49 protein-coding genes (2 of these 49 running past the window's edge) are annotated in these 57,671 nt (G+C 72.5%); 36 read left to right on the forward strand and 13 right to left on the reverse strand.

The window, feature by feature from the left end:
* The 4 genes from miaA to AOM06_RS00980 all read left to right on the forward strand — a co-directional run.
* Positions 1-585: the 3' portion of a tRNA (adenosine(37)-N6)-dimethylallyltransferase MiaA gene (miaA, locus tag AOM06_RS00965; RefSeq protein ID WP_082105189.1), read on the forward strand. The gene continues 405 nt to the left of window position 1, outside the view; 585 of the gene's 990 nt are visible here — the last part of the coding sequence; its start codon lies off the left edge, out of view; its stop codon occupies positions 583-585.
* Between the two features lie 13 nt (positions 586-598).
* Positions 599-1,456, forward strand: coding sequence for a diaminopimelate epimerase (gene dapF, locus AOM06_RS00970; protein WP_062301354.1), 858 nt, complete (start codon positions 599-601; stop codon positions 1,454-1,456).
* A 2-nt stretch (positions 1,457-1,458) separates the two neighbouring features.
* Positions 1,459-2,049: a YdeI/OmpD-associated family protein gene (locus AOM06_RS00975; protein WP_062301356.1), complete on the forward strand. Its 591-nt coding sequence runs from the start codon at positions 1,459-1,461 to the stop codon at positions 2,047-2,049.
* 197 nt (positions 2,050-2,246) lie between these two features.
* Entirely contained in the window at positions 2,247-3,620 is a 1,374-nt protein-coding gene (locus tag AOM06_RS00980; RefSeq protein ID WP_062301359.1) for a hypothetical protein, read from the forward strand.
* Between the two features lie 63 nt (positions 3,621-3,683).
* Here the strand turns inward: AOM06_RS00980 and AOM06_RS00985 are convergent, their stop codons facing one another.
* Positions 3,684-4,271 (reverse strand): class I SAM-dependent methyltransferase, encoded by a 588-nt coding sequence (locus AOM06_RS00985; protein WP_062301361.1) that lies wholly within the window; start codon positions 4,269-4,271, stop codon positions 3,684-3,686.
* Positions 4,272-4,366: 95 nt separating this feature from the next.
* Between AOM06_RS00985 and hflX the strand changes: the two genes are divergently transcribed.
* Together hflX and AOM06_RS00995 are read left to right on the forward strand one after the other, a co-directional pair.
* Positions 4,367-5,884, forward strand: coding sequence for a GTPase HflX (gene hflX, locus AOM06_RS00990; protein WP_062301363.1), 1,518 nt, complete (start codon positions 4,367-4,369; stop codon positions 5,882-5,884).
* The gene (locus AOM06_RS00995) at positions 5,881-7,794 is read left to right on the forward strand and encodes an ATP-dependent DNA helicase (protein ID WP_062301366.1); all 1,914 of its coding nucleotides are present in this window, start codon (positions 5,881-5,883) and stop codon (positions 7,792-7,794) included. The genes hflX and AOM06_RS00995 overlap by 4 nt, the downstream gene beginning before the upstream one ends.
* A gap of 40 nt (positions 7,795-7,834) precedes the next feature.
* Here the strand turns inward: AOM06_RS00995 and lexA are convergent, their stop codons facing one another.
* Complete coding sequence (gene lexA / locus AOM06_RS01000) at positions 7,835-8,578, reverse strand: transcriptional repressor LexA (protein ID WP_062301368.1); 744 nt, start codon at positions 8,576-8,578, stop codon at positions 7,835-7,837.
* Positions 8,579-8,755: 177 nt separating this feature from the next.
* On the opposite strand from lexA, the gene AOM06_RS01005 reads away from it, so the two are divergent.
* Both AOM06_RS01005 and nrdR read left to right on the forward strand, forming a co-directional pair.
* Positions 8,756-9,070, forward strand: a complete 315-nt coding sequence (locus tag AOM06_RS01005) for a LysM peptidoglycan-binding domain-containing protein (RefSeq protein ID WP_062301370.1) — start codon at positions 8,756-8,758, stop codon at positions 9,068-9,070.
* A gap of 79 nt (positions 9,071-9,149) precedes the next feature.
* On the forward strand, positions 9,150-9,635 hold the full coding sequence (gene nrdR, locus AOM06_RS01010) for a transcriptional regulator NrdR (RefSeq protein WP_062301372.1): 486 nt from the start codon (positions 9,150-9,152) through the stop codon (positions 9,633-9,635).
* Here the strand turns inward: nrdR and AOM06_RS01015 are convergent.
* A complete protein-coding gene (locus tag AOM06_RS01015; protein WP_082105190.1) occupies positions 9,598-11,346 on the reverse strand; it encodes a DEAD/DEAH box helicase in 1,749 nt (582 codons plus the stop codon). The genes nrdR and AOM06_RS01015 overlap by 38 nt on opposite strands.
* Positions 11,343-12,548, reverse strand: a complete 1,206-nt coding sequence (serA, locus tag AOM06_RS01020) for a phosphoglycerate dehydrogenase (protein ID WP_062301548.1) — start codon at positions 12,546-12,548, stop codon at positions 11,343-11,345. Before serA ends, AOM06_RS01015 begins: the two co-directional genes overlap by 4 nt.
* A 94-nt stretch (positions 12,549-12,642) precedes the next feature.
* On the opposite strand from serA, the gene AOM06_RS01025 reads away from it, so the two are divergent.
* Positions 12,643-13,452: a matrixin family metalloprotease gene (locus tag AOM06_RS01025; protein WP_062301377.1), complete on the forward strand. Its 810-nt coding sequence runs from the start codon at positions 12,643-12,645 to the stop codon at positions 13,450-13,452.
* Between the two features lie 34 nt (positions 13,453-13,486).
* Here the strand turns inward: AOM06_RS01025 and AOM06_RS01030 are convergent, their stop codons facing one another.
* Positions 13,487-15,667, reverse strand: coding sequence for a HelD family protein (locus tag AOM06_RS01030; protein WP_062301551.1), 2,181 nt, complete (start codon positions 15,665-15,667; stop codon positions 13,487-13,489).
* 155 nt (positions 15,668-15,822) lie between these two features.
* Here AOM06_RS01030 and AOM06_RS01035 point away from each other — a divergent pair, with 155 nt between their 5' ends.
* On the forward strand, positions 15,823-16,746 hold the full coding sequence (locus AOM06_RS01035; RefSeq protein ID WP_062301554.1) for a PAC2 family protein: 924 nt from the start codon (positions 15,823-15,825) through the stop codon (positions 16,744-16,746).
* Between the two features lie 142 nt (positions 16,747-16,888).
* Positions 16,889-17,092 (forward strand): cold-shock protein, encoded by a 204-nt coding sequence (locus tag AOM06_RS01040; protein ID WP_062301379.1) that lies wholly within the window; start codon positions 16,889-16,891, stop codon positions 17,090-17,092.
* A gap of 106 nt (positions 17,093-17,198) precedes the next feature.
* Here the strand turns inward: AOM06_RS01040 and AOM06_RS01045 are convergent, their stop codons facing one another.
* Complete coding sequence (locus tag AOM06_RS01045) at positions 17,199-17,978, reverse strand: spermidine synthase (protein ID WP_062301383.1); 780 nt, start codon at positions 17,976-17,978, stop codon at positions 17,199-17,201.
* Between the two features lie 82 nt (positions 17,979-18,060).
* On the opposite strand from AOM06_RS01045, the gene AOM06_RS01050 reads away from it, so the two are divergent.
* On the forward strand, positions 18,061-18,426 hold the full coding sequence (locus tag AOM06_RS01050) for an SCO2097 family morphological protein (RefSeq protein ID WP_062301386.1): 366 nt from the start codon (positions 18,061-18,063) through the stop codon (positions 18,424-18,426).
* A 168-nt stretch (positions 18,427-18,594) separates the two neighbouring features.
* Here the strand turns inward: AOM06_RS01050 and AOM06_RS01055 are convergent, their stop codons facing one another.
* From AOM06_RS01055 to AOM06_RS01065, 3 genes are read right to left on the reverse strand one after another with little or no spacing between them, the layout of a single operon-like run.
* Positions 18,595-20,754 (reverse strand): transglutaminase TgpA family protein, encoded by a 2,160-nt coding sequence (locus AOM06_RS01055; RefSeq protein ID WP_062301388.1) that lies wholly within the window; start codon positions 20,752-20,754, stop codon positions 18,595-18,597.
* The gene (locus tag AOM06_RS01060) at positions 20,751-22,007 is read right to left on the reverse strand and encodes a DUF58 domain-containing protein (RefSeq protein ID WP_062301390.1); all 1,257 of its coding nucleotides are present in this window, start codon (positions 22,005-22,007) and stop codon (positions 20,751-20,753) included. The genes AOM06_RS01055 and AOM06_RS01060 overlap by 4 nt, the downstream gene beginning before the upstream one ends.
* Positions 22,004-22,999: an AAA family ATPase gene (locus AOM06_RS01065; RefSeq protein WP_062301393.1), complete on the reverse strand. Its 996-nt coding sequence runs from the start codon at positions 22,997-22,999 to the stop codon at positions 22,004-22,006. Before AOM06_RS01065 ends, AOM06_RS01060 begins: the two co-directional genes overlap by 4 nt.
* A gap of 244 nt (positions 23,000-23,243) precedes the next feature.
* On the opposite strand from AOM06_RS01065, the gene mraZ reads away from it, so the two are divergent.
* From mraZ to AOM06_RS01170, 21 genes are all read left to right on the forward strand, one after another.
* On the forward strand, positions 23,244-23,672 hold the full coding sequence (gene mraZ / locus AOM06_RS01070) for a division/cell wall cluster transcriptional repressor MraZ (protein ID WP_062301556.1): 429 nt from the start codon (positions 23,244-23,246) through the stop codon (positions 23,670-23,672).
* Between the two features lie 112 nt (positions 23,673-23,784).
* Positions 23,785-24,780 carry a 16S rRNA (cytosine(1402)-N(4))-methyltransferase RsmH gene (gene rsmH / locus AOM06_RS01075; protein WP_062301559.1) on the forward strand — a complete coding sequence of 332 codons (996 nt, stop codon included), beginning with the start codon at positions 23,785-23,787 and terminating at the stop codon, positions 24,778-24,780.
* Positions 24,777-25,169 (forward strand): cell division protein FtsL, encoded by a 393-nt coding sequence (ftsL, locus tag AOM06_RS01080; RefSeq protein WP_062301396.1) that lies wholly within the window; start codon positions 24,777-24,779, stop codon positions 25,167-25,169. Before rsmH ends, ftsL begins: the two co-directional genes overlap by 4 nt.
* Before the next feature lie 5 nt (positions 25,170-25,174).
* Complete coding sequence (locus tag AOM06_RS01085) at positions 25,175-26,965, forward strand: peptidoglycan D,D-transpeptidase FtsI family protein (RefSeq protein ID WP_062301398.1); 1,791 nt, start codon at positions 25,175-25,177, stop codon at positions 26,963-26,965.
* A 2-nt stretch (positions 26,966-26,967) separates the two neighbouring features.
* Positions 26,968-28,506 (forward strand): UDP-N-acetylmuramoyl-L-alanyl-D-glutamate--2,6-diaminopimelate ligase, encoded by a 1,539-nt coding sequence (locus tag AOM06_RS01090; protein ID WP_156163521.1) that lies wholly within the window; start codon positions 26,968-26,970, stop codon positions 28,504-28,506.
* Entirely contained in the window at positions 28,503-29,864 is a 1,362-nt protein-coding gene (locus AOM06_RS01095) for a UDP-N-acetylmuramoyl-tripeptide--D-alanyl-D-alanine ligase (RefSeq protein ID WP_062301400.1), read from the forward strand. The genes AOM06_RS01090 and AOM06_RS01095 overlap by 4 nt, the downstream gene beginning before the upstream one ends.
* On the forward strand, positions 29,861-30,946 hold the full coding sequence (gene mraY / locus AOM06_RS01100) for a phospho-N-acetylmuramoyl-pentapeptide-transferase (RefSeq protein WP_062301403.1): 1,086 nt from the start codon (positions 29,861-29,863) through the stop codon (positions 30,944-30,946). The genes AOM06_RS01095 and mraY overlap by 4 nt, the downstream gene beginning before the upstream one ends.
* Positions 30,943-32,319 carry a UDP-N-acetylmuramoyl-L-alanine--D-glutamate ligase gene (gene murD, locus AOM06_RS01105; RefSeq protein ID WP_228372805.1) on the forward strand — a complete coding sequence of 459 codons (1,377 nt, stop codon included), beginning with the start codon at positions 30,943-30,945 and terminating at the stop codon, positions 32,317-32,319. The genes mraY and murD overlap by 4 nt, the downstream gene beginning before the upstream one ends.
* 8 nt (positions 32,320-32,327) lie before the next feature.
* Positions 32,328-33,524 carry an FtsW/RodA/SpoVE family cell cycle protein gene (locus tag AOM06_RS01110; RefSeq protein ID WP_062301405.1) on the forward strand — a complete coding sequence of 399 codons (1,197 nt, stop codon included), beginning with the start codon at positions 32,328-32,330 and terminating at the stop codon, positions 33,522-33,524.
* Positions 33,517-34,629: a UDP-N-acetylglucosamine--N-acetylmuramyl-(pentapeptide) pyrophosphoryl-undecaprenol N-acetylglucosamine transferase gene (locus tag AOM06_RS01115; protein WP_156163522.1), complete on the forward strand. Its 1,113-nt coding sequence runs from the start codon at positions 33,517-33,519 to the stop codon at positions 34,627-34,629. The genes AOM06_RS01110 and AOM06_RS01115 overlap by 8 nt, the downstream gene beginning before the upstream one ends.
* A complete protein-coding gene (gene murC / locus AOM06_RS01120) occupies positions 34,626-35,984 on the forward strand; it encodes a UDP-N-acetylmuramate--L-alanine ligase (protein WP_228372806.1) in 1,359 nt (452 codons plus the stop codon). Before AOM06_RS01115 ends, murC begins: the two co-directional genes overlap by 4 nt.
* Positions 35,977-37,020, forward strand: coding sequence for a cell division protein FtsQ/DivIB (locus AOM06_RS01125; RefSeq protein ID WP_082105217.1), 1,044 nt, complete (start codon positions 35,977-35,979; stop codon positions 37,018-37,020). The genes murC and AOM06_RS01125 overlap by 8 nt, the downstream gene beginning before the upstream one ends.
* A 131-nt stretch (positions 37,021-37,151) precedes the next feature.
* Positions 37,152-38,315 carry a cell division protein FtsZ gene (ftsZ, locus tag AOM06_RS01130; protein ID WP_062301409.1) on the forward strand — a complete coding sequence of 388 codons (1,164 nt, stop codon included), beginning with the start codon at positions 37,152-37,154 and terminating at the stop codon, positions 38,313-38,315.
* Between the two features lie 6 nt (positions 38,316-38,321).
* Positions 38,322-39,053, forward strand: a complete 732-nt coding sequence (locus AOM06_RS01135; protein WP_062301412.1) for a purine nucleoside phosphorylase YfiH/LACC1 family protein — start codon at positions 38,322-38,324, stop codon at positions 39,051-39,053.
* Between the two features lie 60 nt (positions 39,054-39,113).
* Positions 39,114-39,593: a cell division protein SepF gene (locus AOM06_RS01140; RefSeq protein WP_439644709.1), complete on the forward strand. Its 480-nt coding sequence runs from the start codon at positions 39,114-39,116 to the stop codon at positions 39,591-39,593.
* Positions 39,594-39,614: 21 nt separating this feature from the next.
* The gene (locus AOM06_RS01145) at positions 39,615-39,911 is read left to right on the forward strand and encodes a YggT family protein (RefSeq protein ID WP_062301416.1); all 297 of its coding nucleotides are present in this window, start codon (positions 39,615-39,617) and stop codon (positions 39,909-39,911) included.
* A 100-nt stretch (positions 39,912-40,011) separates the two neighbouring features.
* Positions 40,012-40,854 carry a DivIVA domain-containing protein gene (locus AOM06_RS14290; RefSeq protein WP_082105196.1) on the forward strand — a complete coding sequence of 281 codons (843 nt, stop codon included), beginning with the start codon at positions 40,012-40,014 and terminating at the stop codon, positions 40,852-40,854.
* Between the two features lie 102 nt (positions 40,855-40,956).
* Positions 40,957-41,409 (forward strand): TraR/DksA family transcriptional regulator, encoded by a 453-nt coding sequence (locus tag AOM06_RS01155; RefSeq protein WP_062301418.1) that lies wholly within the window; start codon positions 40,957-40,959, stop codon positions 41,407-41,409.
* Positions 41,406-41,963, forward strand: a complete 558-nt coding sequence (gene lspA, locus AOM06_RS01160; protein WP_082105197.1) for a signal peptidase II — start codon at positions 41,406-41,408, stop codon at positions 41,961-41,963. The genes AOM06_RS01155 and lspA overlap by 4 nt, the downstream gene beginning before the upstream one ends.
* The gene (locus tag AOM06_RS01165) at positions 41,956-42,873 is read left to right on the forward strand and encodes an RluA family pseudouridine synthase (protein WP_062301420.1); all 918 of its coding nucleotides are present in this window, start codon (positions 41,956-41,958) and stop codon (positions 42,871-42,873) included. Before lspA ends, AOM06_RS01165 begins: the two co-directional genes overlap by 8 nt.
* Positions 42,873-43,364 carry a GNAT family N-acetyltransferase gene (locus AOM06_RS01170; RefSeq protein WP_062301422.1) on the forward strand — a complete coding sequence of 164 codons (492 nt, stop codon included), beginning with the start codon at positions 42,873-42,875 and terminating at the stop codon, positions 43,362-43,364. The genes AOM06_RS01165 and AOM06_RS01170 overlap by 1 nt, the downstream gene beginning before the upstream one ends.
* A 114-nt stretch (positions 43,365-43,478) precedes the next feature.
* Here AOM06_RS01170 and AOM06_RS01175 read toward each other — a convergent pair whose 3' ends face one another.
* On the reverse strand, positions 43,479-44,444 hold the full coding sequence (locus AOM06_RS01175) for an alpha/beta hydrolase (RefSeq protein ID WP_156163523.1): 966 nt from the start codon (positions 44,442-44,444) through the stop codon (positions 43,479-43,481).
* 10 nt (positions 44,445-44,454) lie between these two features.
* Positions 44,455-48,681 carry an ATP-dependent RNA helicase HrpA gene (hrpA, locus tag AOM06_RS01180; protein ID WP_439644710.1) on the reverse strand — a complete coding sequence of 1,409 codons (4,227 nt, stop codon included), beginning with the start codon at positions 48,679-48,681 and terminating at the stop codon, positions 44,455-44,457.
* Between the two features lie 88 nt (positions 48,682-48,769).
* Here hrpA and dnaE point away from each other — a divergent pair, with 88 nt between their 5' ends.
* Positions 48,770-52,312 carry a DNA polymerase III subunit alpha gene (gene dnaE / locus AOM06_RS01185; RefSeq protein WP_062301574.1) on the forward strand — a complete coding sequence of 1,181 codons (3,543 nt, stop codon included), beginning with the start codon at positions 48,770-48,772 and terminating at the stop codon, positions 52,310-52,312.
* Between the two features lie 203 nt (positions 52,313-52,515).
* Complete coding sequence (gene hisD / locus AOM06_RS01190) at positions 52,516-53,820, forward strand: histidinol dehydrogenase (protein WP_062301429.1); 1,305 nt, start codon at positions 52,516-52,518, stop codon at positions 53,818-53,820.
* Positions 53,821-53,955: 135 nt separating this feature from the next.
* Here hisD and AOM06_RS01195 read toward each other — a convergent pair whose 3' ends face one another.
* On the reverse strand, positions 53,956-56,151 hold the full coding sequence (locus tag AOM06_RS01195; protein ID WP_062301431.1) for a RecQ family ATP-dependent DNA helicase: 2,196 nt from the start codon (positions 56,149-56,151) through the stop codon (positions 53,956-53,958).
* Positions 56,152-56,210: 59 nt separating this feature from the next.
* Complete coding sequence (gene adhP, locus AOM06_RS01200; RefSeq protein ID WP_062301435.1) at positions 56,211-57,239, reverse strand: alcohol dehydrogenase AdhP; 1,029 nt, start codon at positions 57,237-57,239, stop codon at positions 56,211-56,213.
* A 218-nt stretch (positions 57,240-57,457) separates the two neighbouring features.
* On the opposite strand from adhP, the gene AOM06_RS01205 reads away from it, so the two are divergent.
* Positions 57,458-57,671, forward strand: partial view of an Nramp family divalent metal transporter gene (locus AOM06_RS01205; RefSeq protein ID WP_082105201.1) — the 5' end (the start) only. 1,052 nt of this gene lie beyond the right edge of the window; only the first 214 of its 1,266 coding nucleotides appear in the window; it begins with the start codon at positions 57,458-57,460; the stop codon falls past the right edge of the window.

Below are 57,671 nucleotides of genomic sequence, written 5' to 3' on the forward strand. Positions count from 1 at the left end.
CCCGAGCTGCGCGCGGCGCTCGAGGCCCGTGCCGAGACCGAGGGGCCGGGGGTGCTGCACCGCGAGCTCGCGGCCGTCGATCCCGCCGCCGCGGCGAAGATCCCGCCCCAGAACGTCAAGAGGCTCGTGCGTGCCCTCGAGATCATCGCCCTGACCGGCACGACGCAGAGCTCGCTGCCCCGCCACGAGTACGCCGCGCCTGCGGTGACGATCGCTCTCGACCTTCCGTACGAGCTGCTCGACCCGCGGATCGACGCGCGCGTCGACCAGATGTGGGAGCAGGGGCTGGTGGACGAGGTGCGCGCGCTCGAGGCCCGTGGCCTGCGCGACGGCGTGACGGCCCGCAGGGCCGTCGGCTACGCGGAGACGCTGCGCCACCTCGACGGCGAGCTGGACGCAGACGAGACGCGGGAGCTGATCGCGCAGCACACGCGTCGGCTCGCGCGCAAGCAGGCCCAGTGGTTCCGGCCGGACCCACGCGTGCGCTGGATCGACGCGCCGCGCGACCACGGCGACGTGGTTCGGGCCGCCGCGGACGCATCGTCCGTGGTCGCCGAGGCGGACGCGGGCCGTCCGAACCGCTGACTAGGCTGGTCGCATGACTCTCGCCTTCACCAAGGGCCACGGCACCCGGAACGACTTCGTGCTGCTGTTCGACCCCCACGGCGAGGTCGACCTCACGCCGGAGGCGGTCCGCTTCCTGTGCGACCGGCGCGCCGGCATCGGCGGGGACGGGGTCATCCGGGCCGTGCGCGCGGGCGCGCTCGACGCGGGTGCGGGCTTCGGGCCCGCGACCTGGTTCATGGACTACTGGAACGCGGACGGCACCACGTCGGAGATGTGCGGCAACGGTGCGCGCGTCTTCGGGGCGTTCCTCGAGGCCGAGGCCGGCGAGGACCTCGCCGGCGGGCTCGAGTTCGGCACGCGCGGGGGAGCGCGGACCGTGACGTCGCTGGGCGGCGGCCGCTACGCGATCGGCATGGGCGCCTACCGCGTGGGCGACGCGACGGACGGCTTCGACTCCGAGGTGGCTGCCCGCGGGCTGGACCCGGTGCGCCCCGCGCTGAGCGTCGACATGGGCAACCCGCATCACGTGGTCGCGCTCGGCGAGGTGGACGAGCTCGAGGCGCTCGACCTCACCGTCGCCCCCGAGGTGCGACCGGTGCCCCCGCACGGCACCAACGTCGAGTTCGCGGTCGCGCTCGGGCACGCGGGCGAGCGCGGTCGCGTGCGGATGCGCGTCCACGAGCGCGGCTCGGGCGAGACGATGTCGTGCGGCACCGGGGCCTGCGCGGTCGCGCTCGCGATGCGCACCTGGGCGGGGGCGGGCGCCCCGGATGTCTGGGACGTCGAGGTGCCCGGGGGCGAGGTCACGGTGCGCATCGAGGGCGGCACCACCACGCTCGAGGGCCCCGCGGTGCTCGTCGCCTCCGGAACGGTCGCGCTCCCGGTCTGACGATGCACCCGATCGAGCCCGGCGCCGACGGCGTCCCGAGGGTCCATCCCGAGGACGCGGACGAGTGGCGCGCGTGGCTCGCGGCGAACCATGCGTCCGCGACCGGGGTGTGGGTCGCGGTGTGGCGGCGCGGGTCGGGCCGCTCGGGGATCGCGTACGAGGACATCGTGAGACAGGCGCTGTGCTTCGGCTGGATCGATGCCGTCACCAAACGGCTCGACGAGGACCGCACGCTCCAGTACTGCGCGCCCCGCAAGCGTGGCTCCGGCTGGGCGCGCACCAACAAGGCGCGGATCGAGGAGCTCGAGCGCGCGGGGCTGATGGCGCCCGCGGGTGCCGCCGTCATCGCCGCGGCGAAGGCGGACGGCTCGTGGACGGTGCTCGACTCGGTCGAGGCGCTCGAGGTGCCGGCGGACCTCGACGCGGCGTTCGCGGCGCATCCGGGCGCGCGCGAGACCTGGGACGCCTTCCCGCCCTCGGCCCGGAAGCAGAGCCTCCAGTGGGTCGCGTTCGCCAAGCGCGAGGACACGCGCGCCCGACGCTGCGCCGCCATCGCGGAGGCCGCTGCGCGAGGTGAGCGGGTGCCGTCCTGACGCCGGCGCGGCCGTCACCGCAAGCGTGGCGAGCCCGTTTCGCGGGGAGTTTCGGCGCATAAGGGACGATGCGGTGCCGTGCCGCGGCGAGATGCTGTCCAGCGAGCGAGTGGCCTGCTAAATTCCCGTGCAGTGCGTCACGGCCGCCGTCCGGGTCCCCGGGGGCGAGGGCGCGATCACCAATGAAGCGAGGGATAGTGAAGAATCGTCTGTTCGGCCGCGCTGCGGCCGTTCTCGGGCTCGCGGCGGGCGCCGCGCTCGTCGCCGTTCCGGCATCCGCGGATGCCGACGACATCACCAACGCGACGACGACGTGGGAGTGGGTCTACGACGAGGGCGGCGCCATCGAGGATGCCTTCGCGTTCTACCCGGGTCTTGCCGCGGATGGCGGCGACATCTGGGGCTGGACAGGCGACGCGTTCGATACCTTCCTGTACGAGGTCGGGCTCTCGACCCCGGACGACTCCGACGGCGTCGACGCGTACGACTTCGTCGCGGTGTCGGACACCCGTGTGGACGGCGGCGTGAGCACGATCGTGTCCGAGGCGGCGCTGTCGCTCTACGACTCGACGGCTGACGACTTCTTCGACTACACCGTCCGTATGACCCTCACCATCGAGGGCAGCTACGCCCGCTGGGACGTCGAGGTCGTCGCCGACGTGCCCTCCGCCGACACCGAGCGCGTGCTCGACACCATGGTCCTGGCCATCGGCGGCGAGCTCGGCTCGGACAGCTCGACCGTCTACGAGACCGTTGGCGCGGACGCGCTGGTCTCGCACGACGAGGACGGCTACGACCCGATCGTCGCGTATGACCTCGTGGGTGACGTCGACAGCATCGAGGCGTACGACGGCGATGATGAGCCGTGGTTCTACTTCGGCCTCGACGCCGACCCGAGCGCCGCGGTGATCGTGTCGCTCCTCGACTACGCCCCGTGCGGCCGCGACGCCGCGATCGCGGCCCAGCTCGCGGCGGCGCCGACCCTCGCCGACACGTTCGGCCAGGACCTTCGCCCGGACGCGACCGACGCATGCGCCTCCGTCGATGCGGCGGAGACGGTCGACGCAGGCACGGAGTTCGCCCAGTTCCTCGCCCTCACGATCACCGAGGAGGCCATCGACGGTTGGCTCGAGCACGAGGTCCCGGACTGGTTCTATCCCGAGGTCGCGCTCGTCGACGGACCTGCGGGTGTCGAGGTGGAGCTCGTCGAGGACGACGTCACCGGGGATCCGTACGTCGCCCTCGGCGGGACCGTCGCTGCGGCGGGCACCTACGAGGTCACCGCCGTGCTCTACCTCACGGACGGCACTGAGTCCGGGCTCCCGTACTTCCTGTCGATCCCGCTCACGGTCGTCGAGCCGGTGGTCGTGGAGGAGGAGCCTGTCGCCGAGCCCAGCGAGGAGGCGACCGAGGAGATTGCCGACGAGACCGACGCGGTCGACGACACCGTCGAGACCGACGAGGCCGTGCTCGCCGAGACCGGCTTCGAGTCCGGGCTCGCCGGCACCGTCGCGGTGCTCATGCTCGGGCTGGGAGCCGCCGCGGTCGTGACCGCACGTCGCCGCGCCTGACCTGAACAGATGAGGGGCCTCCCGGCAGCCGCCGGGAGGCCCCTCATCGTCTGCGCGTCCGGCTCAGGCGGAGACGCGCAGCACGCGGAAGCCCTTCGAGCTGCCGATCTTCTCGACCGCGCCCCAGCCCTGGTCCGCGATCCACCGGGCGAGAGAGTCCGCGCCGAGGTTCTTCTGGACCACCAGGTAGGCCTCGCCGCCCGGCGCGAGCCGCGGGAGCCAGGTCGCCAGCAGGTCGTGCAGGGCGTCCTTCCCGATGCGGATCGGGGGGTTCGACCAGATGGTGTCGAAGGTCGCGTCCGCCGGGACGTCTCCGGGCACCGACGCGTCGACCTCGGCCCCCAGGCGCGCGGCGTTGCGCCGCAGCAGGTCGAGCGCGCGCTCGTTGACGTCGACCGCCGTCACGGACGATGCGCCGCGCAGGGCCGCCTCGAGCGCGATGGGTCCCCACCCGCAGCCGATGTCGAGCACGCGGCCGCGCGGCTCGGGGACCGCGCGGAGCAGCACCTGCGTGCCCAGGTCCACATGGCCGGGGGAGAAGATGCCGGGAGCGGTCTCGACCTCGACGTCGCGCCCTGCGAGGGACACACGGATGGTGCGCCGCTCGTCGGCGGACGCGGGCTGCGCGGTGAAGTAGTGGTCCTCGGTCACGTGGTCGAGGGTAGCGCCCGGCGCGCGGGAGGCGGCGGTCGCATCGTCCCCACCCGCGCACGGGTGTCGGAGCGGGGTGAGACAATGGACCTTGTATGAGCGACACAGCAGCAGACGACCGCGAGCCCGCCTCGCAGCCCACCTCGACCTCCAGCCGCGCCGATGCGGTCATCGACCGCGTCCTGTCGCGCGCCGGCACGGCGGTCGCCGAGGGCGGCACCCTCGCCACCGACTACGACGGCGACCAGTACGAGCGCGAGGAGCGTGCCGCGCTGCGCCGCGTCGCGAACCTCTCGACCGAGCTCGAGGACATCACCGAGGTCGAGTACCGGCAGCTTCGCCTCGAGAAGGTCGTGCTCGTGGGCCAGTGGTCGCACGGCACGTCCGAGGACGCCGAGATATCGCTGCGCGAGCTCGCCGCCCTCGCCGAGACCGCGGGCTCCGAGGTCCTCGACGGCGTCCTTCAGCGCCGCCCCCATCCGGACCCGGCCACGTACATCGGCAAGGGCAAGGCGCTCGAGGTGCGCGACGTGGTGGCCGCGGTGGGCGCGGACACCGTCATCGTCAACGACGACCTCGCGCCCAGCCAGCGCCGCGCGCTCGAGGACGTCGTCAAGGTCAAGGTCATCGACCGCACCGCGCTGATCCTCGATATCTTCGCCCAGCACGCGAAGTCCAAGGAGGGCAAGGCGCAGGTGGAGCTCGCGCAGCTCGAGTACCTGCTCCCGCGCCTGCGCGGCTGGGGTGAGTCGATGTCCCGCCAGGCCGGTGGCCAGGTGGGCGGCGCGGGCGCCGGCATGGGCTCGCGCGGACCCGGTGAGACCAAGATCGAGCTCGACCGCCGCCGCATCCACACGCGCATGGCGCAGCTGCGCCGCGACATCAAGGCGATGGAGCCCGCGCGCGCGGTGCGCCGCGAGAAGCGCCTCGGCCTGCCGAACGTCGCGATCGTCGGCTACACCAACGCCGGCAAGTCCTCGCTGCTCAACCGCGTCACGGGCGCGGGCGTCCTGGTCGAGAACGCGTTGTTCGCGACCCTGGACCCGACCGTGCGCCGGTCGCAGACTCCGGACGGCCGCGAGTTCACGGTCTCCGACACCGTCGGCTTCGTGCGCAACCTGCCGCACCAGCTGGTCGCCGCGTTCGCGTCGACGCTCGAGGAGGTCGCGCACGCCGATCTCATGCTGCACGTGGTGGACGCGTCGCATCCGGACCCCGAGAGCCAGATCCGGGCGGTGCGCGAGGTGCTCGCGGACGTGCCCGGCGCGGACCAGGTCAAAGAGGTTCTGGTCCTCAACAAGGCCGACATCGCCGACCCGGAGACGCTCATGCGCCTGCGCGCCCGGCGCGAGATCACCATCGAGGTGTCGGCGCTCACGGGCGAGGGCATCCCCGCGCTCATGGACCTCATCGGGCGCGAGCTCCCGCGGCCCGAGGTCACCGTCGACGTGGTGGTGCCGTACACGCGCGGCGACCTCGTGAGCGAGGTGCACCGCCACGGCGAGGTGCTCGCGCAGTCGCACGTGGCCGAGGGCACGCACCTCACGGCGCTCGTCGACCCCGGGCTCGCGGCCCGGCTCGAGGAGGCCGGCGTCACCTCGGCGTCCGCGTGACGGACCACCGGGCCGACGCTCTCCTCGAGCGTGCCGTGGGGGCGCTCGGAGGCGAGCCTCGCGAGGGGCAGCGGCTGATGGCCCGCGCCGTGACCGAGGCGCTCGACGACGCGTCCCACGCCCTCATCCAGGCGGGAACGGGCACGGGCAAGTCGCTCGGCTACCTGGTTCCCGCGGTCGCGCATGCGGTGCGCACCAAGAGCCGGGTGGTCGTCTCGACGGCGACGCTCGCGCTGCAGCGGCAGATCTTCACCAAGGACCTGCCGATGGTCGCCGAGGCCCTCGAGCCGGAGCTGGGCGAGCGCGCGCGGATCGCGCTGTTCAAGGGCCGTGGCAACTACCTGTGCGTGCACAAGATGGCGGGCGGCTACCCCGAGCCGGATGACGACATGCTCCCGATCGGGCCCACGAGCGAGCTCGGCCGCGAGGTCGTGCGCCTCAACGAGTGGGCGGACCAGACGGAGACGGGCGACCGGGACGATCTGGTGCCGGGCGTGAGCGGGCGCGCGTGGGGTCAGGTCTCGGTCTCGGGCCGGGAGTGCCTCGAGTCCAAGTGCCCCGTGCTGGCCGAGTGCTTCTCGCAGCGCGCGCGGGACGAGGCGGCACAGGCGCACGTGGTGGTCACCAACCACGCGGTGCTCGGGGTCCAGGCCACCAGCCACGACATGCTCGGGGAGCACGCCGTGCTCATTGTCGACGAGGCGCACGAGCTGGTCAGCCGCATCACGTCCTCGGCCACCCATGAGCTCACGGTGTCCATGGTCGACCGGGCCGCGCGCCATACGCGCCGCTGCGGGGTCGTGACCGAGGATCTCGACCGCGCCGCACGCCACCTCGACGGCGCGCTCGGCGACTGCGCCCCGGCGCGGCTGCGTCTCGGCCTTCCCGATGGCCTCGCCATGGCCGTCGAGGAGGTGCGGGGTGCCGCGCGCCGCTGCATCACGGAGCTGCAGAAGCACGCCGAGCAGGCGGGCGCGGCGGGCAAGGTGGCCGCGGCCTCGCTGGGCGAGGTGGTCGACGTGTGCGAGGACCTGCAGGGGGAGCACGGCCACCAGGTGATCTGGCTCGCCCCCCGCGACGGGGACTACGACTCGCCCGTGGCCGAGCGGATCCTCGCCGCGCCGCTCGACGTCGCGGGCCTGATCCGCGAGAAGCTGCTCGCGGAGAAGGCCTCCGTGATGACCTCCGCGACGCTCGCCCTGGGCGGCGACTTCGGCGCGATCTCCCGCCATCTGGGCGTCGACCACGCGGTCACGCTCGACGCGGGCAGCCCCTTCGACTACCCGAAGCAGGGGATCCTCTACGTCGCGAAGCACCTGCCCAAGCCAGGGATGGGGGGCATCTCCGAGGAGGCGCTCGACGAGCTCGAGGCGCTCATCCGTGCCGCGGGTGGACGGACGCTCGGCCTGTTCTCCTCGCACAAGGCGGCGCAGATGGCCGCCGAGGCGATGCGCGAGCGGCTCGATGTGCCCGTGCTCTACCAGCTCGACGACCAGCTGCCGACGCTCGTCGAGCAGTTCAGGCGCGACGAGGCGACGTGCCTGTTCGGCTCGACGTCGCTGTGGCAGGGCATCGACGTCCCTGGTCGCACCGCGAGCCTCGTGGTGATCGACCGCATCCCGTTCCCGCGTCCCGACGAGCCCGTGTCCCAGGCCCGCACCGAGGCGGTGGCGCAGCGGGGCGGCAACGGCTTCATGGCGGTGAGCGCGACCCATGCGGCGCTGCTCATGGCGCAGGGAGCGGGGCGGCTCATCCGCGCGAGCGGCGACAGGGGAGTGGTCGCCGTGCTGGACCCGCGGCTCGCCACGGCGCGCTACGGAGGCTTCCTCGCGCGGTCGATGCCCGACCTGTGGCCCACCACCGACCGCGAGGTCGCGCTCGGCGCGCTCTCGAGGCTCGCGGCGTCCTAGCCGGTCGGGGGGACGCCCCGGAGCGTCCGGCCCGTGCGTCTCAGACGCGCCGGAGCACGGACACGACCTTGCCCATGATGCGGGCGTGCGTGCCGTCGATGGGCGTGTAGGCCGGGTTGTGGGGCATGAGCCAGACCTGGCCGTCCTTGCGGCGGAAGGTCTTCACGGTCGCCTCGTCATCGAGCAGCGCGGCGACGATGTCCCCGTTGTCGCAGCTGTTCTGGCGGCGGACGACCACCCAGTCGCCGTCGCAGATCGCGGCGTCGACCATCGAGTCGCCGGCCACCTGGAGCATGAACAGCTCGCCGTCGCCCGTGAGCTGGCGGGGGAGCGCGAAGGTGTCCTCGACCTCCTGCTCCGCGAGGATCGGTCCACCGGCGGCGATGCGGCCCACGAGGGGAACCAGCGCGAGGTCGTCGGGAAGCGCCGCGGGAGCCGCCGGCGCGAGCGGGACGGGCGGGGCGGTGGGCGCCGCGGGCTCCTCGCCGGGCAGCACCACCTCGATGGCACGGGGACGATGCGGGTCGCGGCGCAGCACCCCCTTCGCCTCGAGCGCGGACAGCTGGTGCTTGACGGAGGAGGGCGAGGTGAGGCCGACGGCATCGCCGATCTCGCGCATCGACGGCGGGTAGCCGCGCTCGAGCACGGTCGCGCGGATGAAGTCGACCACCGCGCGCTGGCGGGCCGAGAGCCCGGTCGAGGGGTCGCGCAGCTCGTGGACCGTCGCGCCTGCGCCGTCCTCGTCGCCGGTGGACCCGGTCCCTGTCGACCCGTCCTGCCTCATCGTCGCCTCCTGCCGGCCGCGTTGTCAGACCCCGGTGGTCCTCTTATCCCACGACGTTAGGGCAATCCGAGGTCGGAATCAAACATATGTTCGACCGTGTCTTGCCAGCGTCGGACCAGAGTGCTAGAACTAGAACAAGCGTTCGATCGAACAGGTGTTCGAACCGAGGAGGCAGAGATGAGCATCTACGCACCGCAGACTGTGGAGGCGCGGGCCCGCCGTACGCGGGCAGGCCGCGTGCTCGGCGTCACGCTGCTGCTTGTGGCGGCTGCGGTCCTCGGCCCGCAGGCCTTCGCCTCGGACCAGCCCGGCGAGCCCGTCGCGGTGAACGCCTACACGGTGGCTGCGGGAGAGACGCTGTGGGACATCGCGGCATCGCTCACCCCGTCGGGTGCAGACGTGCGCGACATGATCAGGGAGATCCAGCACCTCAACTCGATGCCGACCACGGACCTCGCGGCCGGCGAGCAGATCTACCTGCCCGTCCAGTAGGGCGGGTGGTGGCGCGCACCGGCGCCTTGAGGCGTTCGGGAGATTGGGTGCGGTGCCCCGTTCGTGGCAGAGTGAACGCATGCACTGCCCGTTCTGTCGCAACGGCGACTCCCGCGTCATCGACTCCCGCACCGCCGATGACGGCTCCTCCATCCGTCGGCGCCGCGAGTGCCCCGCGTGCGGGAAGCGCTTCACCACCGTCGAGACCGCGAGCCTCTCGGTCCTCAAGCGCAACGGCGTGACCGAGTCCTTCAGCCGCGACAAGATCGTCTCGGGCGTCAAGAAGGCGTGCCAGGGCAGGCCCGTGAGCGACGACGACCTCGCGCTGCTCGCGCAGCAGGTCGAGGAGGCCATCCGCGCGAACGGCCAGGCCGAGATCAACGCTCTCGACATCGGCCTGGCCATCCTGCCGCCGCTGCGCCAGCTCGACGAGATCGCCTACTTGCGATTCGCGAGCGTCTACCAGGCGTTCGACACCCTCGATGACTTCGAGGCCGCGATCGCCCGCCTGCGCGAGGAGGACGCCGCTAGCGCCCGCCCTTCGGCTTCCGGGGCTTCCGAGTAGATCCGCTGTCGAAGCCGCCCTTCGACGAGCCCTTGCCGCCCTTGCCGTACGGCTTGTCGGAGCGTCCGTAGGACTTGCCGCCGCGGTCGTCGCGGTCCTTCGAGTACCCGCCCTTGCCGTACCCGCCCTTGGAGTAGCCCCCCGTGCCGCGGTCGTCGCGGCGAGCGGGGCGCTCGTCCCGCTGCGCCTCGCGCTCGGACAGCTGGCGCTCACGCGCCGCAAGGGCGGCCTCGCGCTCGGTGAGGCTCGCCTCCATGCGTGCGAGGCGCTCCTCCATGCGCTGCGTGGCGGCGAGCATCTCGTCGGCACGCGCATCGTCGCGCCGGGGCCGCTCGTCGCGGTCGTCACGGCGCGGACGCTCGTCACGGTCCCACTTGCGCGCGGGACGGTCCTCCCAGCGACGCTCCTGGCGCGGCCCACGGTCGCCGCGAGCCGGACGGTCGCCGCGCCCGGGGCGCTCGTAGCGCCCACGGCGCTCGGGGCGCTGCGGACGGGGCTCGCGGACGGGCTCCCACGACGGCTCGCGCGCGCCCGTGAGGTCCTCGAGCATCGCGAGCGACTGGTCGTCCTCGCCTCGCACCTTGCGGAAGGTCACGTCGACCCCGGCGCGCTCGAGCATGCGCTCCGTCGAGCGCCGCTGGTGGGGGAGGACCAGCGTCACGACGAGGCCCTCCTCGCCCGCGCGCGCGGTGCGTCCGGACCGGTGCGTGTAGTCCTTGTGGTCCGCCGGGGGATCGATCTGCATGACGAGGTCCACGTGGTCGACGTGGATGCCGCGTGCGGCGACGTCAGTCGCCACCAGCACGGGCACGTCGCCCGCGCGGAAGGCGCTGATCGCGAAGTTGCGCTCGGCCTGCGAGCGGTCGCCGTGGATCGCGAGGGCGAGGACGCCCGCCTCGCGCATCTCGTCGGCGATGCGCTCGGTCGCGAGCTTGGTGCGCACGAACACGATGGTCCGGCCCTCGCGGGCGGCGATGCGGGTCGCGAGCTGGTATTTGGCGTTCGGGGGCACGTCGAGCACCACGTGGCGCATGGTCGCCGGCTGGTCGTCGCCATCGGTGACGTCGTGCGTCACCGGGTCGTGCATGTACGTCTTGACGAGGCGGTCGACGTCGCCGTCGAGCGTCGCGGAGAACAGGAGCCGCTGGCCGCCCTCGGGGACGCCGGCGAGGATCTCGGTGATCTCGTCCATGAAGCCCATGTCCGCCATGTGGTCGGCCTCGTCCATGACGATGAGCTCGAGCTCGGACAGGTCGGCGTGGCCGTTGCGCACCAGGTCCGCCATGCGGCCGGGCGTCGCGACCACCAGGTGGACGCCGCGCTCGAGCGCCTGGACCTGCTTGGACATCGAGAGGCCGCCCGCGACCAGCTTGAGCGACACGTGCATGGCATGCGCGTACGGCTCGAGGGCGTCGGAGACCTGCATCCCGAGCTCGCGCGTGGGCACGAGCACGATCGCGCGGGGGCGGCGCTTGCCGGGGCGCGGGCCCTCGGCAAGACGCACGATGGCGGGCAGCCCGAAGCCGAGCGTCTTGCCCGACCCCGTGCGTGCCTTGCCGAGCACGTCCCGGCCTGCCATCGCATCGGCGATGGTCGCGGCCTGGATGGGGAAGGCGGTGACGATGCCGTGACGCTCGAGCGCCTCGACGAGTGCGTCGGGGAGACCGAGCTCGGCGAAGGAGACGGCGTCGGGGGTATCGGTGGTGTTTATGAGAGAACTCGCAGTCGTACGGTGCCGGGCATGCTCGACAGTGCCCGGACGGCGTCCTCGTCGAGGCCGGACGCGACGTCCGTCACCACGTAGCCGAGCTCACCACGGGTACCGAGGAGCTGGGCGTCGATGTTGACGTTATGGGCCGCGAAGACCTGGTTGACGGCGGCGAGGACGCCGGGGATGTTCTCGTGCAGGTGGGCGACGCGGTGCGAGCCCTGGACCTGGTCGAGCGAGAGGTTGGGAAGGTTCACGCTGAGCGACGTGGACGCGTGGAACACGTAGTCGCGCAGGCGTGTCGCGACGAAGATGCCGATGTCGCGCTGCGCCTCCTCGGTGGACCCGCCGATGTGCGGGGTGAGGATGACGTTGGGCATGTTCTGGAGCGGCGACTCGAATGCGTCGCCGGTCTTCTTGGGCTCCTCGGGGAAAACGTCCACGGCGCAGCCGCCGATCGCGCCCGACTCGAGCCCGGCCTTGAGGGCCTCGATGTCGACGATGAAGCCGCGCGAGAGGTTGAGGAAGATCGCGCCGTCCTTCATGGCGGCGAACTGCTCGGGGCCGAAGAAGCCCTTGTTGCCGGAGCGGCCGTCCACGTGGAGCGTGACGATGTCCGCCTCAGCGAGTAGCGACTCGAGGGTCGGCATGCGGGTCGCGTTGCCCAGCGCGAGCTTCTCCGCGCTGTCGTAGAAGATCACGTTCATGCCGAGGGCCTCGGCGATCACCGACAGCTGCGAGCCGATGTTGCCGTAGCCGACGATGCCGAGCGTGCGGCTGCGGATCTCGTGCGCGCCGGCGGCGGACTTGGACCACACGCCCTCGTGCAGGCTCCGGTTGTGGTCCGGCAGGCGGCGGGTGAGCGAGATCATCTCGGACACCGCCATCTCGACCACGGAGCGCGTGTTCGAGAACGGGGCGTTGAACGCCGCGATGCCATGGCTGGCCGCCGCCGCGAGGTCGATCTGGTTGGTGCCGATCGAGAAGGCACCCACCGCGATGAGGTCGGGACACGCCTCGATCACGCGCTTCGTGAGCTGGGTCTTCGAGCGGATGCCGAGCAGCTGGACGCCCTGCAGGGCCTCGATCAGCTCGTCCTCGTCCATGGCCCCGGCGTGGTTCTCCACGGCGATGCCTGCGGCCTCGAGGATCTCGGTGGCCTTGACGGAAAGGTTCTCTAGAAGGAGTGCGCGCACGGGCGCTATCGTCTCGCACTTCCGGCCCTTCTCCAACTCGGGACGTGCCTCGGATGATGCCGATGCGCGACGAGCCCTCTCCCCGCCGTGGGAGAGTGGCGTCATGAGGCAGGCGGGCAGGTTCGCGGTGGTCGTGCTCGTCGGCGCCGCGCTCTTCGCTGCGGGCGCATGGTGGAAGGGCGTGACATGGTCCGACCTGCGCCACTGGGGCACGCCGCGCAACGCGATCGAGATCGACGGCCAGACCATCCGCATCCCCGTCGCGCAGGGACCCGACCAGCGCGTGCTTCCCGAGGTCGAGGTCGACACGGTCGGTGCGTACGATCTGCTGTTCCGCGACGGCGGCCCGGATGGGGGCCCGGTGCGCTACGACCCGTGCAGGCCGCTCGAGTACGTGATCGCGGAGGAAGGCCTCCCGGACGGGTTCGTGCCGACGGTGCAGGCCGCGGTCGCCTCCGTCTCGCAGGCGACCGGGCTCGCGTTCGTGTACGAGGGCCTCACAGACGAGGAGGTCGACTTCGACCGCGCGCTCGTCCAGGAGCGCTACGGCAACAGGTTCGCCCCCATCGTCATCGGGTTCCAGACAGAGGACCAGAACCCTGACCTCGCGGGCACGGTGACGGGTCTCGGAGGCTCGAGCGCGGTGCCCGGGGCGTACGGCGACGCGCAGTACCTGCGCTCCGGGGTGGTCATCATCGACAGCGAGGACGTCGCGCGCATACTCGAGGACCCCGACGGTGAGGCCCTCGCCCAGGCGGTCGTCGCGCACGAGCTCGGGCACGTCGTCGGGCTCGCGCACGTGGGCGACACCCATGAGCTCATGCACGAGTCGAACCTCAGGCTCCTCGACTGGGGTCCGGGCGACCTGGCGGGCCTCGCGCTCGCCGGTGCAGGGGAGTGCGAGCCCCGCTGAGGCGTCTGGGCCCGAGGGGCCCTGCGGCGGACCGCTACACCGACAGGCCGTGCGGCAGCGGCGCGCGGTGGACCACCTCGAGCCGGCGCGTCGGACGCGTGAGCGCGACGTAGAGGTCGCCGGGGCGCTCCGCGATCTCCGCGGGCTCCACCACCACCGCCACATCGAACTCGAGGCCCTTCGACTCGCGCGCCGTGTAGACGTCGACGGTCGCGGGCAGGGATCCGCGCAACGCGGCGTGCATCCGCGGCGGCGCGATCACGGCCACCAGGCCGCCTTCGCCCTCCGCGAAGACGCGCTCGTGCGCGCCCGCGATCCGCACGGTCTCCGCGACCGCATCGTCGGTGCGCGTGGCGGCGGTCGAGTCGTCGAGCTCCCGTGCCGCGCGCAGCTCGCTCACGGGGAGGCGCGCCGCCTTCGCGTACGCCTGAGCCGAGTCGGCGACCGCGGCGGGGATGCGGTAGGAGATGGTGAGCTCACGAAGCTCCCAGCCGGTCTGGAACAGCGGGTCCATCGTCTCGGGCCACCAGCGCGTGCCGGCGACGGACGTGGTCTGCGCGACGTCGCCCACGATCGTGAACGAGCGGGTGGGGCAGCGTCGGACCAGCATGCGCCACGCCATGGCGCTCAGCTCCTGCGCCTCGTCCACCACCACGTGGCCGTAGGTCCAGGTGCGATCGCCGCGTGCGCGCTCGGCCACGGAGAGGCGCGCGGTGCCGCCCTTCATGCGGGACGCGAGGTCCTCGGCCGTCACCATGCCGCCGTCGCCGAACGTGTCGAGCACGTCCTTCGCGTACTGGATCTCCTCGGCGGAGGGCTCGTCGGCACGGCGTGCGCGGCCGCCGGGCAGGTCGCCGAGCAGCTCCGCGGCCTCGTCGAGCAGCGGCACGTCCGCCTCGGTGAACGGCGCGGAGGCGGGCCGCAGCAGCAGGTCGCGCTCGTCCTGCGGGAGCATGCGCGCGGCGTTGTCGAGCAGGTGCGGCTTGGAGAAGAGGTCGCGCAGCAGCTGCTCGGGGGTGAGCGGGAGCCAGCACAGGTTGATCGCGATGCGCACGTTGCGGTCGTCCCGCACGTCGCGCTCGAGCTCGAAGCGGTCCTCGTCCGAGTACACCTCGAGCTGCTCGACCAGCTGACGCGTGAGGCGACCGATCATGTCCTTCGCGAACACGGCTCGGGCCTCGTTGTGGGGGCGGCCGTCGCGGCGGGCGCGGCCCTGCGCGTCCTTGACGTCCGAGCGCTTGATCACGACGGTCCGGCCGTCGATGCGGATCTCACGGTCGGCGCGCGGCACGCGCTGGCGCTCGCGGACCGCCGCCTTGATCACGTCGGCCATCAGGGTGCGGCCCTTGATCTCGGCCGAGTCATCGGGCTCGACCGCGGTCGCCGCGACGCCGGGCACGAGCCCCGCGAGGGTCGTCGACACGGCGCCGGTCTCGCCGAGCGACGGCAGCACATGGTCGATGTAGCGCAGGAACGTCTTCGACGGGCCGATGAGGAGGACACCGCGCGACTCGAGCTGCTCGCGGTGGTGGTAGAGCAGGAACGCGGCGCGGTGGAGCGCGACGGCCGTCTTGCCGGAGCCGGGCCCGCCCTGGACCACGAGCGCGCCCGCCATGGGCGCGCGAATCACGGCGTCCTGCTCGGCCTGGATGGTCGCGACGATGTCGCCCATGCGGCCCGTGCGTCGCGCCCCGAGCGCGGCGAGGAGCGCGCCCTCGCCGGCGAGGGCCTCGTCTGCCCCCATCTCGCGCAGCGCGTCGACGTCCAGCACATCGTCCTCGACCGCCATGACGCGGCGACCCTGCGTCGTGAGGTGCCGACGGTTGACCACCGCGCCGGGGTTCGCCGCGGTCGCGGAGTAGAAGGCCCGCGCCGCGGGCGCGCGCCAGTCCGTGAGGAGCGGGACGTGCTCGGCGTCGGACAGGCCGATGCGGCCCACATAGAAGCGGTCGCCGTCGCGAAGATCGAGCCTGCCGAAGCACAGGCGGTCCTCGACGGCATCGAGCTGGGCGATGCGGTCCTCGTAGAGAGTCGCGAAGGCGTCGCGCTCCGAGCGGTTCTGCGGCGAGCCCGACGGGCCCTCCCTGCGGATCGCGGCGAGCCTGCCGGTCGCCTCGTCGCGCAACGCGTCGAGCCGCGAGTAGAGGCCGTCCACGACCTCCTGCTCGGGAGCAAGGCCGCTCCGCTCCGCCGTCAGTCCACGCTCGTTCGCCATCGGCATACCCTCCGCACGCCCTGTGTTGACGTCGGCAGGGCAGTCCCTCATTATCGCGCGTCTGCGGCGTGGTCGGAAGCACCCTCGCGTCGGATGTTTTCGCGGAGGGCGAGAACAGGCGACGCGCACCACCGCGGGTGGAAGGATGGATGATCATGGAACGCACTCTGCTGACGTGGGACCCCGACGGCGTCGAGGCATGGGCCAAGGCCGCGCCCGAGCACGGCGCCGCGCTCCTCCATTCGCTGCGCGGCTTCATCGACGCGGGCCGTGCGGGCGCGCTCGTGGCGGACCACATCCTCGAGATCGGCGAACCGGTGCGGATTGCCACCTTCGACATCGACCAGCTCCTCGACTACCGGTCGCGACGCCCGGAGATGACCTTCTCCGTGAACCAGTGGACGGCGTACGACGAGCCCCACCTCGCGCTCGACCTGGTCCGCGACCACGAGGACACGCCGTTCCTGCTCCTCCACGGCTTCGAGCCCGACATCCAGTGGGAGCGGTACATCGCCGCGGTGCGCGGCATCGTCGAGCGCCTCGGGGTGGGCCTCACGCTCGGCTCGCACGGGATCCCCATGGCCGTGCCGCACACGCGCGACCTCACGGCGACCATCCACGGCACGGATCCGGACCTGCTTCCCGACACGCCGACGATGTTCGGGACCGTGACGGTGCCCGCATCGGCGCAGAACCTTCTCGAGTACCGCTTCGGCCAGTGGGGGATCCCCGCCGTCAACGTGGCGGTCCACGTCCCGCACTACCTCGCGCAGTCCTCGTATCCGCAGGCCGCGCAGCGCGCGCTGGAGGGCCTCGAGGACCTCTCCGGGCTCGACCTCGACCCCGGCGCTCTGGACGATGCGGCGGCTCGCGCGAGCGAGGAGATCGACCGCCAGCTCGCGGAGAGCGAGGAGGTCCAAGCGCTGGTAGAGGCCCTGGAGAACCAGTACGACGCGTTCCACGAGGCCCGCGGTCAGGGGCTCCCTCTGGAGGGTGGGCTGCCCTCCGCGGACGAGATCGCGGCGGAGTTCGAGAAGTTCCTGCAACAGGAGCGAAGGGATCCCCCCACGACGCCCTGATTTCTGCCACACTGGCCCCGGTTGCAAGAACGTAGTGTGCAAGAACCTGTCTTAGGGGTGGGGACGCGGCATTGCGGCGACAAGGCGCGGCACGGTGTCACGCCTTCCCGTCACCCGGGCTTGAAGGTTAGGAAAGACAGGCATGGCACAGGGCTCTGTGAAGTGGTTCAACGCGGAGAAGGGCTACGGCTTCATCGCGCAGGACGGCGGCGGCGCGGACGTGTTCGTCCACTACTCGGCGATCGAGACCGACGGCTACCGCACCCTCGAGGAGGCGCAGCGCGTCGAGTTCGAGGTCACCAACGGTCCGAAGGGCCCGCAGGCGGAGCAGGTTCGCCCGCTCTGATCCGACCGGGATCCGATCCACGAAGGCCGTCGCCCATTGGGCGGCGGCCTTCGTCGTTCCCGGGCCGGCACCGCGCGGCGGCCTTCGTCGTCCCCGGGACGATGCGTCAGCCGGCCCAGTCGAGCCTGATGCCCGTCGGCAGCGGAGCCGACGCGGCGTAGCGACGCAGCGCGTCCACATCCAGCCGGTCGTCGGCGGGGCCCGCGATCACCACGTTGCCGCGGCGCCGTCCCTTGAGGACGGCATGCTCGCCGATCGCGAGCACGTCGCCGAGCACCTCCCGCGCAGCCGCGGTGTCCGCAGCCGCGCCGGGCGCGCCGGGGCGGGTGCCCACGTTCGCGAGCACGAGCCCTCCGGGCCTCAGCGTCCGCGCCGCGTGCGCCCACCATTCGGTCGAGGCGAGGGCGGCGGGAGTCTCGTCTCCCGCGAAGGCGTCGCGCACCACCAGGTCGAGGCTCGCATCGCGCCGCGACGTCACCGCCTCGAGACCGTCCTGCGCACGGATGCGCAGGCGCGGGGCGCGGGGGAGGTCCCACCACTGCCGCACGAGCTCGGGGAGCGTGGAGTCGATGTCCACGGCGATGTGGCCCGAGTCGGGGAGGCGATGCGCGAGGTGGCGCGGGAACGCGCAGGCCGCCGCACCCACGTGCAGCGCGAGCATGCGCTCGGGACGCGCCCAGGCCGTGACGATCGCGGAGAGGTGGCGCATGTACTCGAACGCGAGGTATTCAGGGTCGGGATCCAGCGGCGAGCTGGGAACCCCGTTGACCCACAGGAACGTTGTCCCATCGGGCTCGTCACGCAGCTCCGCGACGCCGGTCGCGATGGGGAACTCGACTCCTCGCGGTACCTCCGGTGCGATGCGGTCGGTGCGCTGACGGGCCATGGGGCTCACCCTAGACGCTCGTCTGGTACGCGGGACCCGCGACCGATAGACTTGATCCACGGTGCACTGGAAGGAGGGCGCGATGCCGCTGTCGGAATACGAGCAGCGCGTGCTCGAGCAGCTTGAGAGGGACCTCGGATCGGATCCCAAGCTCGGCTCGGCCATGGCGCGCGCTTCGCGCCCGCGGGGACGCTACGTGTGGGCGGGGTTCGGCGTCGTCGCCGGGCTCGGCATCGTCGTGACCGGTGCCGTCACACAGCTCGTGATCGTGGGTATCGCGGGCTTCGTGGTGATGCTCGCCGCGGCGATCTGGGCGCTCATCGCGCCGCGCCCCACCGTCGCTCCGCAGAGCCCGGGCCGCGCAGCCGGCCGGCGCAAGGCGGACAAGGGCTTCATGACGCGGATGGAGGAGCGCTTCGAGCGCCGCCGCGAGCAGGGCGACCTCTAGTTTCTGTAATTCCGTTCCTTGCGAACGTGTTGCGCTGACGTGACCACGGCCGAGGCCGTGGTCACGTCGTTTCTGCGCGTGGCCGGGTTCGAGGCCGTGGTCACGTCGTTTCTGCGCGTGGCCGGGTTCGAGGCCGTGGTCGCCTCGTCCTGAACTTGCCTGCGCGAGCTAGGCGTCGACGCGCGAGCGGGCCCCGCGGTCCGACTCCTTGGCTGCGTCGACGATGGTCGTGACCCATAGGCTCATCTGCTCCGCGGTGGCCTCCGTGCCACGGGGGGCGTAGCGATGATCCTCGACCGCGGTCCGGAGGGACGCGAGCGCGGCCCGCGCCTCGTCGCCGAGCTCGGGACCTTCGCCCACGATCCACTGCTCCGCCTCCGCGGGGGTGAGGGTCTCGTCCCCGGCACGGGCACCCAGGCCGCGGCGCAGGAAGGCCCATGCGCTCTCGGGATCCTGGATCGCGCCGCGGCGCGCGCGCCTCCCGGCCCACACGGCGCCTGCGACGGACAGCAGGAGCACGGGGATCAGCGTGAGCAGCCACGGCGACCACCCCGAGTCGCTCGCCGCCGCGACCGGCGCCGGTGCGGGGGCCGTCGTCGGGGCCTGCTGCTGCGGGAGCACCGTGGACCGCGGGTTGGGCTCATCGACCAGCGGGTTCTGCGGGACCGAGACCTCGGGAGTCGCGTAGACGGGTCGCGCTCCGGTCTGCACGGCGGGCGTCGGCTCGAAGCGGACCCAGCCGTGCCCGGGGAAGTAGAGCTCGGGCCACGCGTGCGCATCCCGGCCCCGGACCACGTAGCGCTCGCCGTCCTGGACGCCGCCCAGGAAGCCGACCGCCATACGTGCAGGGATCCCGAGCGTGCGGGCCATCACCACCATCGTGGTCGCGAACTGGACGCAGTAGCCGCGCCGGTCCTCGAGGAACGTCGAGACGGCGTCGTCGCCGTTCGGCGCGACCTCCGTGTCGTAGACGAACCGGGGTCCGCGAAGATACTCCTGAAGCCTCAGCGCCATCTCGAAGCGGTCCGCGGCGCCATCGGTCTGGGCGACGGCGATGGCGCGGATCGCGTCGATGTCCATGCGCTCGTTGAGATCGAGGTAGCGCGCGGGCACCGCGTCGTCGCCCCCCGCCTCGATCAGGGCGTCGCTCGCACGGAGCTGTTCCTCCGTGGTGTAGCCGGTCGCCTTGCGGACCGTGTACGAGAGCCCGCGGGTCCCCTCGGCGCGGTCGACCAGGACCTCGTCCGTCGACGCGTCGTAGCGCCACTCGACGCCCGCGGCGAGCGAGCGCGGGGCGGAGGGCACGGGGACGCGCGTCTCGCTTAGGTTGCCGATCGAGATCTGGACGGTGCCCGGGTCGCTCAGCGACGCCGATGCGAGCGCCTCGGGCCAGAGCACGCCGTTCGCCGCGACGGTGTCGCCCTCGGGGTCGCGGTCCCACCGGGTGCCGTCGAACGTCCCGAACGAGTACGCCCGCAGCACGTCGAGCCGTCCGTCGGTCGAGGTGTACGCGAGCACCGGCTCCGCGGAGCGCGTGGTGAGCGAGTCGCGCAGGTCGATCTCCAGGTCGAGCCTCGAGGAGCCGCCGAGCGAGGCCGGCAGCGCGATGCGGGGCATCTGGCCCCAGCCCGGCCCGCCGATCGCGAGCGGCGCGGCCCCGAGGCCGACCACGAGGGTGAGCGCGATCGCGAGCGCCGCGATCCCCGCCGGAGCGGGCGCCGCGCCCTCGCGCGCGCGGGCACGCCACGCGCCGCGCTCGCTGCGCCGCGACAGCGCGACCACCCCGAGCCATGCCGCGATGGTGCCCGCGAGCGCGAGCGTGGGCACCTTCCTCTCCAGCGTGAGCGCGGGCAGCCACGGGATGAGGAGGATGAACCCCGAGGTCGCGGCGAGCCCGGCGCCCACGGCCACGGCGTCCACAGCGAGCATCAGGGCGAGCGCGCCGGCGGCGATCGCGCCCGCGAGCTCGGGGGTCACGGTCGCGGGGGCGACGGTCGCCTCGGCGTAGGCCACCGCCTCGCGAGCGATCGTGGCGACCGCGGCGGGTGTTCCCGGGCCCGGCAGCCAGCGGATCCCGCCGTCGTCCGCGGGCACATAGGCGACCATGAGCAGCCATGCCGCGGCGATCCCGCCCGCGAGCGTGGGGATGAAGGGGCGGGCTGTCGCGAGGCGCGTCAGGACGATGACGGTCGTCGTCGCGATCATGATCGCCGCCAGAGGCGCGAGCCAGGCCCCGAAGGTCACGAGCCCCGAGAGGCCGGTGACCCCGAGCCCCGCCGCCACGGCAGCGAGCGGGGTCGCGGCGAGCCGCCAGCGTGCCGCGCTCACAGCGCCTCCTCCGTGAGGAGCCGGGTCCACGCCTCGGTGAGACCCTCGGGCTCCTCGGACACGATGGCGGTCCAGCCGGCGCCGCGCAGGGCGGCGACCGTGCGGTCCGCGCGTCCGCGGGCCGCAGTCGGGCACCGGACCAGCGCCCACGCGCGCCCGCCGTCGCCCAGCGGGGCGAGAGCGCGCAGCGCGGTGGGTCCGAGCGGCTCGACGATCGCGACGATGACGTCGCTGCGGTCGGCGCCGAGCATGCGCGCGCCCGCGGCGAGAGCCAGATCCGCATCGGCCGAGCTGTCGCTCGCCGCGAGGTCGAGCGTCGCGTCGAGCAGGGTGGCGCGCGCGGATTCCGCCGCGCGACCGTGCGTGTCGTGGACGCTGGTCGCCTCGGCGCCCGCGATGAGGCGGACGGGGTGCCCGGCCTCCACCACCGAGAGCGCGACCGACGCGGCGGCGGTGATCGACCACTCCAGGGCCCGTGCCGAGGGCGCGAGCCCCAGCAGGACGCTGGCCGAGGTGCGTCCCTGCTGCTCCTCGGACCGGACCAGCAGGGTCCCGCGGCGTGCGGACGAGGCCCAGTGGACCCGGCGGAGGTCGTCCCCGTCGCGGTAGTCGCGCAGGGAGACGTCGTCGGCGGCAGGCGTGCGCGCGCCGATGTGTGCGCGGTCCGCCGCGCCCATGAGCTCTCCTGCGCTCGCGGCCAGGTCGACGACCGCCGGCCAGACGGCCACCTCATGGGGTCCGCCGACGGGGCGATCGGTCCAGGCCAGCCCGAACGGATCGGTGGCGCGCGCGAGCGCCGGGCCGAGGAGCCACCGGCCGCGGCGCATCGGGTCGAGCCGGTAGCGCAGCTCGATGCCCCCGCGGCGTCGCGAGATCGCGGCGCGTGTCGCCCCGCCTCCGGTGAGCTCGGCCGCGGCCTGCTCACGCAGCCGCAGGCGCTGCGCGATGCGGCCCTGCACGTCGACGCGCACGACCACCTCGCCGGGCGTGCCCGCGCTCAAGGTCGCGGGTGTGATCTCGCGCACCACGCGCGTCACGCGCGTCCGCGTCGCGATGACCTGTGCGGCGATGGTCGCCGCGCCGATCGCGACGGCGGCGAGCACCGTGCCGGCGATGAGCACCAGGGGAGCGGACGCGAATCCGACCCCGACGATCAAGAGCGCGCCCCCGGCCGCCGCGAGGCCGACGCCGCGGGACAGGATCGCCGTCTCCGCGCCGTCGGTACGGCGCGACGCGGAGCGCAGCCTCCTCATCCTCGTGCGAGCGGCTCGGGGGCGCGGGCGGCCGGGACCGCGACGCGTGAGAGGACGTCCTGGATCACGACCTCGGCGGTGCGGCCCGCCGCGCGTGCCTGCGCGGAGGGGATGACGCGGTGCGCGAGCACAGGGACCGCGAGCGACTTCACGTCGTCGGGAAGGACGTGGTCGCGGCCGGCCATCGCGGCGCGTGCCTTGGCGGCGGCGAGCAGCTGCAGCGACGAGCGCGGGGAGGCGCCGAGCCGCAGGTCGGCGGTCTCGCGCGTCGCACGGACCACGTCGACCAGGTACTGCTTGACGGCGGGGGCAGCGTAGATGCCGCGCACGATGCCGATCGCGCGCGTGAGGTCCGCGGCCGAGGCGACGGCGCGGACGTCGTTCAGGGGGTCGTGACCGTCGTGCGCGTCGAGCATCGCGACCTCGTCACGGCTCGTCGGGTACCCGACGGCGATGCGCGTCATGAAGCGGTCGCGCTGCGCCTCGGGGAGGGGATAGGTGCCCTCCATGTCGATGGGGTTCTGCGTCGCGACCACCAGGAACGGCGCGGGCAGGGCGCGCGTCTCGCCGTCCACCGTGACCGAGCGCTCCTGCATCGACTCGAGCAGCGCGGCCTGGGTCTTCGGCGAGGCGCGGTTGATCTCGTCGGCCACGACGATGTTCGCGAAGACCGGGCCCGCGCGGAACTCGAAGCGGTGCTCGTCGCCCCGGAACACGCTGACGCCGGTGACATCCGACGGGAGCAGGTCCGGCGTGAACTGGATGCGCCCCACGGTCGCGTCGAGCGCGCGGCCCAGCGCGCGCGCGAGCGTCGTCTTGCCGACGCCCGGCACGTCCTCGAGCAGCAGGTGGCCCTCCGCCAGCACGGTCGCGAGCGTCGCGTCCACCGCATCGTCCAGGCCGGACAGGACCGTGTCGAGCTGCTCGCGCACACGTTGCGCGAGGCGTGAGACCTCGGCGAGCTGGTCGGCGGTCGGGACGGTCGTCGTCATGGGTTCCCCTCTCCCCTTGTGCTGAGCCTAGTTGAGCGAACGCGCGCGAGGTGCGAGCAAATCCCTCCACCGCACTCCACGCGATTTACCAGGTCGATCAATGCAACACGAGAGAACATCGGCCAATTGCTCGCGTTTTGTGGAGGGAAGTGGAGTAAAGTGGGGGACACGGGAGTGACGGGGAGCCGCTTGAGGGGAGGGGCGCATGTCGGACACCGCGACGCTGGGCCTCGGACCCACGGGCGTGTTCCTCGGCACGTTCACGCCGCGCCTCGACGACAAGGGGCGGCTGATCCTCCCGGCGAAGTTCCGTGGTCGGCTCGCGTCGGGGCTGGTCGCAACCCGCGGTCTCGACCGCTGCGTGTTCCTCTTCCCTCTGGACGAGTTCGCGCTCATCCACGAACGGCTGCGCCGCGCGCCGCTCGAGAACAAGCAGGCGCGCGACTACCTGCGCAGCTTCCTCGGGCACGCGAGCGACGACATCCCGGACAAGCAGGGCCGGATCCTGCTGTCCCAGCCGCTTCGCCGCTATGCGGGGATCGAGCGTGAGGTCGCCGTGGTGGGCATGGGCTCGCGGGTCGAGGTGTGGGACGCAGAGAAGTGGGAGCAGTACCTCGAGGCCGGCGAGGACGCATATGCGGAGACGGCGGCCGAGATCTTCGACGACATGTAGGAGCACGTGCCCTGTGGCCTCCTCCCGGATCGCTCTGGCGGACTTCCCCCCGCCAGAGGAGCTCGGAGGGAGACCACAAGGCATGAGCCAGGTGGTGAGGAAGGGAGGGACGATGAGCGAGCAGCATGAGGCCGCGTCACGGCACACGCCGGTGATGCGCGACCGTTGCGTCGAGCTCCTCGCCCCCGCCCTCGACCGCCCGGGCGCCGTCGCGATCGACGGCACGCTCGGGATGGGCGGTCACACCGAGGCGATCCTCGAGGCGTGCCCGCAGGCGCGCGTGGTCGGCATCGACCGGGACCCGCAGGCGATCGCGCTCGCGTCCGCGCGGCTCGCCCGGTTCGGCGACCGCTTCCTCGCCCATCACGCCGAGTACGACGACATCTCCGGCGCGCTCGCGGCGGCGGGCGCGGAACGCGCCGACGGCATCCTCCTGGACCTGGGCGTGAGCTCGCTGCAGATCGACGATGCGGAGCGCGGCTTCTCGTACGCGCAGGACGCGCCGCTCGACATGCGCATGAACCCCGGGGACCCCGTCTCGGCCGCGGACCTCCTGCGCGATGCGGACGAGCGCGAGCTCGCACGGATCCTGCGCGAGTACGGCGAGGAGCGCTTCGCGTCCAAGATCGCGCGGTCCGTCGTGCGTCGGCGCGAGACCGCGCCGATCACCCGGTCCGCGGACCTCGTCGACCTCGTGCGGGCATGCATCCCCGCGGCGACCCGGTCGCCCGGCGGCGGCAACCCGGCCAAGCGGACCTTCCAGGCGCTGCGGATCGCGGTCAACCGCGAGCTCGAGGTGCTCGAGCGCGCGATCCCCGCCGCGATCGAGGGGGTCGGCGTCGGCGGTCGCGTGGTGGTCGAGTCGTACCACTCGCTCGAGGACCGCATCGTCAAGCGGGCCTTCGCCGAGGGTGCCGAGTCCCAGGCGCCGCCCGGGATGCCCGTGATCCCCGAGGCCGATCAGCCGTACCTGCGCCTGCTGACCCGCGGCGCCGAGAAGGCCTCCGCCGAGGAGGCGGAGTCCAACCCCCGGGCCAAGCCGGTCCGTCTGCGCGCCGTCGAGCGCACCCGTCCCACCCCGCCCGAGCGCCTCAGGAGGAACGCATGAGCGCCGCACCCTTGCGTCAGCCGCGGACCGCCCCCGCGCCTCGGACGCAGGGCTCGTCGGGCCGCCACCTGCGCCCCGTCGCGGCGCCCGAGGCCTCGCGATCGCTCGCGCCGTTCGCGTGGATCTGCGGCATCGCGGTGGTCGCGGCGCTCGCGGCGGTGCTGCTCATCAACACGACGATGGCCGAGGGCGCGTACGAGCGCCGCGATCTCAAGATCCAGATCCGGGACCTGCACGTGCAGGAGGCGGCGCTGCTCGAGACCCTCGCCGCCAACGCCTCGCCCGAGGGCCTCGCGGACCGCGCCGAGCGCCTCGGCATGGCTCCCGCGTCCGCGCTGGGCTTCATGTCACTATCGGATGGCATCGTGCTCGAGACAGGGAAGAAGTAGACGCTATGCCCTCCTCCCGCGTTCCGCGTCTCGCGGATCCGCGGCTCCGCCAGCGCATGGTCGCGCTCGCGCTGCTCGCGGTGCTCGTGGTGTTCGCCGGCAGGCTCGTGCTCGTCCAGGCCGTCCACGCGAAGTCGATCGCCGCGAGCGCGCTCGAGCAGCGGCTCGTCACCCAGGAGATCTCCACGCCCCGCGCCGACATCGTCGACCGCGACGGGGTGGTGCTCGCGACGTCCGTGGAGCGCTACAACGTGGGCGTGAACCAGCAGAAGATCCTCGAGTTCAAGCGCGTCGAGGACGGGCAGGTGGTCGCCGAGGGCCCGGCCGGAGCGGCCGAGATCCTCGCCCCGATCCTCGACATGGACCCCGACGAGCTCGGCGCGAAGATGATCGGCGACAGCACGTTCTCCTACCTGGTCAAGGACATCTCGACCGAGACATGGGAGCTCATCTCGGCGGAGAACATCCTGGGGATCGAGCCCGAGCGCGTCGAGAAGCGCATCTACCCGAACGGCGCGCTGGCAGGCAACGTGGTGGGCTTCATGGGAGGCGCGGCCGAGGGCAACGACCGGGTGGGCCTCACGGGAGTCGAGGCGGCCTACGAGGACGAGCTCGAGGGCACGCCCGGCTCCCGCACCTATGAGAAGGACAACACCGGCGCGTACATGATCCCCACCGGCGTCCAGGAGGAGACCGCGGCGATCCCCGGCGAGGACGTGGTGCTCACCATCGACCGCGACATCCAGTGGTACGCGCAGGAGCGTGCGGCGGAGGCGATGTCGCAGACCGGCGCGAGCGAGGCGATGGTCGTGGTGCAGGACGTGACCACGGGCGAGATCCTGGCACTGGTCGACTCGGACAGCGTCGACCCCAACGACGCCGCGGCCTCGGACGCCGACGACCGCGGCGCGCGCTCGGTCTCGACCGTGTTCGAGCCTGGGTCCACGGCGAAGGTCATCACCATGGCGGCCGCGCTCGAGGAGGGCGTCGCGACCCCGCTGTCGCGCTTCACCGCGCCGTACAAGTACACGACGGCCAACGACCAGACCTTCCGCGACTCGCACGACCTCGGGACGCAGAAGCTCACGCTCGCGGGCATCCTCGCGATCTCATCCAACACGGGCACGGTGCAGGTGGGCGAGCTCCTCACGGCGCAGCAGCGGTGGGAGTACCTGGACAAGTTCGGCTTCGGCCAGACCACCGGCGTGGGCCTGCTCGCGGAGTCGCCCGGCATCCTCCACGATTACGAGGACTGGGACGGCCGCACCACGTGGGCCGTGACGTTCGGCCAGGGCGTCTCGGTCACGGCGCTGCAGGCGACGCAGGTCTACTCGATCATCGCGAACGGCGGCGTGAAGAAGCAGCCGACGGTGATCAAGGGGTTCCGGGACGCCGACGGCACCCTCACCCCCGCGGAGACCACGGAGGACGAGCGCGTGATCTCCGAGTCCACGGCGGCCCAGCTCATGACAATGCTCGAGGACGTGACCGAGTCCGGCGGCACGGGAGTGCTCGCGAAGATCGACGGCTACCGCGTCGCGGGCAAGACGGGCACGGCGCAGGCGACGGGCCCCGACGGCAAGCTCAGCTCGTACGTCGCCTCGTTCATCGGCATCGCGCCGGCCGACGACCCGCGTATCGTCGTGTCCGTCATCCTGCGGGATCCGAAGACCGAGATCTGGGGCGGGACCACGGCGGCGCCCGTGTTCAAGGACGTGGCGACCTTCGCGCTGCAGACCTTGCGCGTGCCGCCGTCGACGTCGAAGCCCACGCTGTACCCGACCACCTGGAAGTGAGAATGCCGGACCTTACGATGCGCCCCAGCCGCGTCGCCGGCGCCCTGCTGAGCGCCATCGAGGCGCGCGTGGGCGCCGATCTTCACGGCGCGGACGTGCGCGTGACCGGGGCCACCGTCGACTCGCGCGACGTCCGCGCGGGCGACCTGTTCTGCGCGCTGCCGGGCGAGAACGTCCATGGCGCGCGCTTCGCGGAGCAGGCGGTGGCGAACGGCGCCGCCGCGATCCTCACCGATGCGGACGGCGCCGAGCAGTCGCGCGCGACCGGCGTGCCCGTGCTCGTGGTCACGCATCCCCGGCGCTCGGCGGCGCTCGCCGCCGCCGAGGTCTACGGCGACCCGTCGCGCGACGTCCCGCTGATCGGGCTCACGGGCACGAACGGCAAGACCACGACCGCCTTCCTCACCGAGGGCGCGCTGCGGATGGCCCACGCGAAGGTGGGCCTGCTCGGCACCGTCGAGATGCGCATCGGCGACGAGTCCGCGCCGGCCGCGCGCACCACCACCGAGGCGCCGATGCTCCAGGGGCTGCTCGCGCGCATGCGCGAGGCCGGCGTGACGGCCGCGGTCGCGGAGGCCTCGTCGCAGGCGATCGCGCTCGAGCGCGTCACCGCGACGCGTTTCGCGGTGGTGCTGTTCACCAACCTCTCGTACGAGCACCTCGACTTCCACCACACCATGGAGGAGTACTTCGAGGAGAAGGCGCGGATCTTCACCCCGGAGTTCGCGGAGCGCGCCGTGGTGCTGATCGACGACGAGTGGGGGAAGCGCCTGGTCGACGAGGTCACCGTGCCCGTCGAGACCGTCGCGACGCGTCCCGGCACCCCGTGGGCCGACTGGAACGCGATCGACGCCGTCCCGACCGGGCGCGGGGGCATGAGGTTCGTGCTCGTCGCCCCCGACGGCAGCCGCCACGACGTCGACATCCCGCTTCCCGGGCTCATCAACGTGTCGAACGCGACCGGCGCCATCGTCGCCGCGCACGCGCTCGGCGTGCCGCTCGAGGCCGCCATCCGCGGCGTGGAGACCGCGCGACCCGTGCCCGGCCGCACGGAGATCGTCACCACGCGCGACGCCACGACTCCCATGACGGTCGTCGACTATGCCCACACGCCGGACGGCATCGCGAGCGTGCTGGATGCCATGCGCCTGGTCACGCCGGGTCGGATCATCATCGTCTTCGGCTGCGACGGGCTGCGCGACGACTCGAAGCGCCCGGGGCTGGGGGCCGCGGCCGCGACGCACGCGGACATCGTCATCGTCACCGACGAGAACCCGCGCACCGAGCCGCCCGAGCACATCCGCGCGCGCATCCTGGAGGGTGTCGACGCGGAGCGTCCCGACCGCCGCGACGTGCTCGAGATCTTCCCGCGGGTCGCCGCGATCGAGGCCGCCGTGCGCCTCGCGCGGCCCGAGGACACCATCATCGCCACCGGCAAGGGGCACGAGACCACGCAGGAGATCGACGGAGTGCATCACCCCTACACCGACGCCGGGGCCTTCCTCGACGCGCTCGTCGCCGCCGCCGGGGACGACGCGTGAGGCCCGTCTCCGCGCAGTGGGTCGCGAACGCGGTGGGCGGCACGCTCGCCGCCGACGTCGACACGATGGTGAGCGGCGTCGACAAGGACTCGCGCGCGATCCGACCCGGCTGGCTCTACGTGGCGTTCGTGGGCGAGCGCGTCGACGGCCACGACTACGTGCCGCAGGCGATGGAGGCCGGCGCCGCGCTGTGCCTGGTGTCGGAGCCGGTCGACGCCCCGCACGTGCTCGTGGTCGACGTGCAGGCCGCGCTCGGCGCGCTTGCGCGCGCGTACCTCGCGCTCCTGCGCACGGAGAGCGAGCTCACCGTGATCGGCATCACCGGCTCGAACGGCAAGACCACCACCAAGGACCTCCTGGCGCAGGTGCTGCCCGACGTCGTCGCGCCCGTCGGGAGCTTCAACAACGAGATCGGCATGCCGCTCACGGTGCTGCGCGCGGACGCCTCGACGCGGCATCTGGTGCTCGAGATGGGCGCGAGCGGCCTCGGCCACATCGACTACCTCACGTCGATCGCGCCCCTCGACATCGCGGTGGCGCTCACGGTCGGCACGGCGCACATGGGGGAGTACGCCTCGCCCGACGACGTCGCGGTCGCCAAGAGCGAGATCGTCAAGGGGCTGGTCCCGGGCGGTGTCGCGATCCTCAACGCGGACGATGCCCGGGTCGCCGCGATGGCCTCGGTCGCCGCGGGCGACGTGATCACGTTCGGGATCTCGGAGTCCACCTATCAGGCCACCGGGCTGACGAGCGACCGGGGCCGCGCCTCGTTCTCGATCGGCCCGCTGCCGCGCCGCACCCTCACGCTCGTGGGCGACCACCACGTCACCAACGCGCTCGCCGCGTTCGCGGTCGCCGTGCAGTGCGGCGTGGACGCCGCGACGGCGTGGGAGGCGATCGCGGCGGCGCGGCCGCTCTCGGCCCATCGCATGGCGCTCACCGAGCGTCCCGACGGCGTCACGATCATCGACGACGCGTACAACGCCTCGATCGAGTCGGTGCGCGCCGCGCTGCGCGCGCTCAAGCTCGTCGCGGACGGCGGACGGACCATCGCGGTGCTCGGCGAGATCCGCGAGCTGGGGGAGTCGAGCGTCGCGATCCACGAGCAGATCGGCACCGAGGTGGTGCGGCTGCGGATCGACCGCACGATCATCGTGGGCGCCGGCGCACGGGCGGCCTACGTGGCCGCGGTGCGCGAGGGCTCGTGGGGCGACGAGGCGGCCTACGTCGCTACACTCGACGAGGCACGCGCGCTGCTCGATGAGACGCTGCGGTCGGGGGACACCGTCCTCGTCAAGGCCTCCCACGGCTCCGGCCTGTGGGAGCTCGCGGATCAGCTCGTGGGAGGAGACGCATGAAGGCGGTCGTGTTCGCGGCGGGGCTCGGAGTCCTGCTCTCGCTCATCGCGACCCCCGTGCTCATCCGCTACCTCACGCATCGTCAGTTCGGCCAGTTCATCCGCCAGGACGGACCGGCCAGCCACCACGTCAAGCGCGGCACCCCGACCATGGGCGGCGTCGTCATCATCCTCGCGGCGGTGCTCGCGTGGCTCGGCGGCAACCTGCTCGTGGGGCGCGCGCCCAGCGCATCGTCGATGCTCGTGGTCTTCCTCATGGTCGGGCTGGGGCTCGTGGGCTTCCTCGACGATGCGATCAAGATCTCGCGCGAGCGGTCGCTCGGGCTGAAGGCGCGCTGGAAGTTCCTGGGCCAAGGGGTCGTGGGCATCACCTTCGGCATCCTCGCGCTCCAGTTCCCCAACGAGCAGGGAGTGACGCCGGCGGACACCGCAATCTCCTTCCTGCGCGACACGAACCTGGACCTCGCGCTGTGGGGCACCACGGCCGGGATCATCCTGTTCGTGCTGTGGTCGAACCTGCTCATCACGGCGTGGTCCAACGCGGTCAACCTCACGGACGGCCTGGACGGGCTCGCCTCGGGCACCGCCGTGATCTTCTTCGCCGCATACGTGCTCATCGGCGTGTGGCAGATCAACCAGACGTGCGGCGTGTCCGACGCGGGCGGGACCTGCTACGAGGTCCGCGACCCGTGGGACCTCGCGATCCTCGCCGGCGCGATCGCCGGCGCGTGCCTGGGCTTCCTGTGGTGGAACACCAGCCCCGCGAAGATCTTCATGGGCGACACGGGATCGCTCGCCATCGGAGGCGCGATCGCGGGCATCACGATGATGACGCGCACCGAGCTGCTCGGCGTGATCGTCGGCGGCCTGTTCGTGCTCGAGGTCGCGAGCGCGGTGCTCCAGATCGGCTACTTCAAGATCTCCGGCGGCAAGCGCCTGTTCAAGATGGCGCCCATGCATCATCACTTCGAGCTCATGGGCTGGCACGAGGTCACCATCGTGACCCGCTTCTGGATCATCGCGGCGATGTTCACGGGCCTGGGCATCGGCCTGTTCTACGCGGAGTGGGTGGCCTCGCTGTGACGGACCTGACGACCCTCGAGGGCCGTCGCGTCCTCGTCCTCGGGGTCGGCATCGCCGGCACCTCGGCGGCCGAGGTGACGCGCGAGCTGGGCGGCACCGCGGTGACCGTGGACGCCAACGGCCAGGCCGATCACCGCGACGTCGCGGAGCTGGACCTCTCGACGTTCGACGTGGTGATGGCGTCGCCCGGGTTCTCCCCGCTGTCCGACGCCGTGCGCGCCTGCGAGGCCGCCGGCCTCGAGATCTGGTCCGAGATGGAGTTCGCGTGGCGCGTGCGCCGCGCGGGCATCCCGTGGGTGATGGTGACCGGCACCAACGGCAAGACCACCACCACGCAGATGGTCGGCGCGATCGCGAAGGCGGGCGGCCTCGACGTCCGCGTCTGCGGCAACATGGGCATCCCCGTGATCCACGCCGCGCGCGAGGAGTCGGACCTGGTCGCGGTCGAGATCGCGAGCCTCCAGCTGCACTTCGCGCACACCATCTCCCCGCACGCCGCCGTCTGCCTCAACGCGGACGACGACCACACCGACTGGCACGGCAGCCTCGAGGCCTACCGGGCCGACAAGGCGAAGGTGTACCAGCACGTCCAGGTGGCGTGCGTGTACCCGGCGGCCGATGCACGGGTCGAGGGCATGGTCGCGGACGCCGAGGTGGTCGAGGGCGCCCGCGCGGTCGGCGTCACCCTCGGCTCGCCGGGGCCGTCGCAGCTGGGCGTCGTCGAGGGCCTGCTGGTGGACCGCGCGTTCCACCCGGACCGGCATCGTCAGGCGGCCGAGATCGGCGACATCGACGACCTCGCGCACCTGGTCGCGGGCGACGTCCCCCCGTACCTCGTCACCAACGCCCTCGCCGCGGCGGCGCTGTGCCGCGCGGTCGGCGTGCCGCCCGAGGCCGTGCGGGACGGGCTGCGGTCGTTCCGGCTCGACCAGCACCGGACCGCGTGGGTGCGCGACCTCGACGGCGTGAGCTACGTCGACGACTCGAAGGCGACGAATGCGCATGCGGTGCAGGCGGCCTTCGGCGGCCGGGCCGCGCGCTCGGTGGTGTGGATCGCCGGAGGGCTCGCGAAAGGCCAGGAGTTCGACGGGCTCGTGGGCGCCGTGAGGGACCGGCTCCGGGCCGCGGTGCTCATCGGCGTCGATCAGGAGCCGCTGCGGCGCTCGCTCGCGACACACGCGCCCGATATACCCGTCCTGGCCGTTCCGCCGGGGGAGGATGTGATGCAGCGGGCGGTCGACGCGGCCCGCGGGCTCGCTGAGGCAGGGGACACCGTCCTCCTCTCACCGGCCTGCGCATCGATGGATCAGTTCCGCAGCTACGCGGACCGAGGAGAGGCGTTCACCAGGGCGGTGGAGGCGATGGACCGCTAGGAGGTGGCATGACGGCGACTGCCGCTCGACGCGAGAGCGACGTCACGGCGTGGCGGTCACCCCTCGGCTCGTACTACCTCCTGGTCGTCGCGACCTCCGTGCTCGTCCTCGTCGGGCTGGCGGTGGTGCTGTCGAGCTCCTCGATCGCCTCGATCCGCACCGGCACCGGCGCGTACACGGGCTTCCTCACGCAGGCCATCGCGCTCGTGGTGGGGCTCGCGGCGCTCGTCGTGGGCTCGCGGCTCCCGGTGGGCTTCCTGCGCAAGGCGGGCCCGCTGGTGCTGTACGTCGCGATCGGGCTGCTCTTCATGGTGCTCGCGACCGGCTCCTCGGTGGGCGGCAACAAGGCGTGGATCAACATCGCCGGCTTCAGCCTCCAGCCCTCCGAGATCGCGAAGCTGGGCCTCGCGCTGTACCTCGGCAACGTCCTCAGCCGCTTCCGCCACAAGCTCACGCACCCGCGCGACATCCTGGTGCCCGGCGGCATCATGGCGATCTTCGTCATCGGGCTCGTGCTCGCCGGCCGCGACATGGGCACCGCGATGATCATGACGGCCGTCGTCGCGATCGCCTTCTGGGTCGCAGGCGTCCCCACGCGCTTCTTCGTGCTCGCGGGCATCGTCGGCGCGGGCCTCATCGTGCTCCTCGTCTTCGCGGCGGACTCCCGCGTCGAGCGCATCACCGACTGGTTCAACGGCGACTCGAGCTGGCAGCAGATCCACGGCACGCAGGCGCTCGCCTCCGGTGGCCTGTGGGGCCTCGGCCCCGGCATGAGCCGCGAGAAGTGGGGCTGGCTGCCGGCCTCGGACAACGACTACATCTTCGCGATCATCGGCGAGGAGTTCGGGCTCATCGGCACCCTGGTGATCCTCGCCGCGTACGCGATGCTGCTGGTCGCGGTCACCCGCATCGTCTCGCGCAGCACCGACAAGTTCGTCCAGATCTCCGCCGCCGCGATCGGCGCGTGGCTCATCGTCCAGGCGTGCGTCAACATCGCCGTCGTCCTCGAGCTCGCGCCGGTCACCGGCGTGCCGCTCCCGCTCGTGTCCTCCGGAGGGTCCTCGCTCATCATGTCGCTCGCAGCAGTCGGGGTCCTCATGGCGTTCGCGCGCAACGAGCCGGGGGCGCCCGAGGCGCTCGCGACGCGCACCACCGTGGTGCGCCGCTCGCTCGCCGTGCTGTCGCGGGGGCGCCGCCGTGGCTAGCCTCCTGCTCGCCGGCGGCGGGACCGCCGGTCACGTGAACCCGCTGCTCGCGACGGCGAGCGCGCTGCTCGAGCGCGGCCACGACGTCTCGGCGGTCGGCACGCCCGACGGCCTCGAGACCGAGCTCGTGCCCCGCGCGGGCCTCGACCTCATCGAGATCGAGAAGGTGCCCTTCCCTCGCCGGCCCGATGCCGCGGCGCTGCGGTTCCCCGCGCGCCTGCGCGCCGCCGTCAAGGCCTCCGAGCAGGCCATCGACCGCGTGAGGGCCGATGCGGTGGTGGGCTTCGGAGGCTACGTCTCGACGCCCGTCTACCTCGCGGCGCGGCGCCGAGGCCTCCCGATCATCGTCCACGAGGCCAACGCGAAGCCCGGGATCGCGAACCGGCTGGGCGCACGGCTCACATCGCATGTCGCCGTCACGTTCCCCGGCACCCCGCTGCCGCACGCCGTGGTGACGGGCCTCCCGCTGCGCGCGGACCTCGAGGTGCTGGCGGCGCGGCTGTCCGACCCGGACGGGCGGGCGTCGGCCGCGAGCGCAGCCAAGCAGGAGAGGGGCTGGCCCGCCGACGCCCCCGTGCTCCTCGCCTTCGGCGGCTCGCTCGGCGCCGCGAGCCTCAACGCGGCGCTCGCGCAGGCGGTCGACACGCTCGTCGCGCGCGGCATCCACGTCATCCACCTCACCGGCAAGGGCAAGACCGAGGAGGCATACCGCGCGCAGGCCGCGCTCCCCGCTCCGCAGCGGAGCATGTACGCGGTGTCCGAGTACGCGCACGACATGGCCGCGGCGTTCGCGGCCGCCGACGCGGTCGTGTGCCGTTCCGGCGCCGCGACCGTGTGCGAGATCGGCGCGCTGGGTCTGCCCGCGCTGTACGTGCCGCTGCCGCACGGCAACGGCGAGCAGGCGCTCAACGCGGCCGCCGCCGTCGACGCGGGCGCCGCGCTGCTGGTCGCGGACGCGGCCCTCACCCCGGCCTCGCTGGTGATGAACGCCGAGCGCATGCTGCTCGACCCCGAGGCTGGACCGCGTATGCGCGAGGCGACGCGGGGCATCGGCATCTCCGACGGCGCGGCGCGGCTGTGCGCCATGATCGAGGGGGCGCTGTGAGCGAGCGGATCCACTTCATCGGCGTCGGCGGCTCCGGCATGTCCGCGGTGGCGCGGCTCATCGCCGCCCGCGGCTACGAGGTCAGCGGCACCAACCTCACGGAGACCGCGTACTTCCAGGCGTTGCGCGACGCGGGCATGGACGTGCGCCTCGGCCACGACGCCTCGGTGGTCGACGGCGCCGCCGCCGTGGTGGTCTCGACCGCGGTGCGCGAGACCAACGTCGAGCTCACGCGCGCGCGCGAGCTCGGGATCCCCGTGTGGCATCGCTCCGAGGGGCTGGTCCGCGCGCTCGAGGGCCAGCGCCTGGTGGCCGTCGCCGGCTCGCACGGGAAGACCACCACGTCGGCGATGGTCGCGCACGCGCTCCATCGCAGCGGGATCGACGCGGGCTTCGCGGTCGGCGCGCGCGTGTTCGGGATCGAGGGCGCCGTCGCGGGCGGCTACGCCGGCTCCGCCGGGATCTCGGTCCTCGAGGCCGACGAGTCGGACGGCTCGTTCCTGCGCTACCGCCCCGAGGTGGCGATCCTGCTCAACATCGAGCCGGACCACCTGGACTTCCACGGCACCGTCGAGAACCTCCACCGCGCTTTCGCGGACTTCGCCGCCCAGTCGCGCACGATCGTGGCGTGCGTGGACGATGCGGTGGTGAAGGGCCTCGCGGAGGAGGCCCGCGCGCGCGGCGCGCGCGTGCTCACCTACGGCACGTCCGAGGGCGCCGATGCGCGCGTGACCCAGGACGACATCGTCCGCGACGGCGTCACCTATCCGCTCGCGGTGAGCGCGCCCGGCGCGCACAACCGGCTCAACGCGACCGCGGCGTGGCTCGCTGCGGTCGAGATGGGCGCGGACCCGGAGAGCGCCGCGGCGGCGTTCGCGACGTTCGGCGGCACGGGACGGCGCTACCAGCTGCGCGGCGAGGCCGCGGGCGTGCGCGTGATCGACGACTACGCCCACCACCCGACGGAGGTCGCCGCGCTGCTGCGAGCGGCCAGGGACGGGGGCGTGGGCCGCATGGTCGTGCTGTTCCAGCCCGCGCTGTTCACGCGCACCCAGACGCACGCCGAGGGCTTCGGGCGCGCCCTGTCGGTCGCGGACGCGGACGTGATCCTCGCGCCGGTGCACGGCGACCGCGAGGACCCGATCCCCGGGGTCTCGTCCCGATCGATCGCGGACCACGCCGTCATGCCCGAGGGCTCCACCCTCACGCTCGCGGAGGACCTCGAGGACGCCGCGCGTCTCGCGGCGGATGCGGCGCGGGCGGGGGACACGGTGCTCACCGTCGGCTCCGGCACGGTCACGCTCGCCGCCGACTGGATCCTTGCCCGCCTGGCGGAACGCGACGCCGATGCCTGAGGTCCGCCGCCCGCCCCGGCCCGCCGCGCGCCGCGACGCCCGCCCCGCCTCGGGGGCGCCGTCGCGCCCGCAGCCGCCCGCGACGCCGTCCACGCCTCGCCCGCGCACCGGGGCGGTGCGCGTCGAGGCGGAGTCCGAGGAGGTCGCGCAGCCCTGGCGGCGCGACACGAGCCGCGCACGCGCAACCCGGACCCGCACGCCTGCGCAGCCGCCGGCGCCGCGCCTCGGGGCACGGCTGCGCCGCGGCGCCTCACGTGGCACGGAGGTCGCGGCGGACCAGCTGGGGAACGTCACGCTCCGCCTGCAGGCGCGGCTCAAGGAGCGCGCGGCGGCGCAGCGGCGCCTGTCGGCGCTCGTGTGGGCGCGTCGCGCCGGCTACGTCGCCCTGGTCGCGCTGCTCGGCTGGGTGGTGCTCGCGTCCCCGGTGCTCGCGCTCGACCCCACGCAGGTGGAGGTCACGGGCTACGGCACCGTGGTCGACGCCGAGGACGTCGAGGCCGTGGTGGCGGTCCACGAGGGCCAGTCGCTCGCGACCCTCGCCTCGTCGCGCCTCGCGGACGAGCTGAGGGAGGTCCCCGGCGTGCGCGACGCGACGGTCGAGCGCATCTGGCCGCGCGGGCTGCTCATCACCCTGACGTCCCGCGAGCCCGTGGCCGCGGTGCCGAACGCGGACGGCGGCTACGACCTGCTCGACGCCGAAGCGACGCGCGTGGGGCATGCGGACGCCGCACCGGAGAAGCTCCCCGTGGTGCAGGTCCCGGTGGGCGAGGGGACGCAGCGCATTCTCGACTCGGTGCTCGGCGTGGTGAACGAGCTCCCGGTGAAGCTCCGGAACCGCGTCCAGGACGTGAGCGCGAGCACGGAGGACACCGTGACCTTCGTGCTGAGGAACGGGCCCGAGGTGAAGTGGGGGAGCGCGGAGGACTCGCGCCTCAAGGCGCGCGTGCTCCAGGTGCTGCTCGAGTCGGGCGAGGCGAAGGGCGCGACCGCCATCGACGTGTCCGCGCCGACGCTGCCCACCGTGACCACCGCCTAGCGCGCCGATAATCGCGCCGACACGCGCGTGTCGCGGGTCCGATTCGCACCGTGCGCCCGTACCTTCGACCTTGAACGACTTGACATAACTATAACTCTCAACTAGAGGGTTAAGGTTGAAGGGACAGGCACATGGCCGCACCGCAGAACTACATCACGCACATCAAGGTCGTCGGCGTGGGCGGCGGCGGCGTGAACGCCGTGAACCGCATGATCGACGTCGGCCTCAAGGGCGCCGAGTTCATCGCGATCAACACCGACGCGCAGGCGCTGCTCATGTCCGATGCGGACGTGAAGCTCGACATCGGCCGTGAGCTCACGCGCGGCCTCGGCGCGGGCGCCGACCCCGAGGTGGGGCGCAAGGCCGCCGAGGACCACGAGGACGAGATCGCAGATGCCCTGCGCGGCGCCGACATGGTGTTCGTGACGGCGGGCGAGGGCGGCGGCACCGGCACGGGCGGCGCGCCCGTGGTCGCGCGCATCGCCCGCTCGCTCGGGGCCCTCACCGTGGGCGTGGTGACCCGGCCGTTCGGCTTCGAGGGCCGCCGCCGGGCGGACCAGGCCGAGAACGGCATCGCGATGCTGCGGGACGAGGTCGACACCCTCATCGTCATCCCGAACGACCGCCTGCTCGACATCTCCGACGCTCAGCTGAGCGTGCTCGGCGCCTTCGCCGCCGCGGACCAGGTGCTCCAGGGCGGCGTGCAGGGCATCACGGACCTCATCACCACCCCCGGCCTCATCAACGTCGACTTCAACGACGTGAAGTCGGTCATGCAGGGCGCGGGCACCGCGCTCATGGGAGTCGCGAGCGCACGCGGCGAGACCCGCGCGCTCGAGGCGGCCGAGGGCGCGATCGCGTCCCCGCTTCTCGAGGCTTCGATCGAGGGTGCCCACGGCGTGCTGCTGTCGATCTCGGGCGGCTCGAACCTGGGCATCAAGGAGGTCGAGACCGCGGCCCGCCTGGTGCGCGAGGCCGCGCACCCCGAGGCGAACATCATCTTCGGTACCGTCATCGACGACTCGCTGGGCGACGAGCTCCGCATCACGGTGATCGCGGCGGGCTTCGACGGCGGCGCCCCGACGCACCGCTCGCACACGGGCGCGCTGGGCTCCATCGAATCCGCTCCGGCACCCAAGGCCGAGGCGCTCGAGCCCATCGACGCGCCGATCGAGGCCGATGTCATCCCCGCCGCGCCCGCCGCGGTGGACCCCGCGCCGGCCACCGACGCGATCCCGATGCAGCCGACGCGCCCCGCGGCCGACACGCTCGACGTGCCCGAGTTCCTCCGGTAGGAGGGGATGCTCGACGCAGGGTTGCCGGTCCGCGCGTTCTTCACCGCGCGGGCCGGCGGCTCGTCGGAGGAGCCCTACGGCTCCCTCAACCTCGCCTCGCATGTGGGCGACGACCCGGAGGCGGTCGCGCGCAACCGCGCGGTCGTCTCGGTCGCCGCCGGTGCGCCCGTGTCCTTCCTCCAGGCGGAGCACGGGATCCGCGTCGCGATGGTGACGCGCCCCGGCGAGGCTCCCGGGCCGGCCGATGTGCTCGTGACGCGTACGCCCGGCGTCGCGCTCGGTGCGATCGCCGCCGACTGCCTGCCGATCCTCATGCACGATGCGCTCACGGGCGCCGTCGCCGCGGTGCACTCGGGCCGTGAGGGCGTGCGCCGCGGCGCCGTCGACGCCGCCGTCGCCGCGCTGCTCGATCTCCGCACGCCGGCGCAGAGGCGCGTGCGCGAGGGGTGGTCCGCGAGCATCGGACCCGCGATCTGCGGCCGCTGCTACGAGGTTCCGGAGACGATGAGGGACGACGTCGCCTCCCGGCACCCGACGGCGCGCGCGGTCACGCGGAGCGGCACCCCCGCGCTCGACCTTCCACGCGCCGTGGAGACCCGGCTCGGCGAGCTGGGCTTCTCCGACGTGGTCCGCCACCGGATCTGCACCCATGAGGACGCGCGCTACTTCTCGCACCGGCGCGACGGCGTCACCGGTCGCCACGCCGGGGTCGTGGTCTGCGGCGTGTCGGTCCGCTGACCTTGACAGATGCGGCCCTAACGTGAAGTCGACAAACCGCACCACCACCAGGGGGTCATGATGAGCGCACTGCGCAAGGCGATCCAGTACCTCGGCTTCGATGTCAACGAGCAGGAGGAGTACGACTACGCCGAGCCCGAGCTCGCGCCGGTGACCCACCTGCACGACGTCTCCGAGGTGAAGCAGGCCCACGCCGCCAAGCACGGCGCGTCGAAGGGCACGCGTGCCTCGCACGGCGAGGCCCCGGCCACCCCGGCGAAGGACCTGCGCCGCATCCAGACCATCAAGCCGCGCAGCTACAACGACGCGCGCCTGATCGGCGAGGCGTTCCGTCAGGGCGTGCCCGTCATCATGAACCTCACCGAGATGACCGACGCGGACGCGAAGCGCCTCGTCGACTTCTCCGCGGGCCTGTCGTTCGGCCTCTACGGCTCGATCGAGCGCGTGACCACCTCGGTGTTCCTGCTCTCGCCCGCGCACGTCGAGATCGGCATCGACGAGGAGCCCGTGCAGGACCAGGCGTTTTACAACCAGGCCTGACCCTCACGGTAGGCTCCTCGGGTGGTTGTCATCCTGAGCGCGCTCCAGTTCGTCCTCTTCCTCTTCATGCTCGCGCTCTTCGCGCGGATCATCATCAGCTTCGTGATGGTGTTCGCGCATGACTGGCGCCCGGCCGGTGCCGCGCTCGTCGCGGTCGAGGGAGTGCTGACCGTCACGGACCCGCCGATCAAGGCCGTGCGCCGCGTGGTGCCGCCGCTCTCGCTCGGCCAGGTGCGCATCGACCTCGCGTTCCTCATCGTGTTCATCGCTGTGTCGATCCTCAACCAGGTCCTGGGCAGCATCATCAGCGCGTCCTGACGCGCTCTCTCAAGTGCGTGCCGATACACATGTCGGTACAGTGACGAAATACCCGTTCGGCCGGGACACCGGCCCTGATCAGGCAAAGGTGGAAGCCGCCATGGCATTGCTCAGCGCCGAAGATGTTCTCAACAAGGCCTTCTCCAAGACCAAGTACCGCGAGGGCTTCGACCAGGACGAGGTCGACGACTTCCTCGACGAGGTCGCTGCCACCATCTCCCAGCTCACCGCGGAGCGCGACGAGCTCGCGGCGAAGGTCGAGGCCGGCGGCGGCGCCGTCGCCCCGGCTCCCGCGGCGGAGCCCAGCACCGACGCCGGGCTGCTCCAGGCCGCGACCGACCCGAACCCGCCCACGCCGACCGGCATGCTCGCGATGGCGCAGAAGCTCCACGACGAGTACGTGGCCGCCGGCGAGGAGGAGAAGGAGCGGCTCGTCGAGGAGGGCAAGGCGAAGGCCGAGTCCATCGTCGAGCGCGCCGAGACCGACGCCAAGGCCCGCATGGACGAGCTCAACGCCGAGCGTTCGCTCCTCGAGACCAAGATCGACGACCTCCGCCGCTTCGAGCGCGACTACCGCTCTCGCCTCAAGAGCTACCTGAGCAACCTGCTGGGCGACCTCGACCACGCCGAGGGCACCGCGCCCGCGCCGGTCGCGACCTACGTGGGCGAGGACGAGCTCGGCGAGGCCGCGGAGGCGGTCGAGTCGCCCGAGGAGGACTTCGCCGGCGAGGAGGAGGCCGAGGTCGAGGCCCCCGTCGAGGCGGAGGCCGCGGAGGAGTCCGCGTCCGAGCCCGAGCAGCCGCAGGGCTTCGCCCCGGTGTCAGGCATGACGCCGAAGGTGGCGGAGGCGCCCTACCAGCCGCAGTCGACGCAGTTCGGCACGCCGTACACCCCGCAGAACCCGTGGAGCCCCGCCTCCGAGGGCGACGACGAGCAGCGCTGAGCCAAACGGACAAAGCAGGGCGCCGCGCCGATGGGCGCGGCGCTTTGCTATGTCGCCCGCGGGGGACTACCCTCCTTTCACCAGGCAGAGACGAGGACGATCATGAGCAGCACCGATGTGACCATCGTGGTGGTGGATCCCGCTGAGCTGAAGCCGGCGGATGTCAAGCAGGTTCCCGTGCGCGAGGGCGACGACGCCTGGAAGATCGCGGACCTCCGACAGATCGTCGAGGTCCTCAACGCCGACGTCGAGCGCCTGGTCACGGAGCTGGGCGTGACCGAGCACGAGCTCGACGACCTCCTTCACGCGTCGGAGGGCGCCGGCGACGACCAGGCCGACGCCGGTTCGACCGCGCTCGAGCGCGAGCAGGAGATGTCGATCGTCAACAACACGCGCGACATGCTCGAGCAGAGCGTCGACGCGCTGCGCCGCATCAAGAACGGCCGCTACGGCGCGTGCCAGTCGTGCGGCCAGGGCATCGGCCGGGCGCGCCTCATGGCGTTCCCGCGCGCGAACCTGTGCGTCACCTGCAAGCAGCGCGAGGAGCGCCGTTGACCTGGAGGCCCGCGTTCTGGCTCTGCGCCGCGGGGGTGGTGGTCGCCGACCTGGCGACCAAGCAGTGGGCGTTGCACGCCCTCACGCCCGGTGTCGAGCATCCTCTGGTCGGTGACCTCCTGTCGCTCCAGCTCGTCTTCAACTCCGGGGCGGCGTTCAGCCTCGGCGACGAGTCGACGTGGATCCTCACGATCGTCGCGCTGGCCGTGACCGCCGCGATCGTGGTCTACGGACGCCGCGCGCAGTCGCGGTGGAGCGCGGTGCTCTTCGGGCTCGCTCTCGGTGGCGCGCTCGGCAACCTCATCGACCGACTGTTCCGCGACCCGTCGTTCGGCGAGGGCCACGTGGTCGACATGATCAAGTACTTCGACTGGTTCATCGGCAACGTCGCGGACATCGCGATCGTGGGCGCGGCCATCGCGCTCGTGATCGCCGCGATGATGTCCAAGCCGATCCTCGAGCCGGCCGCCGACGATGCCACGGCGCCCGACTCCACGGCGCCCGACGCCGCGGGGGACGACGTCGCCACCGACGGCGCGACCGAGCGTGGCTGACACCCGTTACCTCCCGGTCCCCGACGCGCTCGTCGGGGAGCGGGCCGATGCGGCGCTCGCGCGCATGCTCGGCATGTCCCGCACCAAGGTGGCGGACATCCTCGACGGCGGCGGCGTCATGCTCGACGGAGGCGTCGTCGGGCGCTCCGACCGGCTCGCCGACGGCATCCTCGCGGTCGACATCCCCGAGGACCGGCCGGCGGCGCCCGAGCCCGTGATCCCCGGCGGTCTCGAGATCGCCTACGAGGACGAGGACATCGTCGTCGTGAACAAGCCCGTCGGCGTCGCGGCGCATCCCTCGCCGGGGTGGACCGGGCCCACCGTGGTCGGCGCGCTCACCGGTGCCGGCTACCGCCTCGCGGAGGCCGGGCCGCCCGAGCGCCAGGGCATCGTGCATCGTCTCGACGTCGGCACCTCGGGCCTCATGGTCGTGGCGCGCACCGTGCCGGCCTACTCGGTCCTCAAGCGGGCGTTCAAGGAGCGCACGGTCGAGAAGATCTACCATGCGGTCGCGCAGGGACACCTCGACCCGACCGAGGGCACCATCGACGCGCCCATCGGCCGCCACCCGAGCTCGGACTGGAAGTTCGCGGTGGTCGAGGGCGGCAAGCCCTCCGTCACGCACTACGAGGTGCTCGAGATGTTCCCCGCGGCGTCGCTGCTCGAGATCCACCTCGAGACCGGCCGCACGCACCAGATCCGCGTGCACATGGCGGCGATGCGCCACCCGCTGGCGGGCGACCTCACCTACGGCGCCGATCCGACGCTCGCGCAGCGGCTCGGGCTCTCGCGCCAGTGGCTGCACGCCCACGAGCTCGCCTTCGAGCACCCGACGCGGGGCGGCGAGGTCCGCGTGTCCTCGCACTACCCTGCGGACCTCGCGGCGGCGCTCGAGATCCTGCGCGGCTGATGCGCGTCGACGTGGTGCGCTCCGCCGCGCAGCTCGAGGAGGCGATGAGGGTCCGCATGGCCGTGTTCGTCGCGGAGCAGGGCGTGAGCCCCGACATGGAGCGCGATGCGCAGGACGACGACCCTCGCACGGTCCACGTCATCGCGCGCGGCGCGGACGGCGCCGTGCTCGGCACCGGGCGCCTGCTGGCGCCGCACACGGACGCCTTCCATGCCGATCACGGCGCGATGGACCCCGCCAACCCGCACATCGGCCGGCTCGCGGTGCTCGCTGCGGGGCGCGGCACCGGTGCGGGGCGTGCGCTCATGGAGGCGCTCGAGGCGGAGGCGCTCGCGCTCCACGGCCTCGACGGTCGGGTGCGCGTCGAGCTGAGCGCGCAGGACCAGGCGATGCCGTTCTACGCGCGCCTCGGCTACGTCGCGCACGGCGAGGGCTACCTGGACGAGGGCATCCCGCATCACGACGCGTACAAGGACGTCGAGGCGTCCTGAGCCCCACCCCGGACAGTCGCAACGGAGCGGGTCCCGGGTGCCCGGCGTGTCGCGGCCTGCCGTGGCCTCGCGCCGGCGTGTCGCGGTGAGATCCGTTGCGGCTGTCGGAGGGAGTCAGCCCAGGGAGTCGAGGAGCTGGAGGCTCGCGGCGACGATCTGCGCGCGCGCCACGTCGTCGGACACGGTGGGGTCGCCGTCGCCGGGCTGCGCGCCGTAGGACCCGAACTGGGCGTGGGCGGCGCCCTCGATCTCCGTGAAGGCCGTGCTCGCGGGGAGGTCGGCGCGCGAGGCGTCGATGTCCGCGGGGGTCGCGAGCCCGTCCTCGGAGCCCGAGACCGAGGCGACGGCGCCGTCGAAGGACGTGAGGTCGTCGGCGGGGTAGGAGGCCCAGAGCAGCAGCCCCGCGACGGGGGAGACCTCGTCGGTGGGGTAGGCCACGCCCGCCTCGATCGCGGCGACCGTGCCACCCAGGGAGTGCCCGGCGACCACCCAGGGCCCGCCGCGCTCGTCGACCAGGGAGTCGAGCGCGCCCATCGACAGGAACGCGATCCCGAGCGGCTCCTTGACGATCACGACCTCGTGGCCGGCCTCCGCCAGCGGCCGCAGATGCGCCGCGTACGCGCGCGCCTCGACACGCGCGCCCGGGTAGAACAGCACCCCGACTCCCTCGGCGTCGCTCGCGGGCGCGAGGACGATGCGGGTCGCGGTCTCGGTCACCGTCACGGTGGCGTCCGAGGTCATCGCGGCGAGCGCGGGCTCGATCGCGGAGAACGGCCGCAGCCACGCGATCAGCGCGACCCACGCGAGGCTCGCGAGGATCCCGATCAGGCGGAGCACCAGCGTCGCGGCGCCGCCCGCGCGCCTGGGACGGCGCCAGCGCCACAGCGTGACCCCGCCGATCACGACGGTGGCCGCGAGCATGATCGCGTAGGCCGGGTGGCCGTGGACCACCGCGCCCCACGCGGTCAGCGCGAGCACGATCGCCGCGACCACGGCGAGCGCCGCGATCCCGCGGATCGTCCACGCCTCCCAGGCGGGGGAGGTGCGGGGGGCGTCGTCGTGCGCGGTCGTGTCGGCCATGACCCGCACGCTATCCGATCGCGGCGAGCGCCTTGCGGATGCGCTGCTCGGAGATCGGCCCGTCGGTACCCAGCCGTTGCGCGAACAGCGAGACCCGCAGCTCCTCGATCATCCACCGGACGTCGTCGAGCGCCGCCTCGGTCGCGGGGGACGTCCGGCCCTTCGCGTGCGCCGCGCGGACCGTCTCGTAGGCCTCGACCGCCTGTCCCACGTGCCACGCGAGCTGCGCGTCCTTGCCCGGATCCGACTGCGCCTTCTCCAGACGATGCGCGGCCGCCTTGAGGTAGCGGGCCAGGTGGGGGAGGCGGTGCGCGGGCGTGCGTGCGACGAAGCCGTCGCCGACGAGCGCCGCGGCCTGCTCGCGGAGCTCCTGAAGCGTCGCCAGGAGCGACAGCGAGGTCGCGGCGCGCACCGCGACGTCGAGATCGCGCGCCGCGGAAAGCGCCGCGGCGGACTCCCGGGCGACCCGGAGGACCTCGTCCTCGAGCCGGTCGCGCACGGTGCCGCGCAGCGCCTCGTACGCCGCGCGGTCGCGCGCGGCGCCCGCCCCGGGCGCGAGCGCCGTCACCGCGGCGATCTGCAGATCGTCGACGAGCGCCTCGGTGGAGCGGTACGGGGACGCTCCCAACGCCAGGGACTCCTGAGGCGACCACCGCGTGGTGACGCGCTTGACCGGCAGGCCCACCTCCGCCAGCAGCAGCCGGCGGACGCCCGCGGCATGGGCGAGGTCGCGCTCGCCCGCGTCCGCGAGCACGCGCAGCGCGGCGTGCGCACCGCCCTTGCGCTCCTCGACGATCGCCGGGTACCCGCGTGCCACGACGCCGTGCACCGTCCCCTCGACCTCGTCGGGGAGCGTGTCGAGCGCGGGCCATGCCGCGAGGTCGTCGACCTCCGCGACCGCGGCGCTCGCGGGACGCGGCGGGGGAGCGCCCCCCGATCCGGACGCCCCGGCGACCGCCGCCGGAGACCCGGACCGTGCATCGTCCGGACGTCCCTTGCCGCGCGCGGCCGCGTCGGCGGCGCGCCGCACGGCGGTGCGCACCGCCGCCTCCGCCCGGGGGGCGAGCGAGCGCTGGAGCATCAGCAGATCGTGAGACTCCTCGAGGACACGCGGGGCACGCCCGGTCGGCTCGACCACGCGGAAGGTCATGCGCAGGTGCGCGGGCAGACGCTCCGCGAGCCCGTCCCAGGCCTCCTCGGGGATGTCGACGTCGCGCAGGTCCCGCACGGCACGCGCGAAGGCGTCCCGGAAGGGCTCGGCCATGTCGCCGGCGCGCACGACGTCCGCCCACGCCGGCACGTGCGCCGCCATCCACGCCACGATGTCGCGCGCGGCGTCGGGCGCGGGCACCAGGAGGCGCCGCACGGGCTTGGGCAGCGCGCGGATCGTGGCGGTGACCAGCTCGGGCAGCATGCCCGGCACGAGCCAGTCGAAGCCCGCTTCGATCACTCGCGGCAGCACCCCGACCGGGATGTGCACCGTGACGCCGTCCGCGGCCGTGCCCGGCTCGAACTGGTACGTGAGCGGGAGCTCGAGGTCGAGCTGGGGCCAGCGCTCGGGGAACGCGTCGGGATCGACGGCGGCGTGCTCGGGGACCAGCTCGTCGAGGGTCAGAGTGAGCAGCTCGGGGTCCTCGCGGCGCGCGCCCTGCCACCAGCGGTCGAAGTGCCGTGCCGACACGATGGACTCCGGGAGGCGCGCGTCGTAGAACGAGTAGAGCGTCTCCTCGTCGGCGATGACGCCGCGGGTGCGTGCGCGCGCCTCGATCTCGGCCGCCTCCTCCAGCACGCGCTGGTTGCGCCGCCAGAAGCCGTGGTGCGTGGTCCACTCGCCCTGGATCAGGGCGTGACGGATGAAGAGGTCGCGCGCGTCCTCGCGGTCCACCTTGGCCCACAGCACGGGCCTGTCGGCGACGATGGGCACGCCGTAGAGCAGCACCTTCTCCGTCGCCATCGCCGCCCCGCGCTTCGATGACCAGTGCGGCTCGGAGTAGGTGCGCTTGGCCAGGTCGCCCGCGAGCTCCTCGGCCCACGCGGGATCGATGCGGGCCACGTCACGGGCCCACAGCCGTGACGTCTCCACGAGCTCCGCCGCCATGACGAACTCCGGCGGCTTCTTCGACAGCGGCGAGCCGGGGTTGATCGCGAACCGGATGCCGCGCGCACCGATGAACTCGTTGGACGCGCGCTTGCGGGCGCGGCGCATCTCCTTGGCACGCGCCTCGCCCTTGAGATGGGTGAAGGAGCTCGCCTTGAGCTGGAGGACGTCCTGCGCGCCGATCTGCGACAGCAGCCCCGCGAGGATGCTCCGGTGGATCGCGTCGTCGTCCCAGACGTGCCGCAGCGCACCGGTCCCCTCCGCATCGTCCACGGGGGAGGGCTTGCGGTACGCCATCTCGATGTCGATCGACTTCGCGGCCTCGCGCAGCTGCTGCACCAGGTCCTGCCACTCGCGTACGCGCAGGAAGTTGAGCATCTCGGACCTGCACAGGCGCCGGAACTGGTTGCCGGACAGGGCGTGCTGGCGCTCGCGGACGTGCTCCCACAGGTTGAGGTAGGACAGCAGGTCCGACGCGGGGTCCGCGAAGCGACGATGCAGGACGTCCGCCTCCTCGCGCTTCTCGGTGGGCCGCTCGCGCGGGTCCTGGATGCTGAGCGCGGCAGCGATCACCGCCACCTCGCGCGCGACGCCATGACGGGCGCCCTCGACGATCATGCGGGCCTGCCGCGGGTCGATGGGCAGGCGCGCGAGATTGCGGCCCGTCGCGGTGAGGGCGGTCCGCCCGTCGCGCGTGGTGATCGCGCCGAGCTCGCCGAGCAGCTGCACGCCGTCGCGGATCGCGCGGGTGTCCGGCGGCTCGACGAACGGGAAGCGGGCCACGTCCTCGGGCGACTCGACCACGCCCACGGAGATCATCTGCAGCAGCACGCTCGCGAGCGAGGTGCGGAGGATCTCCGGCTCGGTGAAGGCGGGGCGGGACTCGAAGTCCTCCTCCGAGTACAGGCGGATCGCGATGCCGTCCGCGAGGCGGCCCGCGCGTCCCGAGCGCTGGCGCGCGCTCGCCTGCGACACGGGCTCGATCGGGAGCCGCTGGACCTTGGTGGCCTTGGAGTAGCGCGAGATGCGCGCCGTGCCGGGGTCGACGACGTAGTGGATGCCGGGCACGGTGAGCGAGGTCTCGGCGACGTTCGTGGCCAGCACGATCCGGCGGGCCGTGTGCCGCTCGAACACGCGGTGCTGATCGGCGGCGCTCAGCCGGCTGTAGAGCGGCAGGATCTCGACGCGGCGCGGGTGGCGCGGGTCGCGTGCGCGGTCGCCCAGATGCGCCTCGAGCCCGTCCGCGGCGTCGCGGATCTCGCGCTCGCCCGAGAGGAAGACCAGGATGTCGCCGTCGCCCCACGTCATGAGCTCGTCGCATGCCTCGACGATGCCCGCGACCAGGTCCTTCTCCTCGCCCTTGGCCTCGCCCTCGAGCGGGCGGTAGAGGATCTCCACGGGGTACGTACGTCCGGTGACCTCGACCACCGGGGCGCGACGCGCATCGTCCTCGGGCGCGTCGGAGGGGAGCGGTCCGCCTTGCGCGAAGTGGCGCGCGAAGCGCTCGGAGTCGATGGTCGCGGAGGTGATGATCACCTTGAGATCGGGGCGGCGCGGGAGCAGGTTCGTGAGGTAGCCCAGGAGGAAGTCGATGTTGAGGCTGCGCTCGTGGGCCTCGTCGATGATGAGCGTGTCGTAGGCCAGCAGCTCGGGGTCGCGCTGGATCTGCGCGAGCAGGATGCCGTCCGTCATCACCTTGACGAGCGTCGTGTCCGAGCTCTGGTCGGTGAAGCGCACCTGGTAGCCGACGATCCCGCCCAGCTCCGTGCCGATCTCCTCGGCGATCCGCTCGGCGACCGAGCGCGCGGCGATGCGGCGCGGCTGCGTGTGGCCGATCTGCCCTGCGCGGCCACGGCCGAGCTCGAGGCAGATCTTGGGCAGCTGCGTCGTCTTCCCCGAGCCGGTCTCGCCCGCGACGATCACCACCTGGTGGTCGCGGATCGCGGCCGCGATCTCCTCGCGCCGCGCGCTCACGGGCAGCTCGGCGGGGTACGCGATGGCGGGAACCTCGACGGCGGAGCGCCGCTCGGCCGCCGCCTCGAGCGCGCGCCGGCTCACGCGGGGACGATGCGCATCGTCCCTCCGTCCTCCGCCTCGCCCGTGCCGGGGGTTGCGTCGGGGCCTGGTCTGCTCGGTCACCGGGCCATTCTCCCAAGTCGCGCCGACACCTCCGACCGTTCGCCGGGTCGTGCCCTCAGTGTCGGTGGCGGCTCCTAGAATCATCACCATGCCCGGCAAGGATTTCGTCCATCTCCACGTCCACACCGAGTACTCGATGCTGGACGGTGCGGCGAAGATCGGGGACCTCTTCAGCGAGGCGGAGCGCCTGGGCCAGAGGGCGATCGCCACCACGGACCACGGCTACCTCTTCGGCGCCTACGAGTTCTGGAACAAGGCGCAGAGCACCGGGGTGAAGCCGATCATCGGGCTCGAGGCGTACCTGACCCCCGGCACGGCGCGCGGCGACCGCACGCGCGTGCGCTGGGGCGACCGCGGCCAGGAGTCGGACGACGTCAGCTCGGGCGGTGCGTACACGCACGCGACCATGTGGGCGCGCGACACCGCGGGCATGCACAACCTGTTCCGCCTCGCGTCCTACGCGAGCCTCGAGGGGCACTTCTACAAGGCGCGCATGGACCGCGACCTGCTGCAGCGCTTCTCCAAGGGCATCATCGCGACCACGGGCTGCCCCTCGGGCGAGGTGCAGACGCGCCTGCGCCTGGGCCAGTACGACGAGGCGCTCAAGGCGGCCGCGGAGTTCCAGGACATCTTCGGCAAGGACTCCTACTACGTCGAGCTCATGGATCACGGGCTCGATATCGAGAAGCGCGTATTCGAGGACCTGCTGCGCATCTCGAAGGCGATCGGCGCCCCGCTGGTCGCCACCAACGACCTCCACTACACCAAGAAGGAGGACTCGACCGCGCACGAGGCGCTCCTGTGCGTGCAGTCGGGATCGACCCTCAACGAGCCGACCTACGACCAGGGCGGCAAGCGCTTCGCGTTCTCCGGCGACGGCTACTACGTGAAGTCGTCGGAGGAGATGTGGGACATCTGGGGCGACTACCCGGAGGCGCTCCACAACACGGTCGCGATCGCGGAGCAGTGCGAGGTCGAGTTCAACACCAAGGCCGACTACATGCCGGTCTTCGACTGCCCGCCGGGCGAGGACGAGCACTCGTGGTTCGTCAAGGAGGTCCAGAAGGGCCTCCATGAGCGCTTCGGTCCCGAGATCCCGGCGCACGTCCAGGAGCGCGCCAACTTCGAGATCGAGGTCATCGCGGGCAAGGGCTACCCGGGCTACTTCCTCGTCGTCGCCGACTTCATCCAGTGGTCCAAGGACAACGGCATCCGCGTGGGTCCCGGTCGAGGCTCGGGTGCGGGCTCGATGGCCGCCTATGCGATGAAGATCACCGACATCGACCCGATCGTCCACCAGCTCTACTTCGAGCGCTTCCTCAACCCGGAGCGCGAGTCCAAGCCCGACTTCGATATCGACTTCGACGAGCGCAGGCGCGGCGAGGTCATCCAGTACGTCACCGAGAAGTACGGCCAGGAGCGCGTCTCCATGATCGTGACGTACGGCACCATCAAGGCCAAGCAGGCGCTCAAGGACTCGACGCGCGTGCTGGGCAAGCCCTTCTCGCTCGGCGAGCAGCTCACCAAGGCGTACCCCGAGGCGATCATGGGCAAGGACATGCCGCTGAGCGGCGTGACCGATCCCGAGCACCCCCGCCACTACGAGGGCGAGGACTTCCGCGCGCTGCTCGCGCAGGACCCCGACGCGAGCCAGGTGTTCGAGCTCGCGCAGGGCCTCGAGGGCCTCAAGCGCCAGTGGGGCGTGCACGCGGCCGGCGTCATCATGTCCTCCGACCCGCTGATCGACATCATCCCGATCATGCGCCGCGAGCAGGACGGCGCGGTCATCACGCAGTTCGACTACCCGACGTGCGAGACGCTCGGCCTGGTCAAGATGGACTTCCTGGGCCTGCGCAACCTCACGATCCTCGACGATGCGCTCGAGAACATCGTCGACAACGGCAAGGAGCCGCTGGTGCTCGAGGACCTCGAGCTCGCCGATGACGGCACGTTCGACCTGCTCGCGCGCGGCGACACGCTGGGCGTGTTCCAGCTCGACGGCAACGCGATGCGCCAGCTCCTGCGCCAGATGAAGCCCGACAGCTTCGAGGACATCTCCGCGGTGCTGGCCCTGTACCGCCCCGGCCCGATGGGCATGAACTCGCACACCAACTATGCGGAGCGCAAGAACGGCCGCCAGGAGATCGTGCCGATCCATCCGGAGCTCGACGAGCCCCTCAAGGAGGTGCTCGGCATCACCTACGGCCTCATCGTCTACCAGGAGCAGGTGCAGCGCATCGCGCAGATCGTCGCGGGCTACACCCTGGGCGCGGCCGACCTGCTCCGCCGAGCGATGGGCAAGAAGAAGAAGGAGATCCTCGACAAGGAGTTCGAGCCCTTCAAGAACGGCGCGCTCGAGCGCGGGTTCTCCCTCGAGGCGATCAACGCCCTGTGGGAGACGATGCTCCCGTTCGCGGACTACGCCTTCAACAAGGCGCACACCGCGGCGTACGGCGTGCTCTCGTTCTGGACCGCGTACCTGAAGGCGCACTACCCGACCGAGTTCATGGCGGCGCTGCTCACCTCGGTGGGCACGGACAAGGACAAGTCCGCGCTGTACCTCGCCGAGTGCCGCCGCATGGGCATCACGGTGCTGCCCCCGGACGTCAACGAGTCGAAGGGCACCTTCGCGGCCGTCGGCGGGGACGTGCGCTTCGGCCTCACCGCGGTGCGCAACGTGGGCGCGAACGTGGTCGCGGAGATCGTCAAGGCGCGCCAGGAGAAGGGCGCGTTCACGTCCTTCGCCGACTTCCTCGACAAGGTTCCCGCGACGGTGTGCAACAAGCGCACGATCGACTCGCTGATCAAGGCCGGGGCCTTCGACTCGATGGGCTACTCCCGCCGCTCGCTCAACGCGGTGCACGAGCAGGCGATCGACTCGGTGGTCGGCGTCAAGCGCCAGGAGGCCACCGGCCAGTTCGACCTCTTCGCGGACGTCGAGGACCTGGGCGGGGGAGTGACGGTCGAGGTCCCCACGCTCGACGAGTGGGACAAGAAGACCAAGCTCAACCTCGAGCGCGACATGCTGGGCCTCTACGTCTCCGACCACCCGCTCTCGGGGCTCGACCACATCATCCGCTCCGAGGCCTCGCACCAGATCCTGGGCGCGACCCCGGCCAACGGCGTCCAGGAGGGCGCGCAGATCACGCTCGCGGGCCTGGTGACGCGCGTCGACCGCCGCATCGCGAAGTCGGGCAACCCCTACGCGATCGTGACGCTCGAGGACATGACGGGCGAGACCGAGGTCTCGTTCTTCGCGAAGACCTACGAGACCTACGCGCGCGACCTCGCGGACGATGCGGTGCTCGCCATCAAGGTGCGCTGCCGCGAGCGCGGCGACGGCGGCCTCCAGTTCTCGGCCGTCGAGGTGCGGATCCCGAACCTCAACGTCACGGACACGTCGCCGGTGGCGATCATGGTGCCGGCGACGCGCGTGACGCTCCCGCTGGTGGAGCAGGTCAAGGGCATCCTGCGCTCGCATCCCGGTCCCATCGAGGTGCGGATGGTGCTCACGGGCCCCGAGCAGCCGCTCACCATGCGCCTGGGCGACGAGTTCCGCGTCGCGCGTTCGTCGGCGCTGTACGGCGACCTCAAGGCGGCGCTCGGTCCCAGCTGCCTCGCGGGAGCCTGACCCGCCCCACCGGAAGTGGGAGGTGAGTGTCGCCTTCGGGCACTCGCCGCCTCACAGTGGTCGACCATCGACGCGCGCGGGTGCGCCGCGGCTCAGAGCGATCACGGCGGTGGCGCGATCGCGGCGACCCGACGCTCGACCACCACGCTCGCGGGAGCCGGGCGGGCGGGCTCGGTGGGCTCTGCCCGCACTAGAGTGAGGACGTGCTTTCCAGGATCGATCTGCGTGACCAGGACCTCTCCGCCCGCGAGCTGCTCGACGTGGTGCCGCGCGCCGAGGTGAACGTGAGCGACGCGCTCGCCGTCGTCGAGCCGATCATCGCGGACGTCCGTGCCCGCGGTGTCGAGGCGCTGCGCGAGCTCGCCGCGCGCTTCGACGGCGTGGAGCTCGAGCATGTGCGGGTCCCTGCCGAGGCGATCGAGGAGGCCCTCGAGGGCCTCGACCCCGCGGTGCGCGACGGCCTCGAGGAGGCGATCGACCGCGTCGGCCGCTTCCACCGCGCGACCGTGCCGCCGCCGGTGGAGGTCGAGCTCGCTCCCGGCGCGACCGTCTCGCAGCGGTGGGTCCCGGTCGGACGCGTCGGGCTGTACGTCCCGGGAGGCCTCGCGGTCTACCCGAGCTCCGTGGTGATGAACGTCGTGACCGCGCAGGCCGCGGGCGTGCCGTCGATCGCGGTGACCAGCCCGCCGCAGCGCGAGTTCGGCGGCCTGCCGCACCCCACGATCCTCGCGGCGTGCGCGCTGCTGGGCGTGACCGAGGTCTACGCCGTCGGAGGTGCCCAGGCGATCGGCATGCTCGCGTACGGCATCGACGGGCTGTGCGACCCGGTCGACGTCATCACGGGCCCGGGCAACGTCTACGTCGCGGCGGCCAAGCGCGCCGTCAACGGCGTGGTCGGGATCGACTCCGAGGCCGGGCCGACCGAGATCGCGGTGATCGCCGATGCCACCGCCACGCCGCGCTGGGTCGCGGCGGACCTGCTGAGCCAGGCCGAGCACGACCCGATGGCGGGCTCCGTCCTCATCACCGACTCGGTCGAGCTCGCGGAGGAGGTCGAGCGTCAGCTCGGCGACCTGGTCGACGAGACGAAGCACCTGGCTCGCACCAAGGAGGCGCTCAGCGGTCGGCAGAGCGCGGTCATCCTCACCAGCGGCATCGACCAGTCCGTCGCGGTCGCCGACGCGTACGGCGCGGAGCACCTCGAGATCCACACCGCGGACGCGCGCGAGGTCGCGGCCCGCATCCGCAACGCGGGCGCCGTGTTCGTGGGCGAGCACTCCCCGGTGCCCCTGGGCGACTACCTCGCGGGTTCGAACCACGTGCTGCCCACGGGCGGCACCGCGCGCTTCGCGTCCGGGCTGGGGGTGACGGCCTTCCTCAAGGCGGTGTCGTACATCGACTACAGCGCCGATGCGCTCGCCGCCGTGGGGGAAAAGGTGGTCGCGCTCGCGAACGCCGAGGACCTCCCGGCGCACGGGGCGGCGATCCGCGCCCGCACCGAGGGCTGAGGCCGGCCCGGACCGCACGATCCGCACGCGATGATGCGGAAGCCGCCGTCGTCACGACACGATCAGCACCTGTTGTCGTCAGGGGCGGGTGGACGGCTGGCCAGGGGCGCGCGGAAGGTGGGTCGGGCGCGGCCGCTACCGCACCCCGAGCACGAACGGCAGCACCGATGCGGCGCCGGCCTGCCGGAGCATGCGCGCCGCGACGGTGAGGGTCCAGCCGGAGTCTGTGAAGTCGTCGACCAGCATCACGCGCGCGCCGTCGAGGTCGCCCGCGACGCCGGGCTCGAGCTCGAGGCGCCGCGCGACGCCCGCGAGGCGCACCGCCGAGTTGACGTCATGGCGGTCGGGTCCGGGGCGATCGTGCCGGGGCGCGACCCAGCCCGCGAACGGGACCCCGAGCCACCGCGCGAGGCCCGGAGCGAGGTGGGCTGCGAGCAGCGGCCTCGTCGCGGAGCGCACGCCCACGACCGCGTCGACGGCGGTCCGGGCGGTGCCGTCGGGATCGACGCCGTCCCACAGCGCCTCCCAGTCCTCGAGCACGCGCACCGCCGCTCCGCGCAGCGGGACGGGGGTCTCGCCGTCGACCGGCGCGCCGTCGGCGTCACGCGCCTCGAACAGGTCCCGGAGCGCGCCCGACCAGCCGAGCCCGTCGAGGCGCGCGATCGCGCGTCCCGCTGATGCCTGCTCGCCCGGCGCGATCCGGCCGCGCAGGTCCACGCCGAGCGCGTCCATACCGGTGGGCCATTGGCGACGCGCGGTGACCTCGATGCCGACGCGGTCGAGGCCGGCCTGTGCCGACGCGACGGCGTCCGCCGACGGCGCGGCCGGCACCGTGACGCCGCCGCAGCGGTCGCAGCGGCCGCAGGACCAGTCCGCGGCGAGCTCCGGATCGTCGAGCACGCGCCGCAGGAACGCCATGCGGCATCCAGAAGCGGCCTGGTAGTCGAGCATCGTGCGCTCCTCGGCCTGCCGGGCGGCGGCGACGCGCGCGTAGCGGTCACGGTCGTAGCCCCAGGGGGCGCCGGTCGCGATCCAGCCTCCTTGGACGCGGCGCACGGCGCCGTCGACGTCGAGCACCTTGAGCATCGACTCGAGCCGCGAGCGTCGCAGGTCCACGCGCGCCTCGAGCGCGGGCACCGACAGGGGAGAGTCGGTCGGCAGCGCCGCGAGGGTCGCGCGCACGGTCTCCTCCGGAGGGAAGGCCTGCGAGCCGAACCACTCCCAGATGGCGCGGTCCTCGCGGCCGGGCAGCAGGACCACGACGGCGCGGTCCACCCCGCGGCCGGCGCGCCCCACCTGCTGGTAGTACGCGATGGGCGAGGAAGGCGCCCCGAGGTGCACCACGAAGGCGAGGTCCGGCTTGTCGAAGCCCATCCCCAGGGCCGACGTCGCGATCAGCGCCTTGACCCGGTTGTCCTTGAGGTCGCCCTCGAGCCTCTCGCGCTCGGCCGGATCCGTCTGGCCGGTGTAGGCCGCGACCTCGAGGCCCGCGGCCCGCAGCTGCGACGCGACCTCCTCGGCCGCGGACACCGTGAGGCAGTAGACGATCCCGGACCCGTCCATGGCGCCCAGCGAGGAGGCGAGCCACGCCACGCGCGCGGCAGGGTCGGGCAGGTCGAGCACCGCAAGGTGGAGCGACTCGCGGTCGAGCGGCCCGCGCAGCACCAGCACGTCCGCATCCGCCGCACCCCCGGTCACGCTCAGCTGCTCCGCCACGTCCGCGGTGACGCGCGCGTTCGCGGTGGCGGTGGTCGCGAGCACGGGGATCCCGGCGGGGAGGTCCGCGAGGAGCGTGCGGATGCGGCGGTAGTCGGGGCGGAAGTCGTGGCCCCAATCGGAGATGCAGTGCGCCTCGTCGATCACCACGAGCCCCGCGTCGGCCGCGAGCCTGGGCAGCACCTCGTCCCGGAACTGCGGGTTGTTGAGGCGCTCGGGCGAGCACAGGAGCACGTCGACCTCGCCGGCGGCGATCGCGGCATGCACGCCGTCCCACTCGGTCACGTTCGCCGAGTTCACCGTGACGGCCCGGATGCCGGCGCGTGCGGCCGCCGCGATCTGGTCGCGCATGAGGGCGAGCAGCGGCGACACGATGACCGTCGGCCCCGCGCCGCGGTCGCGCAGCAGCCGCGTCGCGACGAAGTACACGGCCGACTTGCCCCACCCGGTGCGCTGCACGACGAGCGCACGCGCGGAGCGCGACACGAGCGCGTCGATCGCGCTCCACTGGTCCTCGCGCAGCGCGACGTCCTCGCGGCCCACGAGCCGCCGCAGCGCAGCCTCGGCGTCGGTGCGGAGGGACGATGCGGCGGTGACGGCGGGGGACGGGACCATCCCCCGATGGTAGGGCGGGGGACCGACACGCCTCGCGCCTCGGTCCCCGCCCAGGGGGATCAGCTCATCTCGAGCACGATCCGCCCGTCGATGCCGCCCTTCAGCATGCGGTCGAACACGTCGTTGATCGCGTCGAGCGGCTCGGTGGTGAAGGTCGGGTAGACCTTGCCCCGCGCGAAGAAGTCGATCGCCTCCGCCATGTCGCGCCGGGTGCCCACGATGGAGCCGCGGATCGTCCACGCGTTGAGCACCACGGAGAAGATGTCGAGCGGGAACTGCTCCGGCGGCAGGCCCACGAGCGCGACGGTCCCGCCGCGACGCAGCGATCCGACGGCCTGGGGGAACGCCTTGCCGTTGACCGCGGTCACGAGAGCCCCGTGGACGCCTCCGCCGGTGGCCTCGTGGATCGCCGCCACCGGGTCCGCGACCGTCATCGCGTTGACCGTCACCTCCGCGCCGTGCTTCGTGGCGAGCGCGAGCTTCGAGTCGTCGACGTCGACGGCGACCACGCGCTTGCCCATCGCGACGGCGTACTGCACCGCGATGTGGCCGAGCCCGCCGATGCCGGAGATCAGCACCCAGTCGCCGGGCTGGGTGTCGGTCATCTTGAGGCCCTTGTAGACGGTGACGCCCGCGCACAGGATCGGTCCCGCGGCGGCCAGGTCGACGCCGTCGGGCAGGATCGGGCAGTACCGCGAGTCGACCACCATGTACTCGCCGAACGAGCCGTTGACGGCGTAGCCGCCGTTGAGCTGGTTCGGGCACAGCGTCTCCCAGCCCTTCTCGCAGTACTCGCACTCGCCGCACGCGGACCACAGCCACGCGTTGCCCACCACGTCGCCCTCCTTGATGCGGGTGACGCGCTCGCCGACGGCGACCACGGTCCCCACGCCCTCGTGCCCCGGGACGAAGGGCGGTGCGGGCTTGACGGGCCAGTCGCCGTGCGCCGCGTGCAGGTCGGTGTGGCACACGCCTGTGTGGCTCACCTTCACCAGGGCCTCGTAGCCGGAGGGCACCGGCAGGGGCAGATCGCTCACGTCGAGCGGTTCTCCGAAGGCGCGGACCACGGCCGCGCGGAAGGCATCCATCTTTCGCTCCTTTGCGTAGAAGACGGGCGCCGGGCGGTGCCCGTCGCTCCAGTCTCAGCCGCGCGACCTGGTCCCGCCAGGGGACCAAGGTCATGCCTGGACGTCGGATCGGGGACGATGCGTCGCGCCCGCCGGCGTGTCGTCCACCGGCATAAGTTCGGCTAACCTAACTTCGTAGAAGGTGCCGCAGCGGCGCGGTCGGGACGAGGGAGGGATGCGTGTCGAACACGTTGGTCGAGCGCAACCGCGAGCTCGCGGAGCGTTCCCACGGCCCCGTCCGGCGCATCGTCACCCTGCTGGGGCCCGCGTTCGTCGCGGCCGTCGCGTACGTGGACCCCGGCAACGTGGCGGCGAACCTCACGGCGGGTGCCGAGTACGGCTACCTGCTCGTGTGGGTGCTGGTCGTGTCGAACCTCATGGCGGTGCTCATCC

This window comes from Demequina subtropica, from assembly GCF_000971235.1.
GTDB classification, from domain to species: Bacteria; Actinomycetota; Actinomycetes; order Actinomycetales; family Demequinaceae; genus Demequina; species Demequina subtropica.

Coding starts and splice junctions, on each gene's coding strand:
- ftsZ (WP_062301409.1), top strand. CDS start 37,152: ATGGCCGCACCGCAGAACTACATCACGCACATCAAGGTCGTCGGCGTG.
- dapF (WP_062301354.1), top strand. CDS start 599: ATGACTCTCGCCTTCACCAAGGGCCACGGCACCCGGAACGACTTCGTG.
- AOM06_RS01040 (WP_062301379.1), top strand. CDS start 16,889: ATGGCACAGGGCTCTGTGAAGTGGTTCAACGCGGAGAAGGGCTACGGC.
- AOM06_RS01035 (WP_062301554.1), top strand. CDS start 15,823: ATGGAACGCACTCTGCTGACGTGGGACCCCGACGGCGTCGAGGCATGG.
- adhP (WP_062301435.1), bottom strand. CDS start 57,239: ATGGATGCCTTCCGCGCGGCCGTGGTCCGCGCCTTCGGAGAACCGCTC.
- AOM06_RS01045 (WP_062301383.1), bottom strand. CDS start 17,978: ATGGCCCGTCAGCGCACCGACCGCATCGCACCGGAGGTACCGCGAGGA.
- ftsL (WP_062301396.1), top strand. CDS start 24,777: ATGAGCGCCGCACCCTTGCGTCAGCCGCGGACCGCCCCCGCGCCTCGG.
- AOM06_RS01175 (WP_156163523.1), bottom strand. CDS start 44,444: ATGGCCGACACGACCGCGCACGACGACGCCCCCCGCACCTCCCCCGCC.
- AOM06_RS01030 (WP_062301551.1), bottom strand. CDS start 15,667: ATGGCGAACGAGCGTGGACTGACGGCGGAGCGGAGCGGCCTTGCTCCC.
- lexA (WP_062301368.1), bottom strand. CDS start 8,578: ATGAGGCAGGACGGGTCGACAGGGACCGGGTCCACCGGCGACGAGGAC.
- hflX (WP_062301363.1), top strand. CDS start 4,367: ATGAGCGACACAGCAGCAGACGACCGCGAGCCCGCCTCGCAGCCCACC.
- AOM06_RS01090 (WP_156163521.1), top strand. CDS start 26,968: ATGCCGGACCTTACGATGCGCCCCAGCCGCGTCGCCGGCGCCCTGCTG.
- AOM06_RS01135 (WP_062301412.1), top strand. CDS start 38,322: ATGCTCGACGCAGGGTTGCCGGTCCGCGCGTTCTTCACCGCGCGGGCC.
- AOM06_RS01155 (WP_062301418.1), top strand. CDS start 40,957: ATGAGCAGCACCGATGTGACCATCGTGGTGGTGGATCCCGCTGAGCTG.
- rsmH (WP_062301559.1), top strand. CDS start 23,785: ATGAGCGAGCAGCATGAGGCCGCGTCACGGCACACGCCGGTGATGCGC.
- AOM06_RS01065 (WP_062301393.1), bottom strand. CDS start 22,999: ATGACGACGACCGTCCCGACCGCCGACCAGCTCGCCGAGGTCTCACGC.
- AOM06_RS01110 (WP_062301405.1), top strand. CDS start 32,328: ATGACGGCGACTGCCGCTCGACGCGAGAGCGACGTCACGGCGTGGCGG.
- AOM06_RS01025 (WP_062301377.1), top strand. CDS start 12,643: ATGAGGCAGGCGGGCAGGTTCGCGGTGGTCGTGCTCGTCGGCGCCGCG.
- AOM06_RS00975 (WP_062301356.1), top strand. CDS start 1,459: ATGCACCCGATCGAGCCCGGCGCCGACGGCGTCCCGAGGGTCCATCCC.
- AOM06_RS01195 (WP_062301431.1), bottom strand. CDS start 56,151: ATGGTCCCGTCCCCCGCCGTCACCGCCGCATCGTCCCTCCGCACCGAC.
- AOM06_RS01050 (WP_062301386.1), top strand. CDS start 18,061: ATGCCGCTGTCGGAATACGAGCAGCGCGTGCTCGAGCAGCTTGAGAGG.
- AOM06_RS01005 (WP_062301370.1), top strand. CDS start 8,756: ATGAGCATCTACGCACCGCAGACTGTGGAGGCGCGGGCCCGCCGTACG.
- mraY (WP_062301403.1), top strand. CDS start 29,861: ATGAAGGCGGTCGTGTTCGCGGCGGGGCTCGGAGTCCTGCTCTCGCTC.
- nrdR (WP_062301372.1), top strand. CDS start 9,150: ATGCACTGCCCGTTCTGTCGCAACGGCGACTCCCGCGTCATCGACTCC.
- dnaE (WP_062301574.1), top strand. CDS start 48,770: ATGCCCGGCAAGGATTTCGTCCATCTCCACGTCCACACCGAGTACTCG.
- AOM06_RS01140 (WP_439644709.1), top strand. CDS start 39,114: ATGAGCGCACTGCGCAAGGCGATCCAGTACCTCGGCTTCGATGTCAAC.
- AOM06_RS01170 (WP_062301422.1), top strand. CDS start 42,873: ATGCGCGTCGACGTGGTGCGCTCCGCCGCGCAGCTCGAGGAGGCGATG.
- AOM06_RS01060 (WP_062301390.1), bottom strand. CDS start 22,007: ATGAGGAGGCTGCGCTCCGCGTCGCGCCGTACCGACGGCGCGGAGACG.
- AOM06_RS14290 (WP_082105196.1), top strand. CDS start 40,012: ATGGCATTGCTCAGCGCCGAAGATGTTCTCAACAAGGCCTTCTCCAAG.
- AOM06_RS01085 (WP_062301398.1), top strand. CDS start 25,175: ATGCCCTCCTCCCGCGTTCCGCGTCTCGCGGATCCGCGGCTCCGCCAG.
- AOM06_RS01125 (WP_082105217.1), top strand. CDS start 35,977: ATGCCTGAGGTCCGCCGCCCGCCCCGGCCCGCCGCGCGCCGCGACGCC.